Here is a 57671-nt window from a genome sequence, read left to right on the forward strand (position 1 = left end):
GTTTGTAGGTTTTATTTATAAAGTCCATCTCCTCGAACATTATGTTGAGCACGAGGGAAAAGACGAGGATTCAATTGAATCATTGATTGCAAACCAAGAAGCGTACATATATGAAGAAGATTCTTTCTTTAAAACCTTTTTAACAATTAGAAGACTGCCCTTCTTAGCTGTATTAAATGAAGCTGAGGAATTTTCTGGCATCATTACTCATTCAAATGTCATGGATGTTCTTGAGGATTCATTCGGAATGAAAACAGGTGGCTACCTGCTCACAGTTGGAACGAAAGAGCATAAAGGTGCAATCAAAGATTTAGTAACGGCTGTTAAGGATGTTAATATTGAAGGATTATTAACATTAGACAATGGCGATCAATACATTCGCAGAGTTATTCTCAATCTTTCACATGATCTATCGGAGAAAAAGTTAGCCAAAATCATCAAAAAACTGGAAGAACGCGACTTCCGTGTCACTTCGGTTGATAAGGTGAATGAAAGTATCGGAAGTAAATAATAAAAGCACAATGTCCATTAAGAGACATTGTGCTTTTTCTTATCATAAGCCGTATCTGAATTAATGGATTTAAATTCTTTCTTTCTCACCTTAACTGTAAATAAAACAACCCCTGTCATAATTAAAAGAGCTCCGATAGCTTGAGCGCCAGTTATCTTTTCACCGAGGAGGAAGTATGCTAAAATGGCTGTGAAAATTGGATTGAAGTTTAGAAACATACCAGATTTTGTTCCTCCTATGTAGTGCACGCCAATGTTCCAAAATACCATTGCTAATACAGTTGCTCCGACTGCAGCGTAGAGAGTGGCTATCCAAAACACACCATCTGTTTGTATGGTTGTCATTTCACTGAATGTGAAAGGTAGAATAAAGATCGTTCCAAAAATCCCTGACCACAATGTAGCTTTATACGGTGAAACCAGTTTCATAGCGACTCTACCAGCCATTGAGTATAGCCCCCAAATCGAAACAGCGAGTAGCATGTATAGATCACCAATATTAAATTTCATTGAAAAGATATTTTCCAAATGACCATGTGTTAGGACAAATAATACACCAATCAGCGAGACGAACATGGCAAATATCTGCTGTACAGACATTTTTTCACGAAATATAAAATATGCTGCCACTGCGATTGCAATCGGATTTAAAGTTGAAAGTAAGCCAACATTGTCGGCTGATGTAGACCTTAGTGCGAGAAATAAAAATACATTAAATAAGACCACTCCGGAAAATCCCATTAATATCAAAGGGAGAAGTGCTTTTTTAGGAACAGTCACTGATTTTTCCTTCCATAATACAAAGAAGAAAAGCAAAACAACTGCAATAAGCCAGCGCATTTCAGTTAGAGCTAATGGACTAGCATAGCCAACTAAAAATTTGCCGGCAACGAAATTACCAGCCCAAAGGAAGCTGGTTACAAGTAGTAGTAGATAATAAAAGTGCATATGAGCCCCCAAAGTTGCTATGATATAGGATCATCTTACCGCTTTTAGATGATAATGTGAAGAGGGAATGAGCCTGGTAGTCCTCACATATCTCCCAACGGTCCTGAAACCCAAATTAGATCTGAAAGTGTTACAGGTTCGGCCCTTTTCTTTACGAGTGGAACGTATTCCTCAAGGACGGTTGCCATTTTTTCTCCGGCAATGCCAACATGCCCAATTGCAATCACTTCCTGATCCACATTGATTTTATCAATTAACAGATTCGCTTGCTTAATAATGTGACTTGTTGTGTACTGTTCATCAAAAAAAAGTTCATTTTCTAAAAACGGAACACCTAATTCTTTCGCTACCTTAGGTACAACGCTTTTTCCGTTCGTTTTGCTATCAAGATAATAGAGTCCACGCTCTTGACAAATTGATAAGATAATTCTCATCACTCGTTCGTCTGCGGTAACCTTTGAACCCATGTGGTTGTTCATCCCAACTGCATGCGGGACGGCATCAATTGCTTTTGTGACCCGTCTCTTAATTTCTTCGTCGCTTAAATCGGTTGTAATTGCTCCAGGTCCAAGCCAGCTTTTCTTCCCATGTAGAGGTTCCATTGGAAGATGGATGATCACTTCATGTCCTTTTTGAAACGCTAAGTTTGCATCTCTTTCTGTTGTCGATAGAAAAGGCATTACAGCGACTGTTAATGGAATCGGAAGCGAAAGGATATCTTCTGTTCCTTTCATACCGTTTCCGAAATCATCAATGACAATCGCAACATGATTTTTGATTTTTTTGTCTATTGTTTGGGCATCAGTAGAAAGAGGGCTAATTAAAAATGAGAGAGTTACTGAAATTAACAATTTTTTCATCGGAAAAACTCCTTAGCAAGACTTTTTTAACACCAGGAACTTATGCTATGCCTGAGGTTGGACCATGCGCTTGCGCTTTTTTATAAGATGCCCTGCTAAGGAGTTTTTCAATTATTCTTTTTTAGAGGGAAAGGAATCGTGAATTTCAATAGTCTTATCTTCGATTTCCTTCCATTTTTCAAATTGTTCAAGGTCTTTCCCAAGGTGTTTGACGACGAAGGCTAGTACAGCAGCGTCATCAACAATCCCAAAACCTAATAAAAAGTCAGGAATCAAATCAATCGGTGCTAGGAAATATAAAATGGCAGCTACAATCATAACGAGTGATTTTTTTGGAAAATGAGGGTACACGCCTGATTTCCATGCTTTAATGGCTTCAAAAAGAAGCTGTAGCTTGTGATAAATACCCTTTAAACCAGTACGATTTTCAACTGCTTTTGAAGATGCCTTAGTTAGCAAACCTTGCGTTTTTTGTTTATCTAAAAGGTATTTATTTGCTTTAGGTTCAAACCGTTTAAGTAACTGCCTAATCAAAAAATTCACTCCTTTTTAAAAAGAATCAGAATTTATATGAATTTCAAACTCAGTATGCGTTTCGGCATCCAGCTCCAGCGCTTTTGTTCATAATATCCTGTTCCTTATAGTTTAATCCTTATTTAAGCGGGGAATAAACTAATTAATTACAGAAAATAACCTTAAATATTGTCAATATGATGAACAAATGTTTTTGAAAAAAATGTCTAATATTGCGATTTCGTTTACAACACTAGTAGAATCTGTAATAATCTAAGAAGTTAACCAAAGGAGTGAAGTTCGGTGAAGCCAAATTCTTTAAAAGTTGAACTTCTTGAATCAATAAACGAAAAGCGTCAAGAGATGATTTCAACAGCAGAAACAAATGGATACACAAATGAAGCAGTCGTTCATTGTAGTCAAGAATTAGATAGGCTATTAAATAAATACCAACAATTATTATTAGAAGAAACCTATAAAACCACAACAAATCCTTTCCAAGAGTTTGTTAACAATATGAAAAAGTGGACATTTCGAGATCGGTTAGTGTATCAATCAGCAGAAAAATAGGACTTTACGAAAAGGTTTGAAATAAACCAAAATTCGTTCAGTCCTCTTTTTTTCTATTAACTTTAAAACATTTCAATTAACACGATCATAAGCAGGATTCCAATTATAAAAGAATATGTAGCGTTTCGTTCATTTCCGTCTCCATGACTTTCTGGAATTAATTCTTTATAAATAATAAACAGCATTGCTCCTGCTGCAAACGATAACCCATAAGGAATAAGAAAGTCCACATAGGAAGTTAAGAAAAAGCCAAGAAGAGCACCGGCGATCTCAACAGTTCCTGTTAATGTTGCAATAATAAACGACTTAAGTTTACTTATATTTTGATTTAAAAGAAAGAGAGCTACAAGAAATCCTTCAGGTGCGTTTTGAAGTCCTATCGCAAAGGCAATTAAATTACCAGTTTCATTCACATCTGAAGCATAACTTACACCGACCGAAAGACCTTCAGGAATATTATGAAGCGTAATTGCTGCAATAATAAGCATTGCTTTCTCATCAAACTTAATCCCGCTTTTCGTATGCTCCAAATCAATATGTGGAATTGCTTTTTCTAGCTTTGTTAGAGTTAGCACACCTAACAATAGCCCAACGGACACCTCAATTACTCCACCATTATTCAGTGCTTCAGGTATCAATCCCATCATGGCTGCTGCCATCATAATTCCAGCTGTGAATGCTAGTAAAATATCTCGCCAACGATGAGTAATCGTTTTTGTAATAATAAAATGGGCAATGCACCTAAGCCCGTTGATAATGCAGACAACGTGCTGCCAATTAGAACCTCTGTCATACGATTGCTCCTTTATTTGTAGTTTGAATAATGGAAACTTAAGATAATAGCATTATTATATCTTATATCCTTTAAAATGAAATGATTCCTTTTTAATTAATGATACAATGAAGAAATATTTACATATAAATATTTAGTGTACCTAAAGTGGGGGCGAAAAGAGTGAACGAAGTTATTTTAGTAATTGTTGAAATGATGAATGAATTTCATGATGTCATGATTGGCGTATTTTCTATATTGGGAATTAACATAACAGATAAGGAAATGCATTTTTGGGTGTTGGGCATTTTTGGTTTAGGGCTGTTCTTTTTCACTCATTTTATTTTTAAAAGAGTGTCAAAATGGAGTATTTCTAGCCTTTCATTTATCTATACGTTTACAGTGTTAGTCGTCATTGTATTTGCTATTGAAATTCAGCAAAAGGTCACAAGTCGTGGAAACATGGAATTTCAAGATGCAATTCAAGGACTATGGGGCTTTATTGTTCTATTTAGCATATACGCTGCAATAAAGCTAATCTTCTTAGCAATGAAAAAATCGCTAAAATCTATGAGTGCAACAAAAAATAAAAAGGGTAAAACAAGATTTTCAAGAAATCACCAGCTTTAAAATAGAGGAGGACTAGTCGCGAACATAAGCCTCCTTGTCCTTTACGTTATTAGAAATTTCTGATAAATTTAAAGAGTGACCATTTACTAATTATCATATAGAAGTAATGTATACACCACGGTATTTAAGAGGGGGAAAATAAGATGAATTATCGACGTTTAGGAAGGTCAGGTTTAAAGGTTAGTGAAATTAGCTTAGGAAGCTGGTTAACTTTTGGAAAGACGGTAGATGAAAAATCTGCGACTGAAATTATTCATCAAGCTTATGAAGTAGGCATAAACTTTTTTGACAGTGCAAACGTGTATGAGCGAGGGCAAGCTGAAATTGTTATGTCACATGCCTTAAAATCATTTCCTAGGGAATCTTATGTGCTAACTACAAAAGCCTTTTGGCCGATGGGGGAAGGGCCGAATGACCGTGGGTTATCGAGAAAACATATAATGGAACAGGTTCATTCGAGCTTAAAGAGAATGGAGTTAGATTACATAGATATTTTTTATTGTCATCGCTATGACCAAGAAACACCTCTTGATGAGACATTGCGTGCAATCGACGACTTAATTAGACAGGGGAAAATTTTATATGTAGGCGTTAGCGAGTGGACTGCTGCACAAATTCAAGAAGCTCTAACCGTTGCTGACCGCTATTTATTAGATCGAATTATCGTAAACCAACCGCAATACAATATGTTTCATCGCGACATTGAGGATGAAATTTTACCAATGTGTGAAAAAGCTGGTGTCTCACAAGTAGTTTGGTCCCCACTTGCACAAGGAGTTCTTACAGGGAAGTACAAAGATGGGACGATTCCTCAGGGAAGCCGTGCTTCAAATGAACAAGTGAATTCTTGGATGAAAAAAATTATCAATGATATTGTGGATCGAAAGGTAGAGCTTCTCGGTCAGCTTGCAAATGAATTAGATATTACACTAGCACAGTTAGCACTGGCTTGGACATTAAGGCAGCATAATGTTGCTAGCACACTAGTTGGGGCATCTCGTCCTGATCAGATTGTTGAAAATGCCCAGGCATCACAGGTTGTATTAGGCTATGAGGAGCTTCAGAAAATCGAAGAGATACTGACTATTTAATGGTAAAGGGAAAAGGAGTTAGAGTCAGATGGAAAAAGTGGTCAATGATTTATTTACTGAAAACATTCTTCACGAATTAGCCGAGAGTTTTGACGTATTTTCACGGGAATTTACATTGCTTGGTGATGCTGAAAATTATGTCTACGAAGTTACCAAACAAGCATCCTCATTTATTTTAAGGGTTACGCATAGCTCACATCGTGATGAGGCACAAATTTCGGATGAATTAAGTTGGGTTGATTTTCTTCAAAGGAATGGAGTCTCAGCTCCAGAAGTGTTCCGATCAGTAAACGACCAATTTATTGAAAAAGTGAAAGCGAAGGACAACAGCACGTTTTATGCTTGTTTGTTTGAAAAGGTTGCCGGCAAACGCGTGAACATTGGAGAAGAAGTTCATAACGATAAACTCTTTTATTCATGGGGACAGACCATTGGAAAAATGCATCGATTAACGAAGGTTTTTAGCGAACAAGTAGATCTGTTTAACCGGCCGTCTTGGAAGGAAGAAGATCTATTTCATCTCGGAAAATATCAAAATCATCCAAAAAAAGAGGTTATTCAGCAGTTCGATCATTTGGTGAACTTATTAAACCATTTACCTCAAAAGAAAGAAAACTTTGGTCTCATTCATTCGGACTTGCATTTAGGTAATTTTCATTATGATGAGAGTGAAGAAAAGCTTCATGTGTTTGATTTTGATGATGCTGTCTTTCACTGGTTTGCTAGCGATCTTGCAATTCCTCTTTACTATTCAGTGTGGGTTCTTGAGAGAGGAAATATAGCTGTTAATTTAGAAGAGTTTGCAACTCGCTTTTTAACTCATTTTTTAAAGGGCTATGAAACGGAAAATCAATTATCTAAAGAGGATTATTTAGCCATTCCGATCTTTTTAAAGCTACGAGATTATGTTTTATACGGATTTTTTCATAAAAAGCTAGATATCGAGACCATAACAGAAACACAAAAAGACTTGATAGCTTCAATTGAAGAACGGGTAATTAATAACCGGGCGATTGTTACAGTGAATTATCAGGATATTTTAAAAAGTATTTAATAGAATATATACGAATATGGATCAATTCTCCTGAGTTGGTCTTTTTTTGTCTTTTAGGAAATAATAAAATTCTTGTACTGTGGATAACATTTCTGCATCCAGCTCCAGCGCCTAGCCCCTCGAGGTCATAAGTCAATTCTAAATTGAAGACAAAGAACGCCTTCTATTTAGAATCGCCTTATGCTTGTCGGGGCTGTTCAAGGCGCTTGCGCTTTTGTTCTTGGTAATATACTTTATCCAGTATTGGATAAATATGCTAAAATATATTTAAAGTTTAAGACTAGCTGGAGGAGAATAGAATGGAATTTTTATTTAACATCTTAAAAATTGTACATATTTTTGGCGGATTTTTAGCATTGTTTGTATTTTGGATTCCAATTGTTACGAAAAAAGGGGGGAGAGTTCATCGGATATCAGGTTGGTTATATGTTGGAGGAATGGTGACGGTTGCCATTAGTGCATTTTATATGGGTATTTATAGGATCTTTCTTGATCCCTCTACATCTTCTGAAGATGTCTCATTTTCTTGGTTTTTAATTTTTATTGCGATTCTTAGTTCAGCTGCAGCTTATTATGGGATTCGTGTGCTTCGATTTAAAAAGCGGAAAACACGTCATCGACATGCTTTAGATCTTGGTTATCCATTGTTGTTGGTTTTTTCAGGCATTTGTATGAGTGTTTATGGCTTTCTTAGTGATTTCCCTCTACTTCTTTGGTTTCCAATCGTGGGAATTTTATTAGGAATTTCCCAACTATTTTATTGGATACAAGCGCCGAAAAAGAAGATGCATTGGTGGTTTGAACACTTAGCTGGCATGCTAGCCTGCTGCATTTCGACAATTACAGCTTTTACTGTATTTGGAGCACCGAGACTTCTTGGGTTAGAATCTGTAAGCATCATTATTTGGTTTTTACCAACGATCTTAATTACACCACTCATTATTGGACTCTCAATTTATTATTCTAAGAAATTTAGCGGAAGTAACAAGACAAATGTCACACATAAAAAATAAGTGTAAACATAGAAAAATTGGAAAAGGTATTATATTTCTCTGGTGAAACAACGACAAATTAAGATAATTGTAAACATATTGTAAAAGTAATAAACATTCTAATAGATAGAAATCCCTTCATAGCAAGGATTTACTAATTGCATTGTAATCCTATTTTAAATAAATTGTAAATAATCTGTAAAATATCTAGAAGTTATGTCGAAGATTGTGCATAATAGCATTTGTTGAAAGAAAAATAGATACAAATTACTAGGAGGCCAGTAACATGAAGAAACTACTTAGTATTTTACTAGTAGCAGTATTAGCAGTAAGTTTAGCAGCATGTGGTAGTAGCTCAGCAAGCAATCCAGAAAAGATTGTAATGGGATTTGTTCCTTCTCAAGATTCTGACACAATTGCAGACACAGTTGAACCTTTAGCTGAAAAGTTGTCTGAAGAGCTTGGAGTAGAAGTAGAAGGTAAAGTAATGACAAACTACACTGCTTTAGTTGAAGCAATGGGCACTAATGAAGTTCATATTGGTTTTATTCCTGCATTCGCTTATGTACTAGCAAATGAAAAACACGGTGTTGAAGTTATCTTAAAATCTGAGCGTTATGGTAGCGGAACTTATAAAGCACAATACGTTGTAGCTGCTGACTCAGGAATTGAAAGCTTAGAAGATTTAAAAGGTAAAACATGGGCATATCCAGATCCAACATCTACAAGTGGTTATTTATTCCCTGCAGCACAACTTTCAGATATGTTTGACGTAGAAAACGTTGAAGCTGATTTCTTCTCTGAAGGAGTACAAACTGGTGGACATGATAACGCAGCAATCGCAGTTTACAATGGTGAAGCTGATGTTGCAACAACATTTGACGATGTTCGTACAGAGCTTGAAGAAGAGTATCCAGATGTTATGGAAAAATTAAAAGTTATCGAATACACAGATGAAATTCCAAATGACACGATTTCTTTATCTAAGGAATTAGATGATGAATTAAAAACAAAAATTAAAGAATCATTCTTAGCATTTAACGAAGATCCAGACATGATCAAAATCATGAATGAAGTTTATAGCTGGGATAAAATCATTGAAGCTAGTGACGAAGAATACCAAGTTGTTCGTGACACTTACAACAAATTCAAAGATAGCATTAGCTTAGACGAATAGTAAACCAGAATTTCCTAAGGGGGAAGCTCGCTTCTCCCTTTTTACTTGTCATAATTTTGTCGATATATGTTTAGGAATGACGAAAGTGATCCTAAACATATTTTTATGTTTATAAGATTGTAAGTTAAAAAAACATGTAAAACTACTACTCTATGTGGAAGAACCTTGGAGGGTTTGCTGTGATTGAATTTAAGAATGTCTCACTTGTTTATCCAAACGGAACACAAGGACTTAAAGAGGTAAATGTTCAAATAAACGATGGTGAATTTGTTGTCATTGTAGGTTTATCAGGTGCAGGGAAATCAACATTTATCCGCAGTATTAACGGACTTGTATCACCAACAGGCGGTAAGTTGTTAGTAGACGGACAAAATGTTTTAGATACAAAAGGGAAAGAGTTGCGCTCACTTCGTACTAAAATCGGAATGATCTTCCAAAACTATAACCTCGTAAAACGCTCTTCTGTTATGAAAAATGTCATTGCTGGACGTCTAGGGCACACGGGCACGTTAAAAAGTATTTTGAATCTATACTCGAAGGAAGATATGGCTTTAGCTTATGAGAGTTTGAAACGTGTAAACATAGAAGAAAAGCTTTATAGCCGTGCTGATGAGTTAAGTGGAGGACAGCAACAACGTGTTAGTATTGCACGTGTTCTTACTCAAAAGCCCAAATACGTATTAGCGGATGAGCCAGTTGCTAGTTTGGATCCACCAACCTCACATCAAGTGATGAAATATTTGAAAAAAATTAATCGCGAAGATAAAATTACAACAATCGTAAACTTACATTTCATTGATATGGCAATGGAGTATGCAGACCGTATCATCGGAATGAGAGCAGGTGAAATCGTTTATGATGGTCCTGCTTCTGAAGTAACTGAAAAAACATTTGAAGAAATTTATGGCCGTTCAATTCGTGAGGACGATCTCCGAGGAGGACAGGATGAGTAATGGATAACAAACTCGGAAGTAAAATACCAACTAGTCTTGTAGGTCCAAAAACGAAAAGACAAATGACGGTTACAATGTCTGTCATTATGATTCTTTATTTAATTAGTGCAATTAAAACAGAATCATTTGTTACAGAATTATTTTATGGATTTGAAAATATTATGATGATGGTAGGTCAACTATTTCCACCTAATCCAAATTACGCCCAAGCCGTTTGGCCAAAATTAATCGAAACGTTACACATGGCTATCATTGCAACAACCGTTGCGATTGTCCTTTGTGTACCACTAAGTTTACTAGCAGCAAACAATGTCACATCCAATAAGTATTTGTATAACTCTGTGCGTATGTTTTTAAACATACTACGGACGATTCCAGATATTATTTTAGCTGTTATTTTCGTCGGGTTATTTGGGATCGGAGTTTTTCCTGGTATTCTAGCATTGATTATTTTTTCTCTAGGAATTTTAGCTAAGCTAATAAGTGAAACGATTGAGTCGATTGATAGTCATCCACTTGAAGCGATGACAGCATCTGGTGCGAACAAACTTCAGGTAATTTGGTTCGCGGTTGTACCACAAGTTCTGCCTCAATTTATTTCATTTGGCTTATATGTATTTGAAATTAACATCCGTGCTTCAGTGGTTTTAGGACTTGTAGGAGCAGGTGGGGTTGGTCAATTACTAAACCAACAAATCAACTTCTTTAATTACCAAAATGCAATGATGTTAATTGTTATCATCTTTATTGCGGTGATCATCATTGATTATATTAGTACAAAGTTAAGGGAGGCAATTGTATAATGTCAACACTTCAGCTACCTCCCAAACCGAGAGTTTCACCGATCAAAAAGATTAGAAAATGGTCTATTGCCATCTTCATTACAGCCATTTATATTTGGACCTATATGAGTCTTGAAATAAAATGGGATCGGATTTTTAGTGATAAAACGATTGATAGCTTTGGAAGAGTTATTCCAAAACTGTTCTCACCTGACTTCTCAACATTTGGAAAGATCATGGATAAAATGCTAGAAACCATCTTAATTGCGTATACAGGATCGCTCATGGCTGCGATTATTGCGATTCCTATCGGTTTTTTAGCTGCAAGTAACATGGTGAAAAGTAAAGCATTGAATACAGCTAGCAAATGGGTTCTTAATGCCATTCGTGCTTTCCCAGAGCTTGTAATTGCGATTATTTTCGTTGCATCGATTGGTCCGAGACCGTTTGCTGGTGTCCTTGCAATCGCAATTGGATCAACGGGTATGCTTGGAAAACTATATTCTGAAGTGATTGAATCCATTGACATGAAAGTCGTCGAAGCAATGGAAGCAAATGGGGCAAACAAAATTCAAATTCTATTTTATGGAATTATGCCACAAGTACTTCCTGAATTTTTATCCTATTCAATTTACCGATTTGAAATTGACGTCCGTGCATCATCTATCTTAGGAATCATTGGTGCAGGTGGTATTGGTACGTTAATTACCATTGCGACAATGAACCGAAACTGGTCTGAGGTAGGAATGATTTTACTCGTCATTATTGTAGTTGTGACAATTATTGACATTGCTTCTTCGGCGATTCGCAAGCGCATTGTCTAAACAAGGGATTATAGAATGGGGCTGACTTTTTCTTTGTAGTCAGCCTTTTTATTTTTATTTCGTGGTCTAAACAATGGTTGTGAGTAGGTAGTATGTTGTGTAAGATGAATTTAACTTAGTTTATTTTAGGGGGTGTAGAAATGAGTAACGTGAAGATTACAATTTTGCAGACAAGTGATGTTCATGGGAACATTTTTTCACATCAATATAGCACAAACGAAGGAAAAGAATTAGGATTAGGAAAAATTGCTTCCATTATCGAACAAGAGCGAATTTCCAACGATCATACAATTTTAATCGATAATGGTGATTTAATACAAGGAACTCCATTAACGTATCATTATGTTAAGAAGCAAAGTCACCAAAAAAATCCGATGATCCTACTACTAAATGAGTTGAACTATGACGTTGCGGTGGTAGGTAATCATGAATTTAATTATGGTCGAACTATTTTAGAACAAGCAGTTGCTGAATCAAGTTTCCCATGGCTATCGGCTAATATTATCGATGATAAGAAGAAAGCGCCGTTCCTTGGAAAGCCATATATTATCAAAGTAATAGATGGAATTAAAGTGGCAATATTAGGAGTAACAACACATTACATACCGAATTGGGAAGACCCTGCACATATAGTGGGACTCCACTTTGAAGATGCTTTACTTTCAACAAAAAAGTGGATTGAAAAAATTCGAAATGAGGAACAACCCGATGTGATGATTGTTTCTTATCATGGTGGATTTGAGAGGGACATGCAGATTGGTGAACCAACTGAAGAGCTCACCACTGAAAATCAAGGCTACCAAATTTGTCACGAAGTTGAAGGAATTGATGTGCTTTTGACCGGTCATCAGCATCGAACGATTTCAGGTGAGTTAAATGGAGTAACCGTCGTACAACCTAGTTTCAACGGACAAGCAATTGCTAGGATTGAGCTCAAGGTTGATAAAAACAGTAAACGTATCATTAAGAAGGAAGCAACAATTTTAAAGGCAGAGAATGTGCAGCCAAACAAAAAGTTGTTATCAATTGTCGAAAGCTATGAAAAAGAAACTCAGGGCTGGCTAGATCAACCAATTGGAAAAGTAATCGGAGACATGACTGTAAAGGATGGTTTTCAGCTTCGGATAATAGAACATCCTTTAATTGAGTTCATTAATAAAGTTCAAATGGAAGCATCAGGTGTTAGTCTATCTAATACAGCTCTATTTAACAATGAATCACCTGGCCTGCCTATGGAGATCACAATGAGAGATATTGTCTCAAATTATATCTACCCAAACACGCTGAAAGTAATTAAAATAACCGGTTCTGATATAAAATCAGCACTTGAACGATCTGCCTCTTATTTTGAGTTAGATAAAGAAGGGAATCCTATTGTAAACCCAGAATTCTCTGTACCAAAACCACAGCATTATAATTATGATATGTGGGAAGGAATTGATTACACGCTTGATATTTCAAGGCCAATCGGTGAACGTGTCGTTAAATTGGTGAGAAGTGGTCAACCTTTGCATTTATCTGATGAGTTTGAAGTGGTTATGAATAACTACCGAGCAGGTGGCGGCGGAGAATACATAATGTTCAAAGGAAAGCCGGTTGTAAAGGAAATACCAATTGATATGTCGGAATTGATGGCTGATTATATAATGGAAAGAAAAATCATCCATGCAGATGTGAATCACAATTGGAGTGTGGTCTGGTAGAAAGAAGCTGACGATCTTAGTCAGCTTTTTCTATTGTACTATCAAAATTTATATATCTTAAAGAATAAGTGGGAGTTTCTGAATCCAGCTCCAGCGTAAGCCCCGACGCACAGGACGTGCTAGTGCAGTTAATGCGACAGGACGTCGCGATTTTGACTGCCTCGAGGTCATAAGTCACTCTGAAATTGAAGGCAAAGAGCGCCTTCTATTTCAGAGCGCCTTATGCTATGCCTAAGGCTGAACAAGGCGCTTGCGCTTTTTAAAAGTGTGATACTCTAAAAATAGGTCTATACTGCTACAAGTTTTTAAGATATAGTTGACTTTTAACTTGTAATTTATTATTATTATTTAGAATTCAAGATATTCTCATATCGAAGGATTGATGAAAAATGACAAAAGATAAACAAATAGAAGAATCACTCAAACTATTTATTGTATTATCACGAGCACACCGCGCAATTAACGATCAAGTCAATAAACAGATTGCCAGCTTTGATTTAAACCCAACTGAATTTGCAGTGATGGAATTGCTATACCACAAAGGGGAGCAGCCTCTACAACAAATTGGTGGGAAAATTTTACTTGCTAGTGGCAGTATTACGTATGTTGTGGACAAACTGGAAAAAAAAGAATTGCTTATTCGGAAGGCGTGTCCCAAAGATCGTCGTGTTACATATGCGCAGATTACGGATAAGGGGAGAAAATTAATAGAAGATATTTTCCCATCCCATCGTGAAAGAATCGATGAAATTATTGGCGTCCTTTCTGATGAAGAAAAGCTGCTTGTTACAGATTTAGTAAAAAAGGTTGGATATCATGCCCGAGATATGCGCTAAGACTTTGAACTTTTAGCGATGGGTAAATATAGACTCTACTCCTATCCTGAAAAAATTGTTTGTATCTACTTTTTATCATATCAGGAATATGTTGACCTTTTTTGATTCACCAGCATTCAGAGCTTCTTGCTTAAACACGAACGGCTTAACCACTATGGTTAAGCCGTTTATTTTGTTTACATGGTTTTCACTATACTCTCCGAGTTAACTCTCCCAGATAATATTGGAACAAACATCAAGTTGTTATTCTGATTTCCATTGCATAACAACCATTCACCTGGAAACAATAAAAAAGCTAAAAGTTAACAAAATTTGAAGATTTTTAAAGGTGTAGAAATGAAATGTTAACAAACAGGGGAGCACACAATGAAACAGGAAAAAATAAGTGCACTCCAACTATTTTATGTAATGGTTGGATTTGAAATAGGAAATACGATGATTTTTGGAATAGGAGCAGAGGCAAAGCAGGATGCTTGGTTATCAATCGGGATAGGTATGTTATTTGGTCTAATTTTAATGTTCGTTTATACCAAATTATCTGCATATTATCCTGGTGACACATTAGTCCAGATGATCCCAAAAATCATCGGCAAATATCTCGCATTTCCAGTAAATATAGTTTATCTTCTTTATTTTGCTTATCTTGCCTCAACTGCTTGCCGAGATTTTGGAGAGTTAATTGTCTCAACGATCTTAGTTGAAACGCCTATTGCTGTCGTTATCGTGAGCTTTATGGTGTTGATGATTTATTGTTTAAGGGGCGGTGTTGAGGCATTTGGCCGTATGGGGGAAGTTGTCTTTCCTGTTTATATGTTTGCGATTGTTGTTATTTGGATTCTTTTATTGAGTGTTCAAGAATTCAATATTAATAATATTACCCCTGTATTAGGCAATGGTGTAAAACCAGTATTAAAAGAGGTTTTTCCGAATACCATTACCTTTCCATTTGGAGAAACAATCATCATTACAATGTTTTTTCCCGTTCTAAACAAAAAACAGAACGCCAGAAAGATAGGCATGGCCGTAATTTTAATAGGAGGGATTTTATTAACACTTAATTCAATCATGAACTTATGTGTATTAGGTCCGGAAATATACGCGAACGTGAACTTCCCTCTTCTTGCAGCTACAAGACAAGTTACAATTGCAGATTTTCTTGAACGTTTTGATGCACTTATTATTTTAATGATGGTAGCAGGGGTATTCTTTAAAGTTGGAGGTTGGACGTATGGTGCTGCCGTTGGTATCGCTCAAGTATTAAACGTAAAGAATCATCGTTCTATTTTGCTCGCAATCGGCACCATTATCCCACCATTATCCCTCTTACATGCATCAAACTATGCTGAGCATTTAGAAGTTGGTGCAAAGTTTATTACGATGTATTTGCATATCCCATTGCAAATAATCATCCCGTTTTTATTGTTCTCCATCGCATTTATTCGCAACAAGTTTAAACCTAAAAAAGTACTTAATTAATCCCTCTGATTAGCAGTTTTATGGCCCGAAATTTACGGTAAGGATCTTTTCAAGCTTCCTGAATGATCTTGTAATAATCAGCTATAAGTATACACAGAAACCTTTAAGTATAACATGTCTCATTAAGGAAATATTAAGCAAAAGTGGAATTTGTAAAATGAAAGTTTGCCTTGGAAATGGCAAAGGCTTTTTAGCATAAGGGAGATTATAAATGAAACAAGAAAAAATAAGTGGGTTCCAACTTTCTTATTTAATGATTGGATACGTATTAGGGACAGCGATGATTTTGGGATTAGGAGCAGAAGTAAAGCAGGATGCATGGTTACTTATACTATTCGGTATGTTATGCAGTCTGATCCTAATGGCTGTCTACACGCAATTATCAGCCTATTATCCGGATGATACATTGGTTCAGATTCTTCCGAAAATTATCGGAAAGTATCTTTCATATCCAATAATCATGCTTTATATTTTTCATTTTACATATTCTGCAGCAAGAGCATGTAGAGAATTAGGAGATCTGATTGTCACTACAATCTTAGTTGATACCCCGTCCGTTGTCGTAATCGGAAGCTTTATGGTGTTAATGATTTATTGTCTAAGAGGTGGAGTTGAGACTTTTGGACGAATGGGTGAAATTGTGTTTCCTGTTTATATTATTGCTCTCATACTGATATGGATTCTATTATTTAGCGTCGAACAGTTCAATGTTAATAATCTTACTCCTGTTTTAGGAAATGGTGTAAAGCCAGTATTGAAAGAGGTATTTCCAAATGCTGTAAACTTCCCATTTGGAGAAACAATTATCATTATGATGTTTTTTCCTTTTCTAAATAAGAAGCAGAATGTAAGAAAGATAGGAATGTCGATCATTCTAATTGGAGGCACAATGTTAACGGTTAATTCAATAATGATGCTATCCACTTTAGGTCCAGAAATTTACAGCGAGAGTAACTTTTCTCTTCTTGCAGCTACCCAGATGGTTTCTATTGCAGATTTTCTTGAACGTTTTGATGCACTTGTTATTTTAATGATGGTAGCAGGAGTGTTTTTTAAGGTTGGAGGGTTTACATTCGGAGCTGCCGTTGCAATCTCTCAGGTTTTTAAGTTAAAACAAACTCGTTCTGTAATACTTGCAATGGGTACAATTATTACTTCTTTATCGCTCATAAGCGCAACTAGTTATGTAGAACATTTAGAAATTGGATTTACGATTTTTGTTCCATATGTCCATACTCTATTGCAAGTAATTGTACCGATATTACTGCTTTGCATCGCATTTATTCGTAAGAGGATTCATTCTTAATACGTTTAGTCATCATGAGAGGTGGTGAACCATTGAAAGTTTTAAAATGGTTTAAAAAATTAACTTCTACAAGTCAAAATCAAGATCAAGAACTAGTTAATCCTCAAGAAGAAAGAGAATCTTTAACAGGAATTCTTAAAGAGGATTTTTACAAGATTGAACGATTATTTGAAGGGTCATCAGATTTCTCCTATCGGAAATTTGAAATAAATGCTACTTATTCAGCGATAATCCTGTATCTTGATGGACTAGTCGATATGAATAGAATGGAATCGAATGTGATAAATCCTTTGTTAACTCATAATGAGGATTTACTGCAAAAACCTATTATTACAATTAAGGAAATAGAAGAAGAGCTTCACTCCGCTCAAGTAAAAAAAGGCGGAACAATTCAAGAAGTTGTTGATCATATTTTGTCAGGGGATACCGTTTTATTGGTTAGTGGTTTTAATCAATCACTATTTATCAGCGAACAGTCTTGGCAACAACGATCCGTTAATGACCCTCCATCAGAACCGGTTGTCTATGGACCAAGAGAAGGATTTACAGAAAACATCCGGACAAATACAAGCATGATTCGACGACGTTTAAAAACATCCCAACTTAAATTAGAAAGTATCACAATTGGGGAACTTTCAAAAACCGAAGTAGTGATTGCTTACCTTGAAGGAATTGCACAAGATTCAATAGTAGAGGAAGTTCGAACCAGATTAAATCGGATTAACATTGATGCCATTGAGGACAGCGGGTACATTCTAGAGTTTATAGAGGATAATCCTTACTCAGTATTTCCACAAGTTTTGCAAACTGAACGGCCGGATAGGGTTGTAGGTAGCCTTCTTGAAGGCAAAATCGGGATTATCGTTGAAAATAGCCCATTTGCTCTCATTGCTCCTGTCACTTTTTTTGTCATGATGAATTCACCTGAAGATTATTATGGTAGGTTTATGATCTCTACATTTACTCGGTGGCTACGGTATTTATTTTTATTTGTTGCTTTGTTGTTTCCCTCAATTTATATTGCCGTGACAACATTCCATCAGGAATTATTGCCGACAAATTTGTTGTTTAGTGTTGCGGCTTCAAGAGAGAAGGTACCATTTCCTGCGGTTGTAGAAGCTTTGTTAATGGAAATCACCTTTGAAGCATTGCGTGAAGCAGGCTTACGACTGCCACGCCCAATCGGAGCAACTGTAAGTATTGTCGGTGCGTTAGTAATCGGTCAAGCTGCTGTAGAGGCTGGAATTGTTTCCGCTCCATTAGTCATCGTCGTATCGATTACCGGGATTGCATCGTTTATGTTTGCCAGTTACAGCTTGACAGGAGCAATTCGTCTCCTTCGCTTTATGATGATGTTCATAGCTGCTACGTTGGGGTTTTATGGGATATTGCTAGGTGTTTTTTTTATCTTAGTTCATCTTGTTCAACTTCGTTCCTTCGGTGTTCCATATTTGACACCTGTATCACCTTTTAATTTTAACAACCTTAAAGATGTGTTTATTCGAGCTCCATGGTGGGCGATGGTCGAACGTCCAGAACAAACTGCAAAAAGTAATTTGAAGCGGATGAGTAAGTCATTAAGACCACACCCCCCTAAGCGTAATAACTAGGTCGTTTCAACAAGGACAGGATGGTGCTGATGAAAACGATTAAAATGCTGCTAATACTGGTAATGACAGTTCCTTTGCTTTCAGGATGTTGGAATCGGATTGAAATAAATGATATTGCAATTGTTACTGCTGCAGGATTAGATCTCATAGAAGATGATCAAATACGTTTATCACTTCAAGTAGCGGTTCCTACAAAACTAGGACCAGCTGGGGGCGCAGGAGGGGACAGTGAGAATAGTACATTTGTGATTTCAGAGTCTGGTGCAACGATTGCTGAAGCATACCGGAATCTACAAGGGAAATTATCGAGACGTATATTCTTTTCTCATAGTAGGGTTTTATTAATCGGGGAGGAATTAGCTAAAAAGGGTGTTGCTCATATCATTGATTTCTATTCAAGATATCATGAACCTCGTATGAACAGTTATATTATGTTTACAAAAGGAGAAGCTTTCGAGGTAATCAAAAATAAACCGAAACTAGAAAGTGTTTCAGCGGAGGAAACGAGAGAACTGACAAAACTAAGTGTAGGTCTACAAGTTAATATAAAAGAGTTTTTGGACATGCTTCTTTCTGATGGGGTAGAGCCAGTAGCTCCGCAATTTGCATTAAAAACATTGGAGGTTAATAGTGAAAATGATTCTGAACAAGGACAAGCAATCGATGGGGCTGCAGTATTTAAGGATGACAAGTTAGTTGGCTGGATGAATGAAATTGAAACCCGAGGGATATTATGGCTTATAAATAAAATGGAAATAGGAGTTATTACCGTCCCAATCTCTAAGGAAAAAGGTGGTGGCAATATTAGTACAAATATTATTAGATCTAGAACGACCATCGATCCTAAACTTGAACATGGAGAATTAAAACTTACTGTGAATATGACCACAGAAATGAATGTAATGGAAAATGCTTCAAAACAGAATTTAGATGATTCAAAGACGATCGATGATCTGCAAAAAAAATTAGAAACAGAAATTAAGAAAAGAGTTCAATTGGCATTAGATAACGCACAAAAGGAATTTGAATCAGATATCTTTGGATTTGGAGAAGCCGTATACAAGAAATATCCAAAGGAATGGAATACAAAATATAAAAAGAACTGGGATCAGGAATTTTCACATTTAGAAGTTAAGATAAAACCAACCGTTTTCGTAAGAAGAATTGGATTAACAAAGTAATTAATAGATATTCTACTAAAAAGAAGGAATAAATAATGCTTAAGATTATGATGATCATCGCTATTTTTGTAGCAATACTTGCCTGGGAAGTTCCACAGTTGATAAGAAAGAAGGAAATAAAGGAATTAGTTGTTTTTTCTTTTCTCACATTAATAGGATTAGCACTAAGTATATTGTTAGTACGTCAATCATTTATATAGGTATTTATCCCTATTAATAGTCATTTTAGTAGTACAAAAATGTTCTGTTGAGGGATCTTCCGTAGTTTTAAAAAGGATAGTCCGTTCAGGTTTTCCCTGATAGAATCTATCCTCTTTTTAACTGTAAATAACAAGATAAGTTGTTTTGTCATTTACTCTGCTTGTTCATATGGAAGAATCAAGATTTCAACTCGACGATTTTTTTGGCGAGCTTCTTTTGAATTATTTGAAGCAACTGGTTTGAACTCACCGAATCCTTTTGCGCTAAAGGCTTTTGGATCCAACTGGTCATTTTCAATTAAAATTTTCATAAAGTTAACTGCTCTCATTACACTTAGGTGCCAGTTTGAATCAAATTCTGAGTTGCTAATTGGCACATCATCAGTATGTCCACTAATGACGATGTTTCGAGGAGGACTCATGACGAGAAGCTGCGAGATTTCGGTTGCTAGCTGTTCGTCTTTTTTACGAATCGTTGCACTACCAGAGTCAAAGAAAATGTCATTTACAATTGTAACGAGCAAGCCTTCATCAGTTAGTGTTGTTTTTAATTGTGTTTGCAGGTTGTTTTCTTTAATGTACGCATTGATTCTTTCTTGAATTTCTTTTAGCTTTTCTTGTTCAATTTGTTCTTGTTTTTCTTCTTCATCTTCGTCTTTTTCTTTTTTCTGCTCGGCATCCAACTGTTCCATTTCCCCTTCAGGAGTGGGGCTTGGGTATTCAAGTACACCTGTTCCTCCGGTAAATGAGCTATTAAACGCTCTTGCCATCTGCTGGAATTTAACCGCATCAACCGAGCTCATTGCAAAAAGAACGATAAACAGTGCGAGTAACAGCGTTAATAGATCGGCATAAGGGATTAACCACGACTCATCAATGTGTTCGTCGTGTTGTTTATGCTTCTTTTTTCTAGCCATTTACACTCTCTCCCTCAGTCGATGTGTTAAGCTTTACTCGTTCAGAAACAGGTAAGTAGGTTGCGAGCTTTTGTTCAATTGCTTTTGGTGCTTGTCCTTCAAGAACAGAAAGAACACCCTCGATCATTACATGTCTAACTTTAACTTCGTGTTTTGATTTACTTTTAAGTTTGTTAGCAAAAGGATGCCAAAGCACATATCCTGTGAAAATTCCCATTAATGTTGCAACAAAGGCAGCACTAATTGCATGACCTAATTGCTCAATATCATTCATATATCCAAGTGCTGCAATTAGACCAACAACTGCACCTAAAACCCCTAATGTCGGTGCATAGGTTCCTGCTTGAGTAAAAATAGACGCTCCTGCATGATGGCGATCTTCCATAGCATCAATTTCTTCACTCATAACATCACGAATAAATTCAGCATTTTGGCCATCAACCGCCATTAGAAGTCCGTTTCGTAAGAATGGATCTTCTATATCTGAAAGTTTTGCTTCTAATGCGAGTAACCCTTCTTTACGAGCCACTTGTGCCCAGTCTGAAAATAAAGGAATTAAATCTTGTATAGAAGGCATTTTTTGCTCTTTAAAAAGAATTCCGAACAATTTTGGTACTTTTTTTATTTCACTCGCTGGAGAAGCAATCGTAACGGCAGCAATTGTTCCAAGAACGATAATTAACAGTGCAGCAGGGTTAAGTAAAGCACTGATGGCTACCCCTTTCATGACCATTCCAACACCAACTGCAATAAATGCAAGAATTAATCCTATTAACGACGTTTTATCCATATCAATCACCAAATCTCCTAGTATTTTATTACTCTTTATATCGACTATTCCCTCAGATTCTTAAGGGTTTTTGCGAAATTCATATAGATTTCGACTATTTAACGTTTTGTTTCACAGGAGTATTTTTTAGGAAGTTCGCTTCAAAAGTTAGAGCAATACCTCATACTCTGCTAACTAAATTTTTTTTACAAAGGGAAGTTTTTTTTGAGAAAAAAAGGAATTTCTCGCTCATTATTGAATAGGTAAAAGGATTGAAAATTTTACATAGAAAGTAGGTACAACCATGCGCTTTGAAGAGTATCAATATACCAGACCTAATTTAGAGACTTTAAAAGAGTCATTTAACGAAGCACTAGAAACATTTAAGCAAGCTCCCACTTTTGAAGAGCAAGATGCATCGATAAGTGACATTTATAAAATTCGCAACCATGTAGAAACGATGTTTAATCTTGTTTATATTCGTCACACAATCGATACGAATGATGAATTTTACAAAGAAGAACAAGATTTCCTTGATGATCTGCAGCCACATCTTCAAGGCTTAGAGTCTAATTTTTATGCTGAGCTTGTGAACTCACCTTTTCGCACTGGGTTAGAAGAGAAATGGGGCAAACAATTATTTGCTCTTGCTGAATCTCAGTTGAAAACTTTTTCACCTGATGTTGTCGAGGATTTGCAACAGGAGAATAAGCTATCGTCTCAATATACAAAATTAGTTGCTTCTGCCAAGATTGATTTTGATGGAAAAGAATACACACTTGCTCAAATGCAGCCACTTACTGAATCGACTGATCGCGATTTACGCAAACGAGCAAATGAAGCGAGAGTGAAGTTTTTCTCAGGTCATGGAAAAGAATTTGATGAAATCTATGACAAGCTTGTAAAAGTTCGTACAGAGATTGCTAGAAAGTTAGGTTATGACAATTTTGTTGAGCTTGGTTATGCCCGAATGAGCAGAACTGATTATCAAGCAGATATGGTTGCGAATTTCCGTAAACAAGTTGAGGAGTTTATCGTTCCGATTGCAACGAAACTAAGAGAACGCCAACAAGAACGTTTAGGCTTAGAAAATCTCATTTTTTATGATGAGCCGGTTGAATACACAACTGGAAATGCCACACCAAAAGGGGATCCGGATTGGATTGTAGATAATGGCAAGAAAATGTATGCAGAACTTTCTCCTGAAACAAATGAATGGTACAACTTTATGATGGAGAAAAATCTAGTGGATCTTGAAGCAAAAAAGGGGAAAGCTGGCGGTGGATATTGCACATATATTCCTGACTATCAATCTCCTTATATCTTCGCAAACTTCAATGGTACGTCTGGTGATATCGATGTTTTAACACATGAAGCAGGACATGCATTTCAAGTGTATCAAAGCAGACATTTCGCAGTATCTGAATATGGTTTCCCTACAATGGAAGCTTGTGAAATTCATTCCATGAGTATGGAGTTCTTCACATGGTCATGGATGGAAAACTTCTTTAAAGAAGACACAGAGAAGTACAAATTTAGTCATTTAAGTAGTGCACTTTTATTCCTTCCATACGGTGTTGCAGTCGATGAATTCCAACATTTCGTCTATGAAAACCCTGAGGCAACTCCTGAAGAACGTAAATCAGAATGGCGTGAAATTGAGAAAAAATACTTGCCACACCGTGATTATGAGGGCAATGAATACCTAGAGAGTGGTGGCTATTGGCAACGACAAGGCCATATTTACAACTCGCCATTTTATTACATTGATTACACATTAGCACAGATTTGTGCTTTGCAATTTTGGAAAAGACTCCATGAAAACCGTGAGGATGCATGGAAGGATTATTTAACACTTTGTAAACAAGGTGGAAGCAAATCTTTCCTAGAGCTCGTGAAAGTTGCGAACCTAAAGTCTCCTTTTGAAGACGGATGTGTTGAATCGGTTGTAGGAGAAATTGAGGAATGGTTAAATAAGGTCGACGATAAATTGTTATAAATAATTGTGGCAGCTGAATTCATTTTTCAGTTGCTTTTTATTTACTGAAAAGTGTGTTAAATTGACAAAATGGATTGAAAAGTACCACATAATACATGTAGAGATAAGAAAGGACTAAGAAACTATGGAAAAAAGATTACCAAATATAACTATTCCTCCGCTTGATGATGAAATGGGTAAAACTGTTAGAGAGTATGTAGATTCATTAACGAAACCTCTAGGGAGCCTTGGCAGATTGGAAGAAATCGTGATTGAACTAGCAAAAATGACTAGCAATCCATTTCCACAGATTACACGACCAGGTGTGATTGTATTCGCAGCTGATCATGGTGTGACTGCTGAAGGAATATCCGCATTCCCTAAAGAAGTGACAGAACAGATGGTTCGAAACTTTTTAAATGGAGGAGCCGCGATTAATGTGTTCAGTAAGTCTATTGATGCTCATTTAAGAATTATAGACATAGGTGTTTCTGTTGATATTGAGGAAGAAGAGTTAATTAGTAAGAAAATTCGGTATGGAACTGCAAACTTTTACCAAGAAGATGCGATGTCGATTATTGAAGCGATTAATGCAGTTGAAATAGGCTATGAACAAGGACAACAAATGATTAATATGGGCGTTAAATGTCTAATTCTTGGAGAAATGGGAATTGGAAATACAACATCAAGTAGTGCAATTTTAGCAGCGATCAGCAGACAGAACCTAGAAAGTCTAGTTGGGAGTGGTACAGGAATTACAGCTGAAAGAATAATCCATAAACAAAAAGTTATTAGAAAAGCTCTTAAAGAGAGAAAGCCTAATCCAAATGACCCGATCGATATTCTATCAAAAGTCGGTGGGCTAGAAATTGCGGGAATGGTTGGTGCAATGCTCGCAGGGGCTAGCAACAGAATCCCAATCCTTGTTGATGGCTTTATCTCTACAACAGCCGCATTAGTGGCGAAAATGATTTCAAGTCAAGTCACCGAGTATATTTTTATAGGACACCGTTCAGTAGAGCCTGGTCATGATATAGCTATTGAGTTGTTAGGAAAAAAACCACTACTTGATTTAGGAATGAGATTAGGAGAAGGAAGTGGAGCAGCTATGGCTTTTCCTATTCTACATTCAGCAACCCTCATGTTAAGAGAAATGGCCACTTTTACACAAGCCGGAATATCCAATAAGAATTAGAAAATGAATTTAATTTTTTAAAACGCTAGATGCTTACAAGTTAAAAATGAGTGAGGTGTTTTTCCATATGTTTACTAATGAAGAAAGAGAAGCAATTTATAAAGTCATTTTCACTAGAAGAGATGTCCGAACATTTTCACCTAACAAAGTACCAAAAGAAGCTGTAGATAGAATATTAGAAGCGGCACATTATGCACCATCAGTTGGGTTTATGCAGCCGTGGAATTTTATTTTAGTTGAGTCTATTGACACAAAAAAACGTTTGGCTTGGGCAGCAGATAAAGAACGAAGAGCATTGGCAATTCATTATGAAGAAGATGACCGAGCAACAAAATTTCTCAACCTAAAAGTTGAAGGTATTAAAGAAGCTCCGTTAACAATTTGTGTAACATGTGATTCTTCAAGAGGAGGATCACATGTACTTGGACGGAATTCAATTCCAGAAACCGATATTATGTCTACTGCCTGTGCAATTCAGAATATGTGGTTAGCAGCTTGTGCTGAAGGATTAGCGATGGGATGGGTCAGCTTCTATAAAAAGTCAGACATCCGTGACATTTTAAAAATACCTTTTCATATCGATCCAGTTGCATTAATCTCAATTGGATATACAGACGTATATCCGAAAGCACCTATTCTAGAAACAGAAAAGTGGGAAAAAAGACAGAACTTAAAGAAATTGATATTTAGTGACAAATGGGGAGAATAAAGTACTATTCTTGAGTCAAAATAATTATAGACTTAAACAAAACTAAGATTTCAAACAATTTCCTCCCATTCCTTGCATTGTCATAATTGTTCCTATAAGATGTTAATAGATTTAGTTTGTGAAATAAATATTCCAATTTATAAAACAAATAGATTAAGATGCCAAGAAGGCTTAATAGGGAATCTGGTGAAAATCCAGAACTGCCCCCGCAACTGTAAGTGTGGACGAACCTGAGATAACCACTGTATAAGAGTACTGATATAGGTACTTATATGGGAAGGTCTCATAGTAGGAAGATGCACAAGTCAGGAGACCTGTCTTAATTTATAAGTTTCAACTTCTTCGGGGATTGAGAAAGTGAAACGATGGCACAATAGGTTAATTTTTATTAATTTTCCTTTTTATGTTCGTCGTTTCATCCGCTCATCTCAAAAGGTGAGTGGATTTTTTGTGTGCTTTTTTATGGAGACCATACATATATTGTCCAATGCGAGAATAATATGATGTGTATGTAGTCATTAGTAATTATTTTTGTTTTTTAGTAGATTTATACAATTACATAATGTTACGACAAGGTGCACGATAGATGTCTATTGTGTTAAAAGGGAAGAACGGTGAAAATCCGTCACGGTACCCGCCACTGTTAAGGGGAGTTTTATTGCAAAATGTCACTGAGCATACTTGCTTGGGAAGACGCAATGAAATGATGAACCATAGTCAGGAGACCTGCCTTGTACGTAAATACTTCGTAATCCTACGGGCTATAGGAAGAAGTGCCGATTAAGTGGGATACGTATCATTGTGTCATTTTTTCTGCACCTCTATCTAATAGGGGTGCATTTTTTATTTGTCTAAAAAAATAATGGAGCTGATTAGATGACAACTTGGAATTTAAACGGGACTAAACATCATGTTTTGATTTGTAACGGAAGTAGTTGTATGAGAAAGGGAGGAGAAGAGGTAACCCAAGCGATTCGAAATGAAGTGACGAACTTGGAGTTGGATGCGCAAGTACATTCGACGAGAACCCGCTGTAATGGTCGATGCAAAGATGCTTGCGTCGTGATCGTTTATCCAGAAGGAACTTGGTATAAGGCGGTTACTCCAGAATCGGGGAGTACGATTGTTAAAGAACATCTAGCAGAAGGAAGAATCGCTCTGGAATCTGTTATTTATCACTATGAAGAACAAGGATTTATTGCACCTGATCATTCAGAGTCGATAGTCGGTATATCAAAACCATTAAAAGGAGAAGGTTAATTTGGAAGTTTTATCATTCGCGTTATTAGCAGTTTTTATTGGAATGAGGCATGGAATGGATAGTGACCATGTTGCAGCAATTGCTGACATGGTAGGAAGTGAAGAACGAAAGCGAAGGCAAGTGTCGCTTGGGTTAATGTACGCGTTAGGTCATGGTTTAATTGTTTTAATCATTGGGCTAATTTCAATTCTCATTGGCTTAAAACTACCTACTAATGCCCAAGTTTTTCTGGAAGGTTTTGTAGGAATAACACTTCTTCTACTAGGTGGGTTTATCTTATATACGGTTTTCGTTCAAAGGAATGAGTATGAGTATAAAAGTCGTATCAAGATTGTCTATGAGTTTCTAGCAAATTTCACACCAAAAGCGAAACGGGAAGGAATAAAAGCCAATCTATCACCTCTTGCGTTTGGGGTTATAGGGGCATTTCTTATCGGAATTATTCATGGCATTGGTGTGGAAACACCGACGCAACTTGCAGTTATTACAAATGCAGTTGGAATGAGTAACTTATCCGCAGCAATGATCCAGCTATTTCTATTTGTTATCGGACTACTAATCTCAACGATCTTTATAACATGTTGTCTATCATGGGGATTTGTAAAGGCTAGGTTTCGAAAACAGCTTTTTATCATTCTTGGGTCAATTACAGGAATCTATAGCATCGGCTTAGGAGTCATAATGCTCGTTGAATTAGTCAAGGGAGGCGTATAAGGTGGCTGGCAAGTTACTTGTGATTGGCTTTGGACCAGGAAGTTTTGAACACATAACAGATCGAGCGAGAGAAGCCATTGGGGAAAGCGATATGGTCATCGGCTACAAAACGTATGTGGAGTTAATTGAGGGTCTTTTGACAAACCAACAAATTATTAGTACCGGAATGACTGAAGAAGTGGGCCGAGCACAGGAAGCTGTAAAACAAGCGGAACTTGGAAAAAAGGTAGCGGTTATTTCAAGTGGTGACGCCGGAGTGTATGGGATGGTTGGACTTGTCTATGAGGTTTTAGTCGAGAAGAAATGGTCGAGAGAGACTGGTGTAGAAGTCGAGATTATTCCAGGAATATCAGCCATTAACTCATGTGCTTCATTACTTGGAGCTCCTGTAATGCATGACGCATGTACAATCAGTTTAAGCGACCATTTAACACCATGGACTTTGATCGAAAAGCGAATTGAAGCAGCAGCACAGGCAGACTTTGTGATTGCGCTGTACAATCCGAAAAGTGGTCGTAGAACAAGGCAAATTGCTGAGGCGCAACGGATTCTCCTCAACCATCGGTCACCAGATACACCGGTAGGCCTTGTCAAGAGTGCGTATCGTGATCGACAGCATGTTGTGATGACAAATTTAAAGGATATGCTTGAGTACGATATTGGGATGTTAACGACGGTGATGATCGGAAATTCCTCAACTTTCATGTATGATGGCTTGATGATTACCCCAAGGGGCTACCAACGTAAATATACCTTAAATACAACAGAACAAGTATTAAAGCCTCATCAACGGTTAAAGAAAGAGTCAGAACCCTGGGCATTAGAGCAAGAAGAATTCAATCCCGAAAGTGAAATTATGTTCTCTTCAAGGGACGTAGCTGAACAAGCGTTAGACGCATTTGGTTATGAAACGAAAGAACCAAGCAATCACTCTTTTGTGCAACAGCCGTTAGAGACGATATTTGAACTTGCTGTTAGCCCAGGTGTTGCCAAAAAAACCTTCACACCAAAACAATTGCTGACCTTAGCAGAGGTTGTCGGGGAAGCAGGAAGGATCGAATATACGACAGATCATCAAATCAAGCTGGAAATTCATACCTCAAATCCTGAGCAAGCAACAGAACGATTAACAGCTGCAGGATTTATTTTATCTCCTGTTGGTGATGTATTGACCTTAAAAGCATGTGATTTTTGTGAAGGTGAAAAAAAGGATTCGATTCCGTATGCTGACACCTTGCAGGAAATACTAGGAGGACTTGAGCTACCAAAGGAGTTAAAGGTTGGTTTCAACGGATGTGGAATGGCTTGCTTTGGTGCAGTGAATGAGGACATTGGCATTGTTTTTCGAAAAGGGAAATTTGATCTGTTTTTAGGTGGAAAAACGGTTGGACGAAGTGCCCATCCTGGACAGCCTGTAGCAGAGGGAATTGAACCAGATCAGCTTATACAAGTTGTTGAAAACATCATCCAAGAATATAAAGAAAAGGGTCATCCAAACGAACGTTTTTATAAATATTTTAAACGTGTAAAAAATATACAAGGTTTTCAGTACAGAGACGTTTCACCGAAAATAGAAGTTGAACCAGCTCCATGTGGGGATTGATCCTTAATAAAGATGAAAATTGGGAGGAAATAAAATGAAAGCTGTATTATTTGTGGGACATGGTAGCAGAGACAAAGAGGGGAACGAACAAGTTCGTGGATTTATTGAAAAAATGAAACCTCAATTCGATTCAACTTTGATTATTGAAACATGTTTCTTAGAGTTTGTACATCCTACTGTTAATGAAGGAATTGACCTATGTATTGAAAAAGGTGCTACACATGTTGTGGTTATCCCAATTATGCTTCTACAAGCAGGACATTCTAAAATCCATATTCCTGCAGCCATTGACGAAGCGAAAATTAAATATCCACTCGTCCAATTTACTTATGGAAGACCCATCGGAATTCATCTTGATGCAATTGATATATTAAAGATGCGATTAGAAGAGACAGGTGAGTTAAACGAAAACCCAGATCCACATACAGCAATCCTATTATTAGGTCGAGGTGGTAGTGACCCAGATGCAAACAGTGATTTATATAAAATCACAAGGTTGTTATGGGAAAAAACCAATTTTAAAATCGTGGAGACGGCATTTATGGGTGTAACCAGTCCTTCCACTTCTGAAGGGGTGGAGCGCTGTAAAATGCTTGGAGCAACAAAAGTGGTGATCCTGCCGTACTTCTTGTTTACAGGAATTTTAATAAAGCGATTAGAAGAAATGATTGTAGAATTCCAAAGTCAATATCCTAATATAGGGTTTAAATTAGCGGAATATTTCGGATTTCACCCAAAATTGCAAACAATATTAATTGATCGTGCCCAAGAAGCGTTAAAAGATGAAGTGAAAATGAATTGTGATACATGTCAATATCGAATAGAAGCTATGGAGCATATCGATCATCACCATCATCATGATCACGACGATCACCACCATCACGATGAACATCATCATGATCACGATGAACATCACAAGCAAGAAGTAGGGATCAAGCCATGATTTTAGTATTAGCCGGGACGAGTGATGCACGTGCACTAGCCCTTCTTATCCAAAAAGAAGGATTTGATGTCATTACAACGGTCGTGACTGAAAATGCGGCGAATGAAATGAGGCGTTGTGGCCTAAATGTTCAGGTTGGAAGATTAACAGATAGTCAGATTGCTAATTTCATTCAAACAAACAATATTCAACTGGTTGTGGATGCGAGTCACCCATTTGCTGAAGAAGCATCAAAAAATGCAATAAGTGGAGCGAAACAAGCAGGTGTCCCCTATATTCGCTATGAACGGGAATCACAGACGTTTTCTGAAGAAAAATGTACTTTTGTTAGTAGTTATGAGGAAGCAGCGCAAATCGCAGCAGAAAAAAAAGGTGTGATTATGCTGACCACTGGAAGCAAGACGTTACAGATATTTGCCGAAAAGCTAAATGGGGTAGAAGATACACGGATGATAGCTCGTATGCTTCCACGACAAGATAATATGGAAAAGTGTGAAGATTTAGGGATACCACAGAAGAATATTGTTGCGATTCAGGGGCCTTTTACAAAGGAGTTTGATCGCGCCTTATACAAACAATTTGGTGTGACATTAATGGTTACAAAAGAAAGTGGAAAGGTCGGCTCTGTTGATGAAAAACTCCAAGCTGCCAGGGAGTTGGGAATTGAAACAATTATTATTCGCCGACCAAAAATCGACTATGGAAAAGCATTCTCTGAGTTTTCCGATGTCATACACCATGTAAAAGAGGCTTTTAAAGTAATAAATCAATAAAAATTAAGGAGCTGAAAAGAGATGGATTTTCATACAGAATTTAAACCGTTAACCGTACAACCACAAATGATTGAGGGAAAAAGCTTTGAAATGATTGATGAGGAAATTGGTGAGCATCCATTTACAGTTGAGCAGTATCGTGTTGTGCAACGAGTGATTCACGCATCAGCTGATTTTGAGTTAGGCAGAAGCCTAGTATTTCACCCTGATGCGATTCACGCAGGCGTCCAAGCTATACGAAATGGAAAAAGGATCGTCCCTGATGTCCAGATGGTGCAGGCTGGAATAAGCAAGCCGCGTATTGAAAAGTTTGGCGGTGATATTCGCGTCTATATTTCTGATCCAGATGTGATGGAAGAAGCAAAAAGACTGGACACAACCCGTGCGATTATTTCGATGAGAAAAGCAATTAAAGAGGCAGAAGGCGGAATTTTTGCGATTGGGAATGCACCTACTGCACTCTTAGAATTGATCCGTCTTATTAAGGAAGGCGAAACAAAGCCCGGTCTTGTAATTGGGCTTCCTGTTGGCTTTGTATCAGCTGCAGAGTCGAAAGAAGAATTAGCTAAACTAGATATTCCGTTTATTACAAATGTCGGTCGGAAAGGTGGTAGTACCGTAACCGTTGCGGCATTAAACGCTTTATCCCTTCTTGCTGAACAGGTGTAAGTTATGAAGAAGCAGAAAGACGACGGAAATGAACCGAAAAAGCTCAGAGAAGGATATACAACCGGTGCCTGTGCGACAGCTACGACAAAGGCTGCATTATTAGCCCTAATTACCGGTGAGCACCAAAAAGAGGCAACGATTTACCTACCAGTTGGACGACATGCTACCTTTCAAATGGAAAGCTGTGAAGTTTCGTCAAACTCAGTCACAGTCGGAACAATAAAAGACGCTGGAGATGATCCTGATGCGACGCATAGAGCCCTCATCTTATCGACTGTAAGCTGGTCGGATCACCCAGGTATCACGTTGGACGGTGGAATTGGAGTAGGTCGTGTCACGAAAGAAGGCCTACCAGTTCCTGTAGGGGAAGCAGCTATAAACCCTGTCCCTCGAAAAATGATTCTCCAAACAACTCAAGAAGTACTTGATGAACATGGGGTATCTAAAGGGGTTAACGTTATTATTTCAGTTCCTGATGGCGAAGAAATGGCAAAAAAAACGCTTAATGGCCGCCTGGGTATTCTTGGAGGCATTTCGATTTTAGGTACCCGTGGGATTGTCGTTCCTTTTTCATCAGCTGCCTATAAAGCGAGTATTGTACAGGCAATAAGTGTTGCAAGAGCAAGTAAATGTGACCATATCGTCATAACGACAGGTGGACGTAGTGAAAAATACGGAATTAAGCAATATCCAGACCTCCCTGAGGAAGCATTCATCGAAATGGGTGATTTTGTTGGTTTTACGCTTAAGCAATGTAAACGGCAAGGGGTAAAGAAGGTCTCAATGGTCGGGATGATGGGGAAATTTTCAAAGGTTGCCCAAGGTGTGATGATGGTCCATTCAAAAAGTGCACCTGTTGATTTTAACTTTTTGGCAGATGTGGCAAATGAAGTGGGTGCATCGGAAGATCTCCTCGAGCAAATAAGGGGTGCAAATACGGCGACACAGGTTGGAAGCATCATGTCAGACAACAACTTCCCGGCATTTTTTGAAAAGCTTTGTACTTCCTGTTGCATAGCTGCCTTAAACGAGGTTGCTGGTAGCATAGAAATTGAAACAACCCTTTACACAATGAAGGGCGAATTTTTAGGAAAGGCGGTGGAGCAAACATGGAACAAACAATAAAAGTAATTGGGATTGGTGAAGAGGGACAAGAAAGTCTCCTCCCCATCTATGAACAATGGATACATGAAAGTGATGTATTAATTGGTGGTAAGCGTCAGCTATCCTTTTTTCCTGAATTTAAAGGAGAGAAGGTCATGATTAAAGGAGGACTTCTCTCACTAGTGGAACGGCTCCAAAACGAAACAAAAAAGGTCGTCGTTTTAGCATCTGGAGACCCGATGTTTTATGGAATTGGAAACTATTTATCTAGCAAAGTGAATCTGGAAATCTATCCGTATTTAAGTTCGGTTCAACTAGCTTTCGCTAAAATGGGTGAAAGTTGGCAAGATGCCTATTTTACGAGTGTGCATGGCCGGAGTATACAAGGTCTAGCCCAGCGAATTGATGGACTAGAAAAAGTAGCGATTTTAACGGATCAAGAGAATTCACCAAATCGAATTGCAGAATATTTACTTACATACGGAATGATAGAGTACCGAGCATTTGTCGCAGAGAACATAGGTGGCAAAAACGAGCGCTGTCGTTGGTTTGAACTAGGAGAGATGGTGGACGAGGAGTTTTCTTCTCTAAACGTTGTTCTTTTAAAAAAACAAAGACCTCATCCAACTTGGTCATTTGGAATTGAAGATGAAGAATTCGCACAACGAAAGCCTGATAAAGGGCTGATTACAAAAAAAGAAATACGAACGCTAAGTGTAAGTAACCTTCAATTGAAAAAGGATAGCATTGTTTGGGACATTGGAACTTGTACGGGTTCAATTGCAATTGAAGCGGCAAGAATCGCAAAAGAAGGTGAAGTATTTGCCATCGAAAAGAATGAGGCAGATCTTGAAAATTGCAAACAAAACATGCTGAAGTTCCGTACCGATTTTACTGTTGTAGGGGGGAAGGCGCCAGATGGTTTAAAGGAGTTTAAAGATCCTGATGCCATTTTTATTGGAGGAACAGCAGGTGGAATGGAAACGATACTAGATATATGCTGTGCCCGTCTTAAAGAAGAAGGTCGTATCGTGTTAAATGCTGTTACAATCGAAAATCTTGCCCAAGCACTTCAAGCGTTTAAAGAGAGAAACTTTGAAACAACCATCACACTCGTTCAAATTTCTAGAAGTAAGCCCATATTAAACTTAACGCGCTTTGATGCTTTAAATCCAATCTATATCATTACAGCTAAGCGAAAGAAAGGGGATCTAAAATGATCGGTACTTTATATGGTGTGGGTGTCGGGCCTGGTGACCCCGAGCTCATTACAGTGAAGGCGTTTCGAAAACTAAAAGAGTCACCAGTGATTGCGTATCCGAAGAAGCTTAAAGGAAGCAAAAGCTATGCCCACAAAATTATTGATGTCTATTTTAGCCCAGAGGAAAAGGACATGCTAGGCCTTGTTTTTCCAATGACAAAGGATCCCGATATTCTAAAACGAAAATGGACAGAAACAGTTGAGCAGGTATGGGAAAAGCTTAAGGACGGAAAGGACGTGGCTTTTGTAACAGAAGGCGATCCTTTACTGTACAGTACGTTTATCCATATGATGAAAATGATGAAGTCATCGCATCCAGAAGTATCAATCTCAACGATACCTGGAATATCATCGATTAATGGAGCAGCATCAAGACTCGGCATTCCTCTAGCAGATGGCGATGATCATGTTGCCATTATTCCGGCCCGTGATGACTATGAAACAATGAAAAAAGTCATTGAAGAAAACGACTGTGTTGTGTTTATTAAAGTTGCAAAGGTCATTGATCTCATGTTAACCGTGTTACGTGATCTTGATTTACTAGATAAAGCTTCTGTTGTCACTAAAGTCACATCACAAGAAGAAATCATTTGGAATATCAATGAGCTTGACGGAGTTGAGCTTGAATATTTAACGTTAATGGTGGTGAGAAAATGAAAATAACAATTATTGGCGCAGGGCCAGGAGATCCTGATTTAATCACTGTAAAAGGATTAAAGCATTTAGAAGAGGCAGACGTAGTCCTTTATGCTGACTCTCTTGTTAATGAGGAGTTAATCAGAAAATCAAAACCATCTGCAGAGATACTGAAAACGGCAGGTATGCACCTTGAGGAAATGGTTGATCTGATGGTTGACCGCTTGAAAAATGGTAAAAAGGTCGTTCGTGTTCATACTGGAGATCCTGCTGTTTATGGAGCGATCATGGAACAAATTGCTCTTTTGAAGAAAAAAGAAGTAGACGTTGAAATTATTCCAGGAGTGAGTTCAGTATTTGCATCTGCTGCTGCTGCTGGGGCAGAGCTTACGATCCCAGATTTAACTCAAACGGTGATTTTAACAAGAGCAGAAGGGCGTACACCTGTCCCTGAGTTTGAAAAATTAAAGAGTTTAGCAGGTCATCATTGCACGATTGCTTTATTTTTAAGTGCAACCTTAACAAAAAAAGTCATGAGGGAATTGATCGATGCTGGTTGGAAGGAGGACACCCCAATCGTTGTCGTCTATAAAGCAACATGGCCAGATCAAAAAATTGTTCGCACAACGGTTGCCGGGTTGGATGTTGCAATGAAAGAGAATGGAATCCGTAAACAGGCCATGATCTTGGCTGGCTGGGCACTTGATGAACAGATTCACGATAAAGACTTCCGCTCGAAGCTCTATGACAAAGAATTTACGCACGGATTTAGAAAGGGGATACAGTCGTGATTTTGGCATTAGCAGAAGGAACTTGCCCAGAAATTAACCAAAATGGGGAGTACGCGATCGTCGCGATTACGAAGCATGGCGTTGATGTTGCACGAAAACTTGGTTCAACCTTTCAACAAGCGGATGTTTATTATATGAGTAAATTTGAGCGGGGAGATGAGGAAGAAAAGCAGGTTCAACTGTTTGAGGGAAGTGTCCGTCTTCTTTTACCCTCTCTTTTTCAATCATACAAAGGGATCATTTTGATTATTTCGCTCGGAGCGGTGGTTCGCATGATTGCCCCGCTTTTAAAAGATAAAAAAACAGACCCAGGTGTTGTGGTCATTGATGACAAGGCAGAGCATGTGATCAGTGTCCTATCTGGACATATAGGTGGGGCAAATGAGCTAACGAAGGAAGTTGCTGCAGCTCTTAATGCCCGTCCAATTATTACGACAGCCTCTGATGTTCAAAAAACAATTCCTGTAGATTTATTCGGTAAGCGGTTTGGATGGACTTGGGAGTCGGCAGAAAAATTGACTCCAGTTAGTGCCTCGGTTGTGAATGAAGAACGAGTGGTTGTTGTTCAAGAATCAGGGGAAAGAGAATGGTGGCATTATAATAGTCCAGTTCCTCCTACTATTAAAACATATTCAACTGTTCGTGAAGCGCTTAGTGTCGAGCATGACGCTGCACTTGTTGTCACACATAGAATGCTAACCGAAGAAGAGGAATTGATTTTGAGAAACGGTGTACTATACCGTCCCAAGGTTATTGCCATCGGTATGGGCTGTAACCGAGGAACATCAAGTGATGAAATTGAAACAGTTATAAGTGAAACCCTTAATGAATTAGGTTTTTCGATAAAAAGTGTAAAAGCTCTTTGTACAATTGACCTGAAAAAGGATGAGCAAGGCTTAATCGATGTGACCAATAAGTATTCTTGGGATTTTGTGACGTACACACCTGAACAATTAAATGAAGTAGAGATCAAAAAGCCATCAGAAACAGTCTTTACATATACAGGTGCATACGGAGTAAGTGAGCCGGCAGCTATGCTATATAGCGGTGCAGGAAGTCTTGCTCTAGTGAAGAAAAAATCAGGCAATGTGACGATTTCAGTTGCCGTCACACCCTTTTAAGTGGCTACACAACAGGGAGGGAAAATGATGTCAAATCGAAGACTCGTTATTGCAGGAACGGGTAGTGGGGTTGGGAAAACAACCTTGACCATTGGATTAATGTCAGCCTTTAAAAAAAAGGGCTACACAGTACAGGGCTTTAAATGTGGCCCAGATTATATTGATCCAACCTATCATACAGCAGTAACAGGTAGAGCATCGCGGAACCTAGACAGCTGGATGCTTTCTCACGAAATGGTAAAGGGGATTTTTTATCACGGAAGTCGAGGAGCGGATCTTGCCATTATTGAAGGAGTCATGGGTTTTTACGATGGAAAAGATCCACTGACCAATAGCGGGACAACGGCTGAAATTAGTATGATCACAAAAAGTCCAGTTGTATTAGTCGTCAATTGTGCCAGCATGGCCCGAAGTGCGGCTGCAATCGTTAAAGGATTTCAATGCTTTGCAGAAGGTCCAAATATCGTCGCTGTCATTGCTAATAATGTTGGCAGTAAAGGACACTTTGAGATTGTGAAAGAAGCAATACAACAAGAATGTCAAATTCCAGTTGTTGGTTACTTGAAGAGGGATGAAAGGATTGAAATTCCTGAAAGACATTTAGGGCTTGTACCATCGATTGAACGAGGGGAACTTGATACATTCTTTAACCAATTAGGTCAGCTTGTTTCTGAAACAATTGACATTGATCGTTTGTATGAGTTAGCAGAAGCACCCATTATTCACATTGAAGAATCTTTGTTTCAACATATGCCAAAGCAGAATGTTCGGATTGCGATAGCAAAGGATGAAGCATTTAACTTTTATTACAAGGAAAACCTTGAACTATTGGAAGCCTTTGGAGCAGATATCGTTGAGTTTTCTCCATTAAGAGGAGAAACACTTCCCGAGCATGCAGACGGACTATACCTTGGTGGTGGGTTTCCTGAAGAATTTGCAGCTGACTTAGCAGAACAAACGGATGTCATGCGATCAATCAAGGACGCCCTTCAAAAAGGCTTACCAACACTTGCTGAATGCGGAGGATTTATGTATCTAACAGAAGCAATTGAAACGACGGATGGAAGTAAACATAAAATGCTCGGTGTTGTTCCAGGTAAAGTAAAAATGCAAACGAAATTAGCTGCACTTGGTTATCGTGAAATTACCGGTTTAGAAGGGAATTTTCTTTTGAAAGGTGGTTTACTAGCGAAAGGACACGAGTTTCATTATTCAACCTTTCATCCAAATGAAGAGATTGTAAAAAATGCCTATGAAACAAAAGGAATGCGTGGAGTGAAAAAAGAGGGGTATGTAAATGGTAATCTAATTGCTGGCTACACTCATTTTCATTTTGGGTCGTGTCCAGAAATGGTTGAAAACTGGATCACTCAATGCAAGGAGTTTAGAGATCATGACTAAAGCCCTTCCATTAATGTTCCAAGGAACACATTCTGATGCAGGAAAAAGTGTGATTGTAACGGGTTTTTGCCGTATTTTTGCTCAGGATGGTTATCTGACATCCCCTTTTAAATCACAAAATATGTCGTTAAACTCTTACATCACAATTGATGGTAAAGAGATTGGAAGAGCTCAAGGTGTTCAAGCTGAAGCGGCTGGTATCATGGCCACAACCGATATGAATCCTATCCTAATTAAACCAAATCGGGAAACCCAAGCCCAAATTGTCGTACATGGAAAGCCCTATAAAAACATGGAGGCAGGGCAATACCGAAGTGAATTTTTTCACAAAGGTTTACAGTTAATAGAGGAATCCCTTGCCACTCTCACACGTACTTATGAACGAATTGTCATCGAAGGAGCAGGTAGTCCTGCGGAAGTAAACTTAAATGATCGAGAAATGGTGAATATGAGAGTAGCACGAATGGCAAACGCACCTGTGGTCCTGATTGGTGATATCGAAAAAGGCGGAGTTTTTGCTAGTTTAGTAGGGACACTCCAACTCTTAGAGAAAGAGGATAAGGACCGAATTATTGGAGTTATAATAAACAAATTCCGCGGTGATTTAAAACTTTTAGAACCCGGTTTAAAGTGGTTTGAGGAATATACGGGAAAGCCGGTGCTTGGTGTTGTCCCTTACTTACCTAATCTAAATATTGATGCAGAAGACTCTGTTATTTTAGATCAGTATAAACCAGATAAAAATAAAGAGAAAGAGATTGACATAGCTGTTATCCAGTATCCGAGAATTTCTAATTTTACCGATGTCGATCCATTTTTTGTTGAAGATGACTGCCATGTCCGGTTTATTACAAGGGCAGAACAACTACAGGATCCAGACGTGATCATTCTTCCTGGTAGTAAAAATACAATTGAGGATCTATTGTTTTTACGAGAAAGTGGAATTTTAGACAAAGTACTAAAAGTGTACGGTGAGAAGACTGCATTGATCTTTGGAGTTTGTGGTGGCTATCAAATGCTTGGTCAAGTTATTGATGATCCAGCTGGTATCGAATCCCAGCATTTAAAAATAGACGGTCTAGGATTGCTTCCTCTTCATACAACGATCACAGACTATAAAACAACCGTATTATCAGAGGGTGATCTTGTCTATCAAAATCAAACGATGCGAGTAAAGGGGTATGAAATCCATATGGGAGAAACGAGATTTATGGACGATTGTCAATCCCTAATAAATATGGGTAATCGAAACGAAGGTTGTATCAGCCTTGATCAAAAAGTGATCGGAACATATTTTCATGGGATTTTTCTTAATGACGATTTCAGAACATTACTCCTTAACACGATTCGAAAAGGGAAAGGGCTTGATCCTATAAATGACCGAATTTCGTTTAATCAACTAAGAGAACAAGCCTTTGACCGTTTAGCAGATCACCTCAGGCACCATGTAAAACTTGATGTTATTGAAGAAAAAATGAGAGAATTTCAAATGAAGTCGGAACTAGTGGATTCCTAAATTTTAATGAAAGTCTTTAGAGAGTAAGAGAATTAATTGACTAGAAAGAGGTGGGGTATACGATGAAAAAAGGGAAAGTTTTTCTTGTTGGAGCAGGACCAGGGGACCCGAAGCTAATAACCGTTTATGGAAAGGAATGTATCGAAAACGCGGATGTCATTTTATATGATCGTCTCATTAATAATGAACTGTTAAACTATGCGAAAAAGGACGCAGAACTTATTTTCTGTGGAAAGCTTCCAGGAAAACATGCAATCATTCAGGAGCAAATACACACTCTCTTAGTTGAAAAAGCAAGTGAAGGAAAGATTGTTACCCGCTTAAAAGGGGGAGACCCATGTGTGTTTGGACGTGTAGGAGAAGAGGCTGAAGTGCTGGCAGAACAAAATATTTCTTATGAGATTGTGCCAGGTATTACTTCAGGAATTGCTGCACCAGCTTATGCTGGAATACCGGTCACACACCGTGATTATGCGACAACGTTTGCGATTGTAACCGGTCATGGTCGTTCAGAGAAAGAGAATGATTATTTGAACTGGTCAGCCCTTGCTCAAGGTATAGATACACTTGCATTTTACATGGGAATTGGAAATCTGCATCATATTTGCACCATGTTAGTAAAGCATGGGAGAAATCCTGAAACTCCAGTTGCAATCATTCAATGGGGGACAACTGAACATCAAAAAACCGTTACAGGTAGCTTGTTAACGATTGAAAAGGAAGCTGAGGAAGCAGAAATTACTCATCCTGCGATCGTTCTAGTCGGAGAAGTTGTACAGCTACGTAAGAAATTAAATTGGTTTGAAGACTTAAAGGGAATCTCGGTTTAGGAATGTGTAGATAAGGTGGTAAAGAAATGTCAATACTGACAGAATTAAAAAAGCGTCGAGCGATTCGGGATTATGATGGGCGTGATGTCGAAGATGAGAAGATTGAGCGCCTTTTAGAGGCAGCGACATGGGCACCAAATGATCGTTTGAGGGAACCTTGGAGTTTTTATGTGATTAAAGGAGATTCAAAAAAACAGTATGAACAGCTTGCGGAGGACTATTTGACTGAAAGATTTCCGACAAAACCGCATTTGGTGGAAAGCTCTCTGAAGGTAGTAAAAACAACCCCCGTTCATATTGTTGTGACTACAGACATCGTTCAGGGTGACGTTGATGCTACGAAAGACAATGAATTTGCCGTATGTTGTGCCATTCATTCGATGTGGCTTGCTGCACAAGAGCTTGAATTAGGGTTTGTATGGCGGACAAGAGGAGTTGGACTTGTACACGATGCTCGCCTATACAACTTTATTGGATCACCAGAAAACAAAAAAGTTGTCGGAAATCTTTTTATCGGATATCCCGATCAAGTCTCACTAGAAAAAATGAAAAACCCACAACGGACTCCGTTTAAGGAAAAAACAATTTGGTTGTAGAACAAGGTGTGAAGAAAGGGGAGGTAGTATGACAGAGATTCAACGAAATAAAGGCCTTGTCTTAGTATATACGGGAGATGGAAAAGGAAAAACGACAGCATCGCTTGGACTTGCCATTCGCGCAATTGGTAGGGGTAAACGAGTTTTGATGATTCAATTTATAAAATCTCCGCAGCGAACATATGGCGAAAAAATCGTCTTTGATAAGCTCGGGATTGAGATGGTTCAAACAGGCGTAGGGTTTACATGGACAAAAACACCTGAAGAACATCGGGAGGCATTACAGAAAGCATGGACGTTCACAAAAGAAAAAGTAAGGTCTGGAAATTATGATCTCGTTATTCTCGATGAACTAAATAACGCACTGGCTATTGAACGTTTTCCTATTGAAGATGTCCTGCCACTCCATGAAGTAGTGGAGCTGATTCGTAACCGCCCAGCTTCGATGCATGTTGTAATAACAGGTCGATCAGCTAACCAAGACATCATAGAATTGGCTGACCTAGTTACAGAAATGAACCCAACTAAGCATTACTATAATGAAGGAATTCCTGCTGTAGTAGGCTTAGAGTTTTAAGAGTTTTATAAAACTTAAAAAAGATTAAATACATAAAAAAAACCTTGTGTTCAAAAAATGAGCTCAGGGTTTTTAAACGTACCCCTTTTGGTAAAATAGCTTTTCTGGTATCCTAAAAAAATAAGCTACATATGCACACCTCAATACTTAATAAAAATTTGTGGGAAAGTAAATAGTTGAAGTTTAACAGCTAAATACGAGTTTCAGCTGCTTATTCAATTTGATTAAATGACAGTGAGGGAAGCTACATGCAAATTAGAAAGTTAATAAAAGAAGATGCAATCCTTTATCGAGAGTTAAGATTAAAGGCTCTCCAATATCATCCTGATGCATTTGGTTCTAGTTATGAGGAAGAAAAGGGGCTAACTGCTAACGATTACGGAAAAAGATTCGGCATACCGGAAGCAATTACATTAGGTGCATTCGAAGAGGAGAAGTTGGTGGGTGTGGTTACACTCGTAATAGAAACGAAAGTAAAACTTAAGCATCGTGCTACAATCTTTGCTATGTATGTCGCACCAAGTCACCGTGGACAAAAAATAGGGCAATTATTAATGGAAGCAGTCATTAATGAGGCAAGGAAATTTGAAGAAATTGAACAAATATACTTAACTGTAGTAACGACAAATCAGTCTGCAAAAAAGTTGTACACCGCAATGGGATTTGAGGTTTTTGGTTTGGAAAAAAGGGCGTTAAAGCTTGAAGAGTGCTATTTAGATGAAGAACATATGGTGCTGTTTCTTAACTAGAACATGTAACTTTGGTAACTAAATTACAAATAAAGGATTTAACTATATGCTAAAGCACTCAAATCGAATTTTATTCAGGTTAACTTTACTTTGTTTTTTCTGCTACCTGGCCCTATTAAGCTACTTGCTATTTTTCTCGAATTACCGTGCCTCTGTTTCGGGGACATTTTCTTATAATCTCCTTCCTTTTAAAACGATTGCTGGGTATTTTTCAACGTTCAGAGGAGGTTCGCCTGCAGATCAATTTTTTGGTAATATTTTAGCCTTTATGCCGCTTGGGTTTTTCCTACCTTTAGTAACGAGGAGAAGTTATTCTGCTGGGAAAATTCTCGTCGTGTCAGCTCTTACTTCTTTTGGCATTGAGAGCGCACAACTTTTGTTTCTAGTTGGCGCATTTGATGTTGATGATTTGATTCTTAATACAGTTGGAGGATTGTTTGGGTCTTTCGTTTTAAAGGGGTTTGTAAAGCTGTTTAGACAGTTTTCATCTAATAATTCCACGTCGTAGCCCAACTGCGACCGCCTCAGATCTGTGTTTTACAGCCAGTTTCCTGACCACTGAACTTAAATAATCTCTTACTGTAAACTCACTAATCTTCATGGTTGAAGCCATTTCCTTTAAAGAGTAGCCGTTTGCTAAAAATTGAAGTGCTTCAATTTCCCGTTTACTAAGTTTATGTGTTGGAGTTTTTTCTGAATTTGGAGAGTCAAGGATGATTTGAAAATAGTCTGATAGTCGGTTGATCTCGTTTTTGTTAAATGGGTGTTTTCCTGTGTAACGGTCGATAAAGACGCAACCGAACACGTTATTTAATTGACTAATTGGAATAATAACGAGAGAAGTGAGCTCAAATCGCTGAATGTACTTTTCTGGAAAAAGTCCTTTTGATTTTGTCATATCAAGGTACTGTGGTTGATTGATCGTAACTGCTTGATGTACGGCTGGAATCAGGCGAACATCTTCTTTAATCCACTGCATTGGAAGAAGCCGATCTTTCTCGATTTGAAAAATACCTTCTCCAATATGGTTTAAAGGAGAGTAAGCAAAAATAGAAGCGCGCTGAAATGGAAAAAATTGAACACAGCCACGGATCATCATTTCGGCTTTCATTAGTCCATCTTGTATTTTAGAAACCTCTTTCATATACTCATAGACTCCTAAATTGCCCATTCGACAATTTACCCCCCTACATTTTCAGTAATATGAACTCTACCGTTTTAATCGTACACTAGATATGTAAACCCTTACAACTATTAATCACTGAAAATTTAAATAATAAAAACTTGTAAGGCTACGATTTTTGAGGAGGAGGCTAGAGCGAATGGAGAAACGGGCAATTCTTACTACAAGTAGTCGAGGGTTGCTGGAGGACTCATTGCCATTTCGTTTGTATCAAAAAGCAAAGAAATTTGGAATCTGGAACCCAGTAGACATTGATTTTAGTCAAGATGCAAAGGACTGGCAGACACTTAATGCAGACCAACGTAATGAAGTATTGCGTCTCATTTCGCAGTTTCAAGCAGGTGAAGAAGCTGTAACCCTAGACTTGCTCCCGCTAATTATGACGATTGCAAAAGAAGGCCGTCTTGAAGAAGAAATGTTTTTAACGACCTTTTTATTTGAGAAGCAAAGCATACTGAATTTTTCCGACTTGCCTTGAATGCGATTGGAGAAAAAGGTGATCTATCTTCCTTTCATACTGAAACCTATCAAACGATATTCTATTCATTACTTCCTACAACAATGGAACGGCTCATCCACGATCAATCACCAGAAGCCATTGCTGAAGCATCAACCGTATACAACATGTTTGTTGAAGGAGTTCTCGCTGAAACAGGTTATTTTTCTTTTTATCAGTCGTTAGAAAAAGCTGGAATTATGCCTGGTCTTTTAAAAGGAATTGGGTTGTTAAAAAGAGATGAATCTAGACATATCGGTTATGGAACGTTTTTACTGCAACGATTAATTTGCGAACACCCACATCTTTTTGACCAAGTAGCACGAAGAATGGAAGAGCTTGCCCCACTTGCAATCAGATTAAATCAGGAAGGGATTAGCTCAGGGAAAAGTTCATTCGGTGTAAATATTGAGGAAACGATGAATTTTACAATGAAGCAGTTGTCGATTCGTATGGAGATTCTAGCAAGAGCAAAAAACAAGAAAATAGAAGAGATATATAAACTAACAGAAAAAGAAGTAGGAATTGTTTAAGTTAAATTAAACCCAAGCGAAGGAGGAGAAACATGTCAGTAGATTTGGAAGTACAAACATTCCCACTGTTTATTAATGGAAAGTGGGAACCATCCAGCAGTAATGAATTATTTGACGTTGTTAACCCTGCCACAGGAGAAGTAGTGGCAAGAGTAGCAAAAGGAACAGAACAAGATGTTGAAAAAGCCGTTTTAGCTGCTCGAGAAGCGTTTGACAATACGAACTGGAAAAATATGAACCCTAAAGAACGGTCAAAGGTTTTATTTGCCATTTCACATGGGATAATTGCGCATGCTGAGGAATTAGCCTACCTAGAATCGATTAGTTCGGGTGGGACTATTCGACGGATTGCATCGAGTGATATTTTGCAAATGGCCGATTTGTTTCAAACCTTGGCTAAGTTCACATTAGAGTATCCATTTTCTGAAACATTGCCATCTCCACCGTTTCCAGGTCCAGCACACAGCATGATTTGGAGAGAACCAATCGGAGTTTGTGCGGCGATCACACCTTGGAATATGCCGATGTTAATCGCAACTTGGAAAATATCCCCTGCTTTAGCAATGGGAAATACAGTGGTTATTAAACCTGCAAGCTACACACCGCTGTCCACGTTAAAATTAGCAGAAATCATTTCTAAAATTGTTCCTCCAGGGGTAATTAATGTTGTCACAGGTTCTGGTGCTGACGTCGGTGAAGCTCTAGTCAAGCATCCAAAGGTAGACAAAGTGGCTTTTACTGGATCGACAGAAGTAGGTCGCCATATTATGAGTCTAGCTGCAGCTACAATTAAAAATACAACGCTTGAGCTTGGTGGGAAATCACCGAACATCATTTTAGTGGATGCGGATCTTAGCATTGCTTTGCCTGGTAGCTTGTTTGGGGTCTTTTTACACTCAGGTCAACTTTGTGAATCAGGAACAAGACTGTTTGTCCCAGAAGCACTTCATGACCAAATTGTCGAAGGACTTGTGGGGCTAACAAGTAAGTTGAAACTAGGAAATCCACTAGATCCTGGAACAGATATGGGCCCAGTTATTTCGAAAAAACAGAAGGAAAGTATTCTTTCCTATATTGAAGCAGGGAAACAAGAAGGAGCAACGTTGGTATGTGGTGGAAAAGCAGTAGAAGTAGCTGGTTGTGAAGGCGGACATTTTATTGAACCAACAATTTTTACGAATGTAACAAATGATATGAAAATCGCTCAAGAAGAGATTTTTGGACCGGTTTTGTCAATTATTCGTTATTCAGAAGTAGAAGAAGTTATTAAATTAGCTAATGATTCAATCTACGGATTAGCTGCAGGTGTTTGGACACGTGATGTAAACAAAGCGTATGACATTGCGCGCAAGCTTCAAGCGGGTGTCGTGTGGATTAATGACTGGCATATGCTGAGAAACGATGCACCATTTGGAGGCTATAAGCAAAGCGGAATCGGTCGAGAAATGGGCAAGCACTCGCTCGATGCTTATACACAGACGAAACACGTACATACATCAATGGTCCCAGAACTGCACAAAAAGAATTGGTACGGAATTTTGTTTTCAAATACTGAAGGATGAGGTGAGCTATATGCTATCAACAACTTTTTCACAATTTTCAATGCGTACAGCGATTTATAGTGGTTCAAATACGCGTGCGTTAGTTCCAGATTTGTTTCGAGGTCTTGGTGCGAAACGGGTTGTTCTTTTTAGTGATCGGGGCTTAGAGAATGCAGGCGTCGTTGATAAAGTTGCGCAAATCTTTGAGTTAACTCCGCATGGGGTTGGTCCTGAGCTTGTTGGGGTTTATTTAGATATTACTCAGGATGCAGAAAGTAAATGTGTGAATGACGCAACGAGGTATGCACGAGAAGTAGGTGCTGACGCTCTGCTCGCGGTCGGTGGCGGAAGTGTTCTGGATTCTGTTAAAGGAGTAAAGTACTCGTTGCACAACGGATTAACGGATATTAATGAAGCGATTCCAGGTGGCTTTAAATTCGAGTCATTTCCTGAGGCGACCTATATGCCAATTCCACATATAGCGATTCCGACAACTGCGGGAACGGGATCTGAAGTCTCACCGATTGCGGTCATATATAATGAAGAAATTAAACTGAAGACGAACATAATCAATCCATTTATCAGTGCGGATATTGCGGTTTTGGATCCTGATTTGACAGTTGGGTTACCACCAATGATTACTGCGTTTACTGGATTTGACGCACTAACTCACGCGATTGAGGCACTCGCTTCGCCAAATGCGACGGCACTCACTGATGCTCATGCATTACACGCAATTCGTTTAATTGAAAAAAGTCTACCTGTAGCAGTTTCAGATGGTGGGAATATTGATGCTCGAATGGAAATGCTTCATGCAAGTTTAATGGGAATCACGGCATTTAGTTATGCATTAAACGCAATTCCTGTTCATAATTTTGCACATGCGTATGGTGCATTGTTCCGAATTCCACATGGTCTGGCAAATGCCGTCTTTTTACCAGTTGTGATGGAGAGTATCCCTAGCTTGTATCTACCAAAAATTAACGAGCTGGCCGAGGCTTTACGCGTTGACGTGAAGGATGCAGATCAGCAGGGCGCGTTAGCGAGTGTAATTGAGAAAATCCGCTTGCTTCAACACAAGGTTGGTCTTCCAGTCGACTTCTCTGAGTACAACATTTCAGAACAAGACCTGCAAAGAACAATCCCAGCTGTAGCGGGTGATCCTGCGGCCGTTTCCTTCCCGATGCCAAAGGAATTAATTCACGCAGTAGGACAGATGGTTGTGCCGGTGGGAATTAAATAATCATTAGTTTACTTCAGCACTGGACAAGGTTCAGTGCTGTTTTTAATTATTGTATGAAGTCTTCTTATTTACACATACTAGGAAAAAGAAAGGACTGATTACATTGAAAAAACCAAACGAAGAAGCTGCCCCAAATAATAACCTTTCCTCTGCTGAAATTCGTACGTCTGAACTTGTGGAGCCACCAGATCGTGAATTTTCAGAAGAGCTTGCGGATGGAGGAGAACGAAACGAATTAATTAGGAATCAGCAAAAAGCACCTCAGGAGTGAGGTGCTTTTTGCTGATGACATTCTAGCGAAAAAATGAAGTCAATTGATTGACTTCGTTCAAAAGGAACCAAAAAAACTAAAAAGCTGCCATTTGGTTTTTCGTGCTGTTTCGAAATCATTCTTGTTCCGATGCCTACTCATCTCGACTTCTTTTTCAAACTTTTCTCTTTTCATATCATAAAGAAGCTTCAACATATATTCATTCACAAACATCTAATTTCCCTCCATCCGTTTCCTTTGTTTTAATCATAAAGGAAACGATTTCCATTAACGTCGGGTAGATGAATGAAGTTTTTTACATGAATAGTTGGATAGAAAAGTCAGTCCTTAGGTGTAGAATTTACAGGTTCGATAATACGACCTCTGAAATAAACAAATAATAATAAGGTAAAAAAAACACAACGAGATTCGTATAATAAAAGAATTTTTCATAAAATGTTGGGGTGTCATTTTTTTCATTTGCAATTGATGCACACAATGCGCCAAACAGACAGGTTATATGAAAGAGAATGATTCCAAATGTTTCGCCGAGCCGAAATTGGTAGATGATATATCCGAGTGAAGAACCATTAAAGAGGATTATAAAAAGCGAGAGTAATAGAAAAAAACGTGAATAGTTTGTCATCGTCAACACCTCAAACTATGTATATGATGACAAAAAAATAGAATGACAAGCTTTTATTGTTAGATAAACGTTTCACTGATTTTTAAGGATGTAGAATAATCTTTTTATGCCCTAGTATAAGTACGAATTTACAAGTTACAAGTTATGGTGTAAAAATACATATTTTCTCAAAGGTTAGGCATTTTAATTATTGCGATCTGATAAAAAATAAGTACAAGTGTAATAAAATCTCGGATGTTTTTTCGTGGACAATATTAGTCATAATGTTCGACTATCTTCATCAGAACTAGCAAACCTATGGACTCAATATATGAATGATACTTTAGAAATTTGTATCTTTACTCATTCTATTGATAAGGTGCAAGATGAAGACATTAGGGGCATACTTGAATTTGCTCTTAGCATTGCAGAATCCCATGTTATCAAAATTAAAGATTTTCTGAACCTTGAGAATTATCCTGTTCCAAAGGGATTTACAAAAAAAGAAGATGTTAATCTTAATGCTCCTCCCTTATTTACAGATACCTTTATGTTGGTCTATATGCATGTTATGACATTACATGGACTGACTGGGTACGCTTTGTTATTATACTTGTTATTTCTTATGAAACTGATATGCCTACATCTTATTACATTAATAGCTGATAAGTATCATCATCACAAATAATAAAAAGTTTTGCATCATTCGGAATGTCCTGATCAAGCTTTGATATAATCGACAAATCGTTATGGTTGGCAATTAACAGAGCTCCTTTGGAAGCCAATTCGTTACTAGCATCGGAGAAGGTCTTCCACTCGGACTTTTTAGGAATATGGTAGAGGTCATGTCCTTTGTTACTTGTTAGCTGACGGATAATTTCGCTTGATCCATTGAAGAGAATGGATCGTGCTGCAAGATGGGCCGCTGTATCGTTTGAGGTAATGAACTCTTCCACTTCAGCATGTGCAAAGGCTTGAATATGTTTAGAATTTGAAACTTCACAAATCGTATAAATGTTCTTGCCGAATTTACTTGCAGTATCTTTAAGGATTGACGCAACAAGGAGAGTTTGCCCATCCGCTTGGGAAGCAGTCGTTAAAGCGTCTGGTGCAAAAAGCATTGCTGTTTTACACTCAAGAATATTCGCTTTTAATAAAACCTCTTCGCTTTCTGGGTCTCCGCTTACAAAGTCAACTCTTTCGTGCATAAGCGGAACTTTCTTAAGCGTTTCATCAATAATGACAATATGAATATCGTTAAATGAATGTAATAGTTCTTGCAAGGTAATTTCAGCTTTTTTACTCCAGTTAATTAAAACAATGTGGTTTTTTGTTTGAACGACCAACTTGCCTTCCTCCTTTAACCTTTTACGCAAACTAAATGAATCAATGACTTTTCCAATAAAAACAGTCATAAGACCAATTCCAACTACGTACAAAATCATTGCAAAAATTTTACCTCTTACCGTAGTTGGTGAAACATCACCATAGCCAACCGTTGCCACGGTTGTCATCGTCCACCAAAGTCCTTCAAAAGGGGTTATAAACGTTTCAGGTTCTAGAAGGTGAATAGCAAAACTGCTGATTAGGATCAGTGTGGTTGTCGCAAAAACCAATGTCCACGTATTCAACTGAATTAATTTGATCCAGAGTCGTCTGGTGAAAATCAAAGTACTCACTCCCTCGTGTTGTGCTCTATAGGCATTTTATCATATATTTGGAAGGGAATAGGGAATGATTTCAAGATTGATTAGGATTTTAAAAGATTATCTCTCGTTTCACTTTAATAAAGAGTAAAACCCTTTTTCTTATTGAAGTAACCGGGCAAGATTTGTTGAAGAAGATAATGTATTGGGTAGTAGAGAACCATTCGGAATGTCAGCCTATTAATTAAGTTTATGTATTTCACGAGCCATAGATTCTAGAATATAAACTATAAAGTCGATGTATTACAATTCGAAATTGCTGCTATTATTTTGCGTGTTAATTCATGCAATAACAAAGAAAAATGAGTGTCAAATTCAGTTGCAATTTGACACTCATTCTTTGTTATGCAGTTTTACTCTTTACACCCCAAAACTGAACTACTTAATTTTCTAGGACAGTCTCTCCATTAACCTTTTACAACAATCTGATCATTTTCTAACGATACGGTTAAAATTTCTTCTGCTACACCTTCAAGAAGAAGGTCGGTAATTTGATCTTCAAGCTGTTCTTGAATGACACGACGCAGTGGTCTTGCACCGAAAGTAGGGTGGAAACCAAGTTCAACAAGTTTTTCTTTCGCTTCCAAGGAGACGTTAAGTGATAAATTTTGCTCGGAAAGAGACTGCGATAATTCTTCAAGCATGATGTCGACAATTGAAATTAAGTGGTCTTTATCAAGTGACTTAAATTCAATAATATTGTCAAATCGGTTTAAAAATTCTGGCTTGAAGAAGGAGCCAAGTGACTGTAATAAATTACTTTCCTTGATTGCATCTGTATAACCAGTTTCAAATCCAACAGTTATTCGTTTTTCACTAACACCGGCGTTGCTTGTCATAATAATTACAGTGTCCTTAAAGCTAACTGTTCGGCCTTGGCTGTCGGTTAACCGACCGTCCTCTAGGATTTGTAAAAACATGTGCTGTACATCAGGATGTGCCTTTTCAATTTCATCAAGCAAAATGATGCTGTAAGGGTTACGGCGAACCTTTTCAGTTAATTGACCGGCTTCATCATGACCAACATAGCCAGGAGGAGATCCGATAATTTTTGAGATTGCATGCTTTTCCATATATTCGCTCATATCGAGACGAACCAAAGCTTCTTTCGAACCGAATATTTCTTCTGCTAGCGTTTTTGTTAGCTCAGTTTTACCGACGCCTGTTGGTCCAACGAAGAGGAATGTACCAATCGGACGCGTTTTAGACTTTAACCCAGCACGACTTCTTCGGATTGCTTTTGCAACCTTTCGAACAGCTTCATCCTGTCCGATTACTTTTTTTGCAAGATTTCCTTGAAGATTCTTCATTTTCTCCTGTTCATTGTCTTGAAGCTTTCCAACAGGGATTCCAGTTTTTCTTTCGATCATGTCTTGAATATCTTTAAGCTCAACAGTAACTAACGAACGTTCGGGATGGGTAGTAAGTTGCTTTTCTAGCTCTGTTTCTTCATCCCGTAACCTAGCAGCAAGTTCATACTGTTCATTTTGTGTTGCTACCTCTTTTGCCTGTGCAATTCGTGAAAGGCGTTGCTGTACTTGCTTTTCATCCAGCGTATTTGTTACTAGGTTTTTAATTGATCCTGCTTCATCTAATAGATCAATCGCTTTATCAGGTAAAAATCGATCTTGAATGTAGCGATTGGAAAGGGTCACGCACGCATTAATTGCCTCTTCGGTATAGCTCACACTGTGATAGTCTTCATATTTACTTTGAATACCCTTTAAGATCGCAATGGCTTCTTCAACAGCGGGCTCTTTAACGATAACAAGTTGAAAGCGACGCTCTAAAGCAGCATCTTTTTCAATTTGACGATATTCCTTAAGAGTTGTTGCTCCGATTACTTGGAGCTCACCTCTTGCTAAAGCAGGCTTTAAAATATTCCCTGCATCCATTGAACCTTCCGCAGATCCTGCGCCAACGAGAAGGTGAATTTCATCGATAAAAAGAATGACGTTTTTTCGTTGCTGAAGCTCTGAAATTAATTTCTTCATTCGTTCTTCAAATTGTCCACGTATCCCAGTGTTTGCCACCAGTGCTGCGACGTCTAATAGATAGACTTCTTTATTTTGAAGCTTTGCTGGCGCTCTTCCTTCTGAAATCATTCGTGCTAAACCTTCAGCTACGGCTGTTTTACCAACACCAGGTTCTCCAATTAATACCGGATTGTTTTTATTACGGCGATTTAAAATTTCCATCACTTGCTTTATTTCAGGATCCCGGCCAATAACAGGATCAATTAGGCCAGCCCGTGCCGCGTTTGAAAGATTGCGGCCTAGATCATCTAACAGTCCCGTTCCTTTGCGTGAGGCATGCTGCTTTTGCTCTTTTTGAAGATCCGCGTTCCCCTGTAGAAACTCATCGAAAGGAAGGCCGGAATTACCTACTTGAAACCCACTAGGAATCTTATTTTTATATTCTACATAGCAATCCTGGCAAAGCTGAAATTGCTTACGTTTTTGATTAAATTGGACATGTAATTCAACTACTGCTTGTTTAGCTTGGCAATTTTGACACATCATTTATAAAAACCTCCATGCTTTATAGTGTGTATCTCGCGATTGTTAGTCATTTAATTATTCAAAAAAGAGGGATTTGACCTTCTTTGACATTTATTATAATTTGACCATCTTTGACTTTCAAGTATTTCGCTTTCATCCTGTACAAAAAAAATTTTCCAATGTCTTTTCTTGTACTTGTCTCATATAAATGAAACAAGCTGTTTTTTTATATGAAGATGGAAGTGTATTCGTTTTCTTATTAGACTTGGCAAGATCGGTTATTCGATGATGATAAATGGGTTAGATAAGCTTCAAGTTACCAGATAAGATTTTAAAAAGAGGTGTACAAAACATGAGTCGGAATTGGATCCAATCGTTTCAAGTTGCAGCTGTTTATGTAGGAACCGTTGTTGGAGCAGGATTTGCAACTGGAAGAGAGATTGTTGAATTTTTTTCACAGTATGGATTTTTGGGAATGGCAGGAATTTGTGTTGCGGGCAGTTTATTTATTATGCTTGGGACTAAAATGCTATTAATATCAAAGAGAATAAAGGCGAGGTCCTTTCAAGATTTGAATGTATTCTTGTTTGGAAGGACATTTGGAGGATTTGTGAATGTCTTAGTATTAGTTGCACTATTATGTATTACCTCAATTATGCTGTCTGGAGCTGGAGCTATTTTTGAAGAGCAATTAGAAATTTCCAAACAAGTTGGGATTTTATTGACCATTGCTTTAGCTGTTAGTGTGATGGTATTTGGAGTGAAGGGACTTTTTAGTGTCAATTTGCTTGTGGTTCCAATGCTGATACTATTCAGCTTAATGGTCGCGTTTCAATCGCTATCAAGTGATTTACTTAACTATTCACAGGGTGCAGACTCAGCTTCTTTGAAATGGCTAGTAGCAGCATTTTCTTATGCGGCATTCAATTTAGCACTGTCCGCTGCAGTTCTAGTTCCTCTTGCAAATGAGATGGAAGATGAACAGGTGTTAAAAAGAGGTGGAATACTTGGAGGGATTTTGCTAACAATCATTCTATTAGGAAGTTATATCGCGTTATCCACCTTGCCACAGTTACATACCTATGATATTCCGATGGCTGAAGTGATGAAGACCACTTTTTATTCTTTCTATTTTATATATGTTGCGGTAATCTATGGGGAAGTTTTTACATCTGTAATCGGAAACTTATTCGGACTAGAACGTCAACTGATACAATATCTCAGATTACCACGGATGATCATTGTTATAATGATTCTTTTTATCTCATATTTTATTAGTCAGCTTGGATATAGCTCGCTAATTTCATTTCTATATCCAATCATTGGGTATGTTAGCCTTGGTTTTCTTTTCTTACTTAGCTACAAAAAAGTGCCAAAGCAGTGGTAAGGCTATGATAGAATTAAAAGTACAACGTATAGTTGCGGTGCACATAATGTGGGTCACACAGACGATGACATCAGGTGTGGCGGTATTAGTCTGTGTTCCTTAAAACATAGATAGAGGGGTTGGTATAAATGGAGAGAATTGCCATCATCTCAGATATACACGGAAATATACCTGCACTTGAAGCGGTATTAGATGATATTAAAAGTCGTAACATTGAACGGATTTTTTGCTTAGGTGACTTGGTGGGCAAGGGGCCACATTCAAAGGATGCGATTGAACGAATACGTGAAACATGTGAAGTGGTTGTAAAAGGGAATTGGGATGATTTTATCACAAAAGAAACGGAATTTGCGGCACTGAAATGGCATCAACAGCAACTCACCCCAGAGCATGAACAGTATTTAGAGCAGCTGCCATTTTCAAAAGACTTCTATATGAGTGGAAAATTAATTCGTCTTTTTCATGCATCTCCATTTAGCCTATATACAAGAATACAACCATGGGATTCGATCGAAAAAAGGTTGAGTATGTTTGAAAACACAGAAGAGACGGGTACATTTGAGGTTACACCTGATGTAGTAGGGTATGGGGATGTGCACAACGCTTATATTCAGACGCTATTCGGAAAAACGTTATTTAATACAGGTAGTGTTGGAAATCCTTTAGATTTAACGCAAGCATCTTATACGATTCTTGAAGGAACCTACGAATCAAAGGAAGCTGGAGCTTTTTCAATTACCTTCAACCGTGTTCCATATGATATTGAACATGCAATTTATTTAGCGGCAGAAATGATGATGCCCGATTTAGAGCCATATATTCAGGAGCTAACCACCGCACGCTATCGAGGCTTTAAGCCTGTTAAAAAGGATGAGACATCTTGAACATACTCTGGGATTTTGATGGTACCTTATTTGATACGTACCCAGCGTTTACGGAAGCCATGTACTTGTTACTTGACGGAAAAGTAGACAAACATACGATACTAAAGGAATTAAAAATTTCGTTTTCCAATGCTACAAAAGTGTTTCAGCTAACGGAAAACGAAATTCTAAAGTTTAAGGAGATTGAACTTTCATTATCTCCTAGCTTGAAGCCACCATTTCCATATGTGGAGGATGTCTTAAAGAGGTCAGGTTGCAATGTCATTATGACACATAAACCAAAACAAGAGGTTCATACGATCCTAGATTACTACGATTTTCACCAATATTTCCAAGGTATTGTGGCAGGTGACGATGGCTTTCCAAGAAAACCGCATGCTGCTTCGTATCAATTTTTACATGACCGCCATTACTTAGATCTTGCGGTTGGAGACAGAGAACTCGATATTCTCCCTGCGAAGGAAATTGGCCTTAGGACATGCTTGTTTCAAAATGATACGGCAGGTGCAGACTTTTATGTGAAATCCTACAGAGATTTTTATGATATCATTAAGTAGTATGTTCTAAACTATAAGTTGAATTTAACCGATAAAAAATGCTTAAGCTACGAAGAAAATCGTGGCTTTTTGTAATTGTTTGTGAATTATCTGAAAAACGTTGAAATTGCAACGAAACAGGTATTTTTAACCGTTTTTTGTCATATTTATTAAGAAATCGCTTATGTATACCGTTTGACTGGTTGGTTTCTTTCATATTATGATAAATTAAATAACTAATGTGGGGTGATAAAATGGGGCAGTGAAAAAAGTGAATAAACTAGCAGCCATTTTGGATCTCGAAACGAACCAGATCATATCTAAAACTTAAATAATACTCCTAATGGGAGCTAGTCATATCTAACATATAAACGGATTGAAACACAAATTCTTACGCTTAATTAGTCTTTAAGATTGATCACTATAGGAGGTGACTCCTTTTCCGTTACGTTACGGAAAGGGAAGCTTATTTGGACATAGTAAACTTGTTGTTGATTGCACTATTAATTGCTTTAACGGGCTTTTTCGTAGCTTCAGAGTTTGCGATTATTAAAATTCGAAGCTCGCGCATTGAACAATTAATTGCAGAAGGAAACAAACAAGCAGTAGTCGTAAAAAAGGTTATTGACAACCTCGATGAATATTTATCAGCTTGTCAATTAGGAATTACAATGACCGCTCTAGGATTAGGTTGGCTTGGTGAACCAACTGTTGAGCAAATGCTTCTTCCGTTATTTGTACAATATCAAGTACCAGAATCACTTTCACACATACTATCATTCTCAATTGCCTTTGTTTCAATTACTTTTTTACACGTTGTAATAGGGGAATTAGCACCTAAAACGGTTGCAATTCAAAAGGCTGAGAAAATCAGTTTATGGTTTTCAAAACCACTCATTTTATTTTACCGCATCATGTACCCGTTTATTTGGTTTTTGAATGGATCTGCCCGATTATTGACAGGTCTCTTCGGACTAAAGCCAATGTCAGAACATGAATTAGCGCATAGTGAGGAAGAATTAAGAATTCTCCTTTCCGAGAGTCTGAAAAGTGGAGAAATCAATCAATCAGAATTTAAGTATGTAAATAAAATCTTTGAATTTGATAATCGAATTGCAAAAGAAATTATGGTACCACGAACAGAAATTGTCTCCCTTTCAATTGATGCACCGATCCATGAACAACTAGGCATCATCAAGGATGAAAAGTATACACGTTACCCCGTAGTTGATGGTGATAAAGATCACATCGTAGGAATTATAAACATAAAAGAAATCTTCACAGACCTTATTCAGGTCAATAAGCGAGATTCGCTTAGAATGGATAACTATATACGGCCAATCATTTCAGTAATTGAATCAATTCCTATTCATGATTTGCTATTAAAAATGCAGAAGGAACGCATTCATATGGCGATGTTAATTGATGAATATGGTGGAACTGCAGGACTCGTAACCGTGGAAGACATACTAGAAGAAATCGTTGGAGAAATTCGTGATGAATTTGATGCCGATGAAGTTCCTCTGATACAAAAAGTAAATGAAAACAATTACATCATTGATGGAAAGGTACTCGTAAGTGAAATTAATGATCTCTTCGGATTAGAAATAGACGATTCAGATATTGATACAATCGGTGGGTGGGTGCTTACTGAAAAATACGATATCCAAAAGGGTGAAACCATCGAATTAGGTTCCCATCATTTTAAAGTGCGGGATATGGAAAATCATCATATCCGCTATTTAGAAATTACGAAAAAGGTTACAGTTGAAACTGAATCACAGCCATTTCTTGAAAAGCGCATGGCTACATGAAGCTAGGGACCCAACACTGAAAAATGTGTGGGTTCTTTTTTTTGTCTAAAAAAGAGTCTCCCTCGGTTGGTTTCCTGCAAAAAATGACCGATAATTAACGGGATTTCTCCAATCAAGAAAGTGGCTGGTGTAAATCGATTAATATTTTTCTATCCTAAAAATGGAAGAGTCAACCATGAGAGAAGAATCATTAATCGTAACAGCCAGTCCAAATTTTTCACGTGAATGCTTTATCCTTTACACTTTTTTACATGAGTTAAGATAGAGAGGTTATTTTCTTAATTGTTTTCTATCTTCAACTTGCGGTGGTTCCTCCATCCAGCCATTTGCGACCATAATCTTTCCACCCTCTTTAGCAAAGCTGACCATATCTTTCGCAAGAAACGACATTGTTAGTGGTAAGTCATTCCTTAAACTGAATGCTCCGCCAATTGCGTTGCTCCCAAGACCAAACGTACTTAACAAACTTGTAATATACATCATCATCTTGTCAGAAAATGGAGCAAACGTAGAATTTGTGGCTTTACCAGCGTGTGTTGCTGGTGGTTCAATAAATTCCTCTCTGAAAAACTCACCTAATGTTGTTTCAACTTTTTTAGACAAGTCCATCCCATCGGCGAAATACTTTTTTACCTGTTTATCATGCGCTACTTGAGCAAATCCCATCATTAACTGCATCCCTGTAAGGTTTGCCTCGATCGCGTGATGGATTAGAGAAACTTCTATGGTATTTAATGCCCTTTTTTCGTTTAACAAACTGTAACCTGAAAAATAACTTTTATTATTTACTATTTCAACTTCTTTTGGCATTGACACATAAGGCGGGCGGGAGAGAACTCCAACCTGTAAAAGATATTGGGTGGTTTGCCGG

The 57671-nt window shown here is 37.9% G+C and carries 56 protein-coding genes, 3 pseudogenes and 2 riboswitches (2 of these 61 cut by a window edge); of the genes and pseudogenes, 47 read left to right on the top strand and 12 right to left on the bottom strand.

Annotation, left to right across the window (positions count from 1 at the left end; all coding sequences use genetic code 11):
• Nucleotides 1–511: the 3' portion of a cyclic di-AMP binding protein CbpA gene (cbpA, locus tag ACFFIX_RS03560; protein ID WP_378930599.1), read on the top strand. 137 nt of this gene lie to the left of the window's left edge; the window shows 511 of its 648 coding nt (coding positions 138–648); the start codon falls outside the window, past its left edge; the stop codon is at nucleotides 509–511.
• Between the two features lie 17 nt (nucleotides 512–528).
• Here the strand turns inward: cbpA and ACFFIX_RS03565 are convergent, their stop codons facing one another.
• From ACFFIX_RS03565 to ACFFIX_RS03575, 3 genes are all read right to left on the bottom strand, one after another.
• On the bottom strand, nucleotides 529–1458 hold the full coding sequence (locus ACFFIX_RS03565; RefSeq protein ID WP_378930601.1) for a DMT family transporter: 930 nt from the start codon (nucleotides 1456–1458) through the stop codon (nucleotides 529–531).
• Between the two features lie 83 nt (nucleotides 1459–1541).
• Nucleotides 1542–2318 (bottom strand): divergent polysaccharide deacetylase family protein, encoded by a 777-nt coding sequence (locus ACFFIX_RS03570; RefSeq protein WP_378930603.1) that lies wholly within the window; start codon nucleotides 2316–2318, stop codon nucleotides 1542–1544.
• A 111-nt stretch (nucleotides 2319–2429) separates the two neighbouring features.
• Nucleotides 2430–2852 (bottom strand): YkvA family protein, encoded by a 423-nt coding sequence (locus tag ACFFIX_RS03575; RefSeq protein WP_378930605.1) that lies wholly within the window; start codon nucleotides 2850–2852, stop codon nucleotides 2430–2432.
• Between the two features lie 282 nt (nucleotides 2853–3134).
• On the opposite strand from ACFFIX_RS03575, the gene ACFFIX_RS03580 reads away from it, so the two are divergent.
• On the top strand, nucleotides 3135–3401 hold the full coding sequence (locus ACFFIX_RS03580) for an aspartyl-phosphate phosphatase Spo0E family protein (RefSeq protein ID WP_378930607.1): 267 nt from the start codon (nucleotides 3135–3137) through the stop codon (nucleotides 3399–3401).
• Nucleotides 3402–3463: 62 nt separating this feature from the next.
• On the opposite strand, the pseudogene ACFFIX_RS03585 reads toward ACFFIX_RS03580, so the two are convergent.
• Nucleotides 3464–4194: pseudogene (locus tag ACFFIX_RS03585) on the bottom strand (ZIP family metal transporter).
• A 162-nt stretch (nucleotides 4195–4356) separates the two neighbouring features.
• On the opposite strand from ACFFIX_RS03585, the gene ACFFIX_RS03590 reads away from it, so the two are divergent.
• From ACFFIX_RS03590 to ACFFIX_RS03660, 15 genes are all read left to right on the top strand, one after another.
• A complete protein-coding gene (locus ACFFIX_RS03590) occupies nucleotides 4357–4803 on the top strand; it encodes a hypothetical protein (RefSeq protein ID WP_378930610.1) in 447 nt (148 codons plus the stop codon).
• A 143-nt stretch (nucleotides 4804–4946) separates the two neighbouring features.
• Nucleotides 4947–5894, top strand: coding sequence for an aldo/keto reductase family protein (locus ACFFIX_RS03595; protein ID WP_378930612.1), 948 nt, complete (start codon nucleotides 4947–4949; stop codon nucleotides 5892–5894).
• A 28-nt stretch (nucleotides 5895–5922) separates the two neighbouring features.
• Entirely contained in the window at nucleotides 5923–6948 is a 1026-nt protein-coding gene (locus tag ACFFIX_RS03600; RefSeq protein WP_378930614.1) for a phosphotransferase enzyme family protein, read from the top strand.
• Between the two features lie 299 nt (nucleotides 6949–7247).
• The gene (locus tag ACFFIX_RS03605; RefSeq protein WP_378930616.1) at nucleotides 7248–7961 is read left to right on the top strand and encodes a DUF2306 domain-containing protein; all 714 of its coding nucleotides are present in this window, start codon (nucleotides 7248–7250) and stop codon (nucleotides 7959–7961) included.
• Between the two features lie 265 nt (nucleotides 7962–8226).
• Nucleotides 8227–9117: a phosphate/phosphite/phosphonate ABC transporter substrate-binding protein gene (gene phnD, locus ACFFIX_RS03610; RefSeq protein WP_378930618.1), complete on the top strand. Its 891-nt coding sequence runs from the start codon at nucleotides 8227–8229 to the stop codon at nucleotides 9115–9117.
• Between the two features lie 179 nt (nucleotides 9118–9296).
• Nucleotides 9297–10070 (top strand): phosphonate ABC transporter ATP-binding protein, encoded by a 774-nt coding sequence (gene phnC, locus ACFFIX_RS03615; RefSeq protein ID WP_378930620.1) that lies wholly within the window; start codon nucleotides 9297–9299, stop codon nucleotides 10068–10070.
• Complete coding sequence (gene phnE, locus ACFFIX_RS03620; protein WP_378930622.1) at nucleotides 10070–10873, top strand: phosphonate ABC transporter, permease protein PhnE; 804 nt, start codon at nucleotides 10070–10072, stop codon at nucleotides 10871–10873. Before phnC ends, phnE (ACFFIX_RS03620) begins: the two co-directional genes overlap by 1 nt.
• Nucleotides 10873–11676: a phosphonate ABC transporter, permease protein PhnE gene (phnE, locus tag ACFFIX_RS03625; RefSeq protein ID WP_378930624.1), complete on the top strand. Its 804-nt coding sequence runs from the start codon at nucleotides 10873–10875 to the stop codon at nucleotides 11674–11676. The genes phnE (ACFFIX_RS03620) and phnE (ACFFIX_RS03625) overlap by 1 nt, the downstream gene beginning before the upstream one ends.
• Nucleotides 11677–11816: 140 nt before the next feature.
• Entirely contained in the window at nucleotides 11817–13379 is a 1563-nt protein-coding gene (locus ACFFIX_RS03630; protein WP_378930626.1) for a bifunctional metallophosphatase/5'-nucleotidase, read from the top strand.
• A gap of 389 nt (nucleotides 13380–13768) precedes the next feature.
• Complete coding sequence (locus tag ACFFIX_RS03635; protein WP_378930628.1) at nucleotides 13769–14215, top strand: MarR family winged helix-turn-helix transcriptional regulator; 447 nt, start codon at nucleotides 13769–13771, stop codon at nucleotides 14213–14215.
• Nucleotides 14216–14581: 366 nt separating this feature from the next.
• Nucleotides 14582–15691: a GerAB/ArcD/ProY family transporter gene (locus ACFFIX_RS03640; RefSeq protein WP_378930630.1), complete on the top strand. Its 1110-nt coding sequence runs from the start codon at nucleotides 14582–14584 to the stop codon at nucleotides 15689–15691.
• Between the two features lie 211 nt (nucleotides 15692–15902).
• Nucleotides 15903–16997, top strand: coding sequence for a GerAB/ArcD/ProY family transporter (locus tag ACFFIX_RS03645; protein WP_378930632.1), 1095 nt, complete (start codon nucleotides 15903–15905; stop codon nucleotides 16995–16997).
• A 32-nt stretch (nucleotides 16998–17029) separates the two neighbouring features.
• Complete coding sequence (locus tag ACFFIX_RS03650; protein WP_378930634.1) at nucleotides 17030–18607, top strand: spore germination protein; 1578 nt, start codon at nucleotides 17030–17032, stop codon at nucleotides 18605–18607.
• A 29-nt stretch (nucleotides 18608–18636) separates the two neighbouring features.
• Complete coding sequence (locus tag ACFFIX_RS03655) at nucleotides 18637–19788, top strand: Ger(x)C family spore germination protein (RefSeq protein WP_378930637.1); 1152 nt, start codon at nucleotides 18637–18639, stop codon at nucleotides 19786–19788.
• Nucleotides 19789–19823: 35 nt separating this feature from the next.
• The gene (locus tag ACFFIX_RS03660; protein WP_378930639.1) at nucleotides 19824–19988 is read left to right on the top strand and encodes a hypothetical protein; all 165 of its coding nucleotides are present in this window, start codon (nucleotides 19824–19826) and stop codon (nucleotides 19986–19988) included.
• 152 nt (nucleotides 19989–20140) lie between these two features.
• On the opposite strand, the gene motB is transcribed toward ACFFIX_RS03660, so the two are convergent.
• Both motB and motA read right to left on the bottom strand, forming a co-directional pair.
• The gene (gene motB / locus ACFFIX_RS03665) at nucleotides 20141–20905 is read right to left on the bottom strand and encodes a flagellar motor protein MotB (RefSeq protein WP_378930641.1); all 765 of its coding nucleotides are present in this window, start codon (nucleotides 20903–20905) and stop codon (nucleotides 20141–20143) included.
• Nucleotides 20898–21695, bottom strand: coding sequence for a flagellar motor stator protein MotA (gene motA, locus ACFFIX_RS03670; protein ID WP_378930643.1), 798 nt, complete (start codon nucleotides 21693–21695; stop codon nucleotides 20898–20900). The genes motB and motA overlap by 8 nt, the downstream gene beginning before the upstream one ends.
• 283 nt (nucleotides 21696–21978) lie before the next feature.
• On the opposite strand from motA, the gene ACFFIX_RS03675 reads away from it, so the two are divergent.
• The 21 genes and pseudogenes from ACFFIX_RS03675 (at nucleotide 21979) to ACFFIX_RS03775 (ending at nucleotide 42609) form a co-directional block, all read left to right on the top strand.
• Complete coding sequence (locus ACFFIX_RS03675) at nucleotides 21979–23673, top strand: M3 family oligoendopeptidase (protein ID WP_378930646.1); 1695 nt, start codon at nucleotides 21979–21981, stop codon at nucleotides 23671–23673.
• 124 nt (nucleotides 23674–23797) lie between these two features.
• Nucleotides 23798–24847, top strand: a complete 1050-nt coding sequence (gene cobT, locus ACFFIX_RS03680) for a nicotinate-nucleotide--dimethylbenzimidazole phosphoribosyltransferase (RefSeq protein ID WP_378930648.1) — start codon at nucleotides 23798–23800, stop codon at nucleotides 24845–24847.
• A 67-nt stretch (nucleotides 24848–24914) separates the two neighbouring features.
• A complete protein-coding gene (gene bluB, locus ACFFIX_RS03685) occupies nucleotides 24915–25556 on the top strand; it encodes a 5,6-dimethylbenzimidazole synthase (protein WP_378930650.1) in 642 nt (213 codons plus the stop codon).
• Nucleotides 25557–25695: 139 nt separating this feature from the next.
• Nucleotides 25696–25892, top strand: a riboswitch (cobalamin riboswitch).
• A 221-nt stretch (nucleotides 25893–26113) separates the two neighbouring features.
• Nucleotides 26114–26304: riboswitch (cobalamin riboswitch) on the top strand.
• 128 nt (nucleotides 26305–26432) lie between these two features.
• Entirely contained in the window at nucleotides 26433–26816 is a 384-nt protein-coding gene (locus ACFFIX_RS03690; protein ID WP_378930652.1) for a (2Fe-2S) ferredoxin domain-containing protein, read from the top strand.
• A gap of 1 nt (nucleotide 26817) precedes the next feature.
• Nucleotides 26818–27531, top strand: coding sequence for a High-affinity nickel-transporter (locus tag ACFFIX_RS03695; RefSeq protein WP_378930654.1), 714 nt, complete (start codon nucleotides 26818–26820; stop codon nucleotides 27529–27531).
• 1 nt (nucleotide 27532) lies between these two features.
• On the top strand, nucleotides 27533–29134 hold the full coding sequence (cobJ, locus tag ACFFIX_RS03700) for a precorrin-3B C(17)-methyltransferase (RefSeq protein ID WP_378930656.1): 1602 nt from the start codon (nucleotides 27533–27535) through the stop codon (nucleotides 29132–29134).
• 34 nt (nucleotides 29135–29168) lie between these two features.
• Nucleotides 29169–30077: a sirohydrochlorin chelatase gene (locus ACFFIX_RS03705; protein WP_378930658.1), complete on the top strand. Its 909-nt coding sequence runs from the start codon at nucleotides 29169–29171 to the stop codon at nucleotides 30075–30077.
• Nucleotides 30074–30850: a precorrin-6A reductase gene (cobK, locus tag ACFFIX_RS03710; protein ID WP_378930660.1), complete on the top strand. Its 777-nt coding sequence runs from the start codon at nucleotides 30074–30076 to the stop codon at nucleotides 30848–30850. Before ACFFIX_RS03705 ends, cobK begins: the two co-directional genes overlap by 4 nt.
• Before the next feature lie 21 nt (nucleotides 30851–30871).
• Nucleotides 30872–31519, top strand: coding sequence for a precorrin-8X methylmutase (locus tag ACFFIX_RS03715; protein WP_378930662.1), 648 nt, complete (start codon nucleotides 30872–30874; stop codon nucleotides 31517–31519).
• A gap of 3 nt (nucleotides 31520–31522) precedes the next feature.
• Nucleotides 31523–32644, top strand: a complete 1122-nt coding sequence (locus ACFFIX_RS03720; RefSeq protein WP_378930664.1) for a cobalt-precorrin-5B (C(1))-methyltransferase — start codon at nucleotides 31523–31525, stop codon at nucleotides 32642–32644.
• Nucleotides 32629–33843 carry a precorrin-6y C5,15-methyltransferase (decarboxylating) subunit CbiE gene (gene cbiE / locus ACFFIX_RS03725; RefSeq protein WP_378930666.1) on the top strand — a complete coding sequence of 405 codons (1215 nt, stop codon included), beginning with the start codon at nucleotides 32629–32631 and terminating at the stop codon, nucleotides 33841–33843. Before ACFFIX_RS03720 ends, cbiE begins: the two co-directional genes overlap by 16 nt.
• Nucleotides 33840–34541, top strand: a complete 702-nt coding sequence (cobI, locus tag ACFFIX_RS03730) for a precorrin-2 C(20)-methyltransferase (protein WP_378930668.1) — start codon at nucleotides 33840–33842, stop codon at nucleotides 34539–34541. The genes cbiE and cobI overlap by 4 nt, the downstream gene beginning before the upstream one ends.
• On the top strand, nucleotides 34538–35311 hold the full coding sequence (gene cobM, locus ACFFIX_RS03735) for a precorrin-4 C(11)-methyltransferase (RefSeq protein ID WP_378930670.1): 774 nt from the start codon (nucleotides 34538–34540) through the stop codon (nucleotides 35309–35311). Before cobI ends, cobM begins: the two co-directional genes overlap by 4 nt.
• Nucleotides 35311–36432, top strand: coding sequence for a cobalt-precorrin 5A hydrolase (locus ACFFIX_RS03740; protein ID WP_378931155.1), 1122 nt, complete (start codon nucleotides 35311–35313; stop codon nucleotides 36430–36432). Before cobM ends, ACFFIX_RS03740 begins: the two co-directional genes overlap by 1 nt.
• A gap of 27 nt (nucleotides 36433–36459) precedes the next feature.
• Nucleotides 36460–37833 carry a cobyrinic acid a,c-diamide synthase CobB gene (locus tag ACFFIX_RS03745; RefSeq protein ID WP_378930672.1) on the top strand — a complete coding sequence of 458 codons (1374 nt, stop codon included), beginning with the start codon at nucleotides 36460–36462 and terminating at the stop codon, nucleotides 37831–37833.
• Entirely contained in the window at nucleotides 37826–39349 is a 1524-nt protein-coding gene (locus ACFFIX_RS03750) for a cobyric acid synthase (RefSeq protein WP_378930674.1), read from the top strand. Before ACFFIX_RS03745 ends, ACFFIX_RS03750 begins: the two co-directional genes overlap by 8 nt.
• Nucleotides 39350–39411: 62 nt before the next feature.
• Nucleotides 39412–40179 carry a uroporphyrinogen-III C-methyltransferase gene (cobA, locus tag ACFFIX_RS03755; protein WP_378930676.1) on the top strand — a complete coding sequence of 256 codons (768 nt, stop codon included), beginning with the start codon at nucleotides 39412–39414 and terminating at the stop codon, nucleotides 40177–40179.
• A gap of 26 nt (nucleotides 40180–40205) precedes the next feature.
• On the top strand, nucleotides 40206–40775 hold the full coding sequence (locus ACFFIX_RS03760; RefSeq protein WP_378930678.1) for a nitroreductase family protein: 570 nt from the start codon (nucleotides 40206–40208) through the stop codon (nucleotides 40773–40775).
• Nucleotides 40750–41352 (top strand): annotated as a pseudogene (gene cobO / locus ACFFIX_RS03765) (cob(I)yrinic acid a,c-diamide adenosyltransferase); the annotation flags it as partial. The gene ACFFIX_RS03760 and the pseudogene cobO, both read left to right, overlap by 26 nt.
• A gap of 248 nt (nucleotides 41353–41600) precedes the next feature.
• Entirely contained in the window at nucleotides 41601–42101 is a 501-nt protein-coding gene (locus ACFFIX_RS03770) for a GNAT family N-acetyltransferase (protein WP_378930680.1), read from the top strand.
• Nucleotides 42102–42147: 46 nt separating this feature from the next.
• Complete coding sequence (locus ACFFIX_RS03775; protein WP_378930682.1) at nucleotides 42148–42609, top strand: VanZ family protein; 462 nt, start codon at nucleotides 42148–42150, stop codon at nucleotides 42607–42609.
• On the opposite strand, the gene ACFFIX_RS03780 is transcribed toward ACFFIX_RS03775, so the two are convergent.
• The gene (locus ACFFIX_RS03780) at nucleotides 42586–43272 is read right to left on the bottom strand and encodes a response regulator transcription factor (protein WP_378930684.1); all 687 of its coding nucleotides are present in this window, start codon (nucleotides 43270–43272) and stop codon (nucleotides 42586–42588) included. The two genes, ACFFIX_RS03775 and ACFFIX_RS03780, sit on opposite strands and share 24 nt — an antisense overlap.
• 151 nt (nucleotides 43273–43423) lie before the next feature.
• Here ACFFIX_RS03780 and ACFFIX_RS03785 point away from each other — a divergent pair.
• From ACFFIX_RS03785 to ACFFIX_RS03800, 4 genes and pseudogenes are all read left to right on the top strand, one after another.
• Nucleotides 43424–44313: pseudogene (locus ACFFIX_RS03785) on the top strand (R2-like ligand-binding oxidase).
• A 32-nt stretch (nucleotides 44314–44345) separates the two neighbouring features.
• A complete protein-coding gene (locus ACFFIX_RS03790) occupies nucleotides 44346–45875 on the top strand; it encodes an aldehyde dehydrogenase family protein (protein WP_378930686.1) in 1530 nt (509 codons plus the stop codon).
• Nucleotides 45876–45885: 10 nt separating this feature from the next.
• On the top strand, nucleotides 45886–47097 hold the full coding sequence (locus ACFFIX_RS03795; protein WP_378930690.1) for an iron-containing alcohol dehydrogenase: 1212 nt from the start codon (nucleotides 45886–45888) through the stop codon (nucleotides 47095–47097).
• A gap of 103 nt (nucleotides 47098–47200) precedes the next feature.
• Nucleotides 47201–47368 carry a hypothetical protein gene (locus ACFFIX_RS03800; protein WP_378930692.1) on the top strand — a complete coding sequence of 56 codons (168 nt, stop codon included), beginning with the start codon at nucleotides 47201–47203 and terminating at the stop codon, nucleotides 47366–47368.
• Nucleotides 47369–47425: 57 nt separating this feature from the next.
• On the opposite strand, the gene ACFFIX_RS03805 is transcribed toward ACFFIX_RS03800, so the two are convergent.
• Together ACFFIX_RS03805 and ACFFIX_RS03810 are read right to left on the bottom strand one after the other, a co-directional pair.
• Entirely contained in the window at nucleotides 47426–47581 is a 156-nt protein-coding gene (locus ACFFIX_RS03805; protein ID WP_378930694.1) for a hypothetical protein, read from the bottom strand.
• Between the two features lie 127 nt (nucleotides 47582–47708).
• Nucleotides 47709–47993, bottom strand: coding sequence for a hypothetical protein (locus ACFFIX_RS03810; protein ID WP_378930696.1), 285 nt, complete (start codon nucleotides 47991–47993; stop codon nucleotides 47709–47711).
• 244 nt (nucleotides 47994–48237) lie between these two features.
• On the opposite strand from ACFFIX_RS03810, the gene ACFFIX_RS03815 reads away from it, so the two are divergent.
• Entirely contained in the window at nucleotides 48238–48660 is a 423-nt protein-coding gene (locus ACFFIX_RS03815) for a DUF3231 family protein (RefSeq protein WP_378930698.1), read from the top strand.
• On the opposite strand, the gene ACFFIX_RS03820 is transcribed toward ACFFIX_RS03815, so the two are convergent.
• Nucleotides 48623–49651 carry an ion channel gene (locus ACFFIX_RS03820; protein WP_378930700.1) on the bottom strand — a complete coding sequence of 343 codons (1029 nt, stop codon included), beginning with the start codon at nucleotides 49649–49651 and terminating at the stop codon, nucleotides 48623–48625. The genes ACFFIX_RS03815 and ACFFIX_RS03820 overlap by 38 nt on opposite strands.
• Nucleotides 49652–50085: 434 nt before the next feature.
• A complete protein-coding gene (locus ACFFIX_RS03825; protein ID WP_378930702.1) occupies nucleotides 50086–52200 on the bottom strand; it encodes an ATP-dependent Clp protease ATP-binding subunit in 2115 nt (704 codons plus the stop codon).
• Between the two features lie 331 nt (nucleotides 52201–52531).
• Here ACFFIX_RS03825 and ACFFIX_RS03830 point away from each other — a divergent pair, with 331 nt between their 5' ends.
• From ACFFIX_RS03830 to ACFFIX_RS03845, 4 genes are all read left to right on the top strand, one after another.
• Nucleotides 52532–53566 carry a YkvI family membrane protein gene (locus ACFFIX_RS03830; protein WP_378930704.1) on the top strand — a complete coding sequence of 345 codons (1035 nt, stop codon included), beginning with the start codon at nucleotides 52532–52534 and terminating at the stop codon, nucleotides 53564–53566.
• A gap of 128 nt (nucleotides 53567–53694) precedes the next feature.
• On the top strand, nucleotides 53695–54450 hold the full coding sequence (locus ACFFIX_RS03835) for a metallophosphoesterase family protein (RefSeq protein ID WP_378930707.1): 756 nt from the start codon (nucleotides 53695–53697) through the stop codon (nucleotides 54448–54450).
• Nucleotides 54447–55007 (top strand): HAD hydrolase-like protein, encoded by a 561-nt coding sequence (locus ACFFIX_RS03840; protein WP_378930709.1) that lies wholly within the window; start codon nucleotides 54447–54449, stop codon nucleotides 55005–55007. Before ACFFIX_RS03835 ends, ACFFIX_RS03840 begins: the two co-directional genes overlap by 4 nt.
• A 449-nt stretch (nucleotides 55008–55456) precedes the next feature.
• Nucleotides 55457–56800: a hemolysin family protein gene (locus ACFFIX_RS03845; RefSeq protein ID WP_378930711.1), complete on the top strand. Its 1344-nt coding sequence runs from the start codon at nucleotides 55457–55459 to the stop codon at nucleotides 56798–56800.
• A 270-nt stretch (nucleotides 56801–57070) separates the two neighbouring features.
• Here the strand turns inward: ACFFIX_RS03845 and ACFFIX_RS03850 are convergent, their stop codons facing one another.
• On the bottom strand, nucleotides 57071–57671 hold the 3' portion of the coding sequence (locus tag ACFFIX_RS03850) for a DUF3231 family protein (RefSeq protein ID WP_378930713.1). Its footprint extends 407 nt past the window's final position; the window shows 601 of its 1008 coding nt (coding positions 408–1008); its start codon lies off the right edge, out of view; the stop codon is at nucleotides 57071–57073.

Source organism: Metabacillus herbersteinensis (assembly GCF_042433335.1).
In the GTDB taxonomy this organism is placed as follows: domain Bacteria; phylum Bacillota; class Bacilli; order Bacillales; family Bacillaceae; genus Metabacillus; species Metabacillus herbersteinensis.

Bases quoted from the DNA above. Each gene is read 5' to 3' on its own strand.
- ACFFIX_RS03565 (WP_378930601.1), bottom strand. From the start codon at position 1,458: ATGCACTTTTATTATCTACTACTACTTGTAACCAGCTTCCTTTGGGCT.
- ACFFIX_RS03570 (WP_378930603.1), bottom strand. From the start codon at position 2,318: ATGAAAAAATTGTTAATTTCAGTAACTCTCTCATTTTTAATTAGCCCT.
- ACFFIX_RS03595 (WP_378930612.1), top strand. From the start codon at position 4,947: ATGAATTATCGACGTTTAGGAAGGTCAGGTTTAAAGGTTAGTGAAATT.
- ACFFIX_RS03600 (WP_378930614.1), top strand. From the start codon at position 5,923: ATGGAAAAAGTGGTCAATGATTTATTTACTGAAAACATTCTTCACGAA.
- ACFFIX_RS03605 (WP_378930616.1), top strand. From the start codon at position 7,248: ATGGAATTTTTATTTAACATCTTAAAAATTGTACATATTTTTGGCGGA.
- phnD (WP_378930618.1), top strand. From the start codon at position 8,227: ATGAAGAAACTACTTAGTATTTTACTAGTAGCAGTATTAGCAGTAAGT.
- phnE (WP_378930622.1), top strand. From the start codon at position 10,070: ATGGATAACAAACTCGGAAGTAAAATACCAACTAGTCTTGTAGGTCCA.
- phnE (WP_378930624.1), top strand. From the start codon at position 10,873: ATGTCAACACTTCAGCTACCTCCCAAACCGAGAGTTTCACCGATCAAA.
- ACFFIX_RS03630 (WP_378930626.1), top strand. From the start codon at position 11,817: ATGAGTAACGTGAAGATTACAATTTTGCAGACAAGTGATGTTCATGGG.
- ACFFIX_RS03635 (WP_378930628.1), top strand. From the start codon at position 13,769: ATGACAAAAGATAAACAAATAGAAGAATCACTCAAACTATTTATTGTA.
- ACFFIX_RS03640 (WP_378930630.1), top strand. From the start codon at position 14,582: ATGAAACAGGAAAAAATAAGTGCACTCCAACTATTTTATGTAATGGTT.
- ACFFIX_RS03645 (WP_378930632.1), top strand. From the start codon at position 15,903: ATGAAACAAGAAAAAATAAGTGGGTTCCAACTTTCTTATTTAATGATT.
- ACFFIX_RS03655 (WP_378930637.1), top strand. From the start codon at position 18,637: ATGAAAACGATTAAAATGCTGCTAATACTGGTAATGACAGTTCCTTTG.
- ACFFIX_RS03660 (WP_378930639.1), top strand. From the start codon at position 19,824: ATGCTTAAGATTATGATGATCATCGCTATTTTTGTAGCAATACTTGCC.
- motB (WP_378930641.1), bottom strand. From the start codon at position 20,905: ATGGCTAGAAAAAAGAAGCATAAACAACACGACGAACACATTGATGAG.
- motA (WP_378930643.1), bottom strand. From the start codon at position 21,695: ATGGATAAAACGTCGTTAATAGGATTAATTCTTGCATTTATTGCAGTT.
- ACFFIX_RS03675 (WP_378930646.1), top strand. From the start codon at position 21,979: ATGCGCTTTGAAGAGTATCAATATACCAGACCTAATTTAGAGACTTTA.
- cobT (WP_378930648.1), top strand. From the start codon at position 23,798: ATGGAAAAAAGATTACCAAATATAACTATTCCTCCGCTTGATGATGAA.
- bluB (WP_378930650.1), top strand. From the start codon at position 24,915: ATGTTTACTAATGAAGAAAGAGAAGCAATTTATAAAGTCATTTTCACT.
- ACFFIX_RS03690 (WP_378930652.1), top strand. From the start codon at position 26,433: ATGACAACTTGGAATTTAAACGGGACTAAACATCATGTTTTGATTTGT.
- ACFFIX_RS03705 (WP_378930658.1), top strand. From the start codon at position 29,169: ATGAAAGCTGTATTATTTGTGGGACATGGTAGCAGAGACAAAGAGGGG.
- cobK (WP_378930660.1), top strand. From the start codon at position 30,074: ATGATTTTAGTATTAGCCGGGACGAGTGATGCACGTGCACTAGCCCTT.
- ACFFIX_RS03715 (WP_378930662.1), top strand. From the start codon at position 30,872: ATGGATTTTCATACAGAATTTAAACCGTTAACCGTACAACCACAAATG.
- ACFFIX_RS03720 (WP_378930664.1), top strand. From the start codon at position 31,523: ATGAAGAAGCAGAAAGACGACGGAAATGAACCGAAAAAGCTCAGAGAA.
- cbiE (WP_378930666.1), top strand. From the start codon at position 32,629: ATGGAACAAACAATAAAAGTAATTGGGATTGGTGAAGAGGGACAAGAA.
- cobI (WP_378930668.1), top strand. From the start codon at position 33,840: ATGATCGGTACTTTATATGGTGTGGGTGTCGGGCCTGGTGACCCCGAG.
- cobM (WP_378930670.1), top strand. From the start codon at position 34,538: ATGAAAATAACAATTATTGGCGCAGGGCCAGGAGATCCTGATTTAATC.
- ACFFIX_RS03745 (WP_378930672.1), top strand. From the start codon at position 36,460: ATGTCAAATCGAAGACTCGTTATTGCAGGAACGGGTAGTGGGGTTGGG.
- ACFFIX_RS03750 (WP_378930674.1), top strand. From the start codon at position 37,826: ATGACTAAAGCCCTTCCATTAATGTTCCAAGGAACACATTCTGATGCA.
- cobA (WP_378930676.1), top strand. From the start codon at position 39,412: ATGAAAAAAGGGAAAGTTTTTCTTGTTGGAGCAGGACCAGGGGACCCG.
- ACFFIX_RS03760 (WP_378930678.1), top strand. From the start codon at position 40,206: ATGTCAATACTGACAGAATTAAAAAAGCGTCGAGCGATTCGGGATTAT.
- ACFFIX_RS03770 (WP_378930680.1), top strand. From the start codon at position 41,601: ATGCAAATTAGAAAGTTAATAAAAGAAGATGCAATCCTTTATCGAGAG.
- ACFFIX_RS03775 (WP_378930682.1), top strand. From the start codon at position 42,148: ATGCTAAAGCACTCAAATCGAATTTTATTCAGGTTAACTTTACTTTGT.
- ACFFIX_RS03780 (WP_378930684.1), bottom strand. From the start codon at position 43,272: ATGGGCAATTTAGGAGTCTATGAGTATATGAAAGAGGTTTCTAAAATA.
- ACFFIX_RS03790 (WP_378930686.1), top strand. From the start codon at position 44,346: ATGTCAGTAGATTTGGAAGTACAAACATTCCCACTGTTTATTAATGGA.
- ACFFIX_RS03795 (WP_378930690.1), top strand. From the start codon at position 45,886: ATGCTATCAACAACTTTTTCACAATTTTCAATGCGTACAGCGATTTAT.
- ACFFIX_RS03805 (WP_378930694.1), bottom strand. From the start codon at position 47,581: ATGTTTGTGAATGAATATATGTTGAAGCTTCTTTATGATATGAAAAGA.
- ACFFIX_RS03810 (WP_378930696.1), bottom strand. From the start codon at position 47,993: ATGACAAACTATTCACGTTTTTTTCTATTACTCTCGCTTTTTATAATC.
- ACFFIX_RS03825 (WP_378930702.1), bottom strand. From the start codon at position 52,200: ATGATGTGTCAAAATTGCCAAGCTAAACAAGCAGTAGTTGAATTACAT.
- ACFFIX_RS03830 (WP_378930704.1), top strand. From the start codon at position 52,532: ATGAGTCGGAATTGGATCCAATCGTTTCAAGTTGCAGCTGTTTATGTA.
- ACFFIX_RS03835 (WP_378930707.1), top strand. From the start codon at position 53,695: ATGGAGAGAATTGCCATCATCTCAGATATACACGGAAATATACCTGCA.